45 protein-coding genes are annotated in these 57671 nt (G+C 46.1%); 17 read left to right on the top strand and 28 right to left on the bottom strand.

Features of this window, described 5'->3' with window-relative positions:
- Window positions 1-21 precede the first annotated feature (21 nt).
- The 3 genes from AAA938_RS10205 to AAA938_RS10195 all read right to left on the bottom strand — a co-directional run bounded on the left by AAA938_RS10205 (window position 22) and on the right by AAA938_RS10195 (window position 4106).
- The gene (locus tag AAA938_RS10205) at window positions 22-1548 is read right to left on the bottom strand and encodes a sodium:proton antiporter (RefSeq protein WP_338228627.1); all 1527 of its coding nucleotides are present in this window, start codon (window positions 1546-1548) and stop codon (window positions 22-24) included.
- 183 nt (window positions 1549-1731) lie between these two features.
- The gene (locus AAA938_RS10200; RefSeq protein ID WP_338228626.1) at window positions 1732-2958 is read right to left on the bottom strand and encodes a Glu/Leu/Phe/Val dehydrogenase dimerization domain-containing protein; all 1227 of its coding nucleotides are present in this window, start codon (window positions 2956-2958) and stop codon (window positions 1732-1734) included.
- A 74-nt stretch (window positions 2959-3032) separates the two neighbouring features.
- Window positions 3033-4106: an anhydro-N-acetylmuramic acid kinase gene (locus AAA938_RS10195; RefSeq protein WP_338228625.1), complete on the bottom strand. Its 1074-nt coding sequence runs from the start codon at window positions 4104-4106 to the stop codon at window positions 3033-3035.
- A gap of 98 nt (window positions 4107-4204) precedes the next feature.
- Here AAA938_RS10195 and AAA938_RS10190 point away from each other — a divergent pair, with 98 nt between their 5' ends.
- The 11 genes from AAA938_RS10190 to AAA938_RS10140 all read left to right on the top strand — a co-directional run bounded on the left by AAA938_RS10190 (window position 4205) and on the right by AAA938_RS10140 (window position 14130).
- Window positions 4205-4921, top strand: coding sequence for a type III pantothenate kinase (locus AAA938_RS10190; RefSeq protein WP_338228624.1), 717 nt, complete (start codon window positions 4205-4207; stop codon window positions 4919-4921).
- Window positions 4911-6194, top strand: coding sequence for a BamG family beta-barrel-assembly machinery protein (gene bamG / locus AAA938_RS10185; RefSeq protein WP_338228623.1), 1284 nt, complete (start codon window positions 4911-4913; stop codon window positions 6192-6194). Before AAA938_RS10190 ends, bamG begins: the two co-directional genes overlap by 11 nt.
- Before the next feature lie 74 nt (window positions 6195-6268).
- Window positions 6269-7570 carry a tetratricopeptide repeat protein gene (locus AAA938_RS10180; protein ID WP_338228622.1) on the top strand — a complete coding sequence of 434 codons (1302 nt, stop codon included), beginning with the start codon at window positions 6269-6271 and terminating at the stop codon, window positions 7568-7570.
- A gap of 86 nt (window positions 7571-7656) precedes the next feature.
- Window positions 7657-8205 (top strand): LPS export ABC transporter periplasmic protein LptC, encoded by a 549-nt coding sequence (lptC, locus tag AAA938_RS10175; RefSeq protein WP_338228621.1) that lies wholly within the window; start codon window positions 7657-7659, stop codon window positions 8203-8205.
- Window positions 8202-8411: a hypothetical protein gene (locus AAA938_RS10170; protein ID WP_338228620.1), complete on the top strand. Its 210-nt coding sequence runs from the start codon at window positions 8202-8204 to the stop codon at window positions 8409-8411. Before lptC ends, AAA938_RS10170 begins: the two co-directional genes overlap by 4 nt.
- Before the next feature lie 2 nt (window positions 8412-8413).
- Window positions 8414-9697, top strand: coding sequence for a hemolysin family protein (locus AAA938_RS10165; RefSeq protein ID WP_338228619.1), 1284 nt, complete (start codon window positions 8414-8416; stop codon window positions 9695-9697).
- An 85-nt stretch (window positions 9698-9782) separates the two neighbouring features.
- Window positions 9783-11891 (top strand): SurA N-terminal domain-containing protein, encoded by a 2109-nt coding sequence (locus AAA938_RS10160; protein WP_338228618.1) that lies wholly within the window; start codon window positions 9783-9785, stop codon window positions 11889-11891.
- Between the two features lie 76 nt (window positions 11892-11967).
- Window positions 11968-12237, top strand: a complete 270-nt coding sequence (locus tag AAA938_RS10155; protein ID WP_338228617.1) for a DUF493 domain-containing protein — start codon at window positions 11968-11970, stop codon at window positions 12235-12237.
- Between the two features lie 12 nt (window positions 12238-12249).
- Entirely contained in the window at window positions 12250-12483 is a 234-nt protein-coding gene (locus AAA938_RS10150) for a 4a-hydroxytetrahydrobiopterin dehydratase (RefSeq protein ID WP_338228616.1), read from the top strand.
- Entirely contained in the window at window positions 12480-13229 is a 750-nt protein-coding gene (rsmI, locus tag AAA938_RS10145) for a 16S rRNA (cytidine(1402)-2'-O)-methyltransferase (protein WP_338228615.1), read from the top strand. The genes AAA938_RS10150 and rsmI overlap by 4 nt, the downstream gene beginning before the upstream one ends.
- Before the next feature lie 91 nt (window positions 13230-13320).
- On the top strand, window positions 13321-14130 hold the full coding sequence (locus AAA938_RS10140) for an inositol monophosphatase family protein (RefSeq protein ID WP_338228614.1): 810 nt from the start codon (window positions 13321-13323) through the stop codon (window positions 14128-14130).
- Here the strand turns inward: AAA938_RS10140 and AAA938_RS10135 are convergent.
- Window positions 14127-15035, bottom strand: a complete 909-nt coding sequence (locus AAA938_RS10135) for an AEC family transporter (protein WP_338228613.1) — start codon at window positions 15033-15035, stop codon at window positions 14127-14129. The genes AAA938_RS10140 and AAA938_RS10135 overlap by 4 nt on opposite strands.
- Window positions 15036-15141: 106 nt before the next feature.
- Here AAA938_RS10135 and AAA938_RS10130 point away from each other — a divergent pair, with 106 nt between their 5' ends.
- Complete coding sequence (locus AAA938_RS10130; RefSeq protein WP_338228612.1) at window positions 15142-15369, top strand: hypothetical protein; 228 nt, start codon at window positions 15142-15144, stop codon at window positions 15367-15369.
- Here AAA938_RS10130 and AAA938_RS10125 read toward each other — a convergent pair.
- A complete protein-coding gene (locus AAA938_RS10125) occupies window positions 15366-15740 on the bottom strand; it encodes a UDP-glucuronosyltransferase (protein ID WP_338228611.1) in 375 nt (124 codons plus the stop codon). The genes AAA938_RS10130 and AAA938_RS10125 overlap by 4 nt on opposite strands.
- Window positions 15741-15996: 256 nt before the next feature.
- Between AAA938_RS10125 and glyA the strand changes: the two genes are divergently transcribed.
- Genes glyA through rpiB form a run of 3 tightly spaced genes read left to right on the top strand, consistent with a single transcriptional unit; the run spans window position 15997 to window position 18577 of the window.
- Complete coding sequence (gene glyA, locus AAA938_RS10120) at window positions 15997-17265, top strand: serine hydroxymethyltransferase (RefSeq protein WP_338228610.1); 1269 nt, start codon at window positions 15997-15999, stop codon at window positions 17263-17265.
- Between the two features lie 15 nt (window positions 17266-17280).
- On the top strand, window positions 17281-18138 hold the full coding sequence (tatC, locus tag AAA938_RS10115) for a twin-arginine translocase subunit TatC (protein WP_338228609.1): 858 nt from the start codon (window positions 17281-17283) through the stop codon (window positions 18136-18138).
- Window positions 18139-18142: 4 nt separating this feature from the next.
- The gene (gene rpiB / locus AAA938_RS10110; protein WP_338228608.1) at window positions 18143-18577 is read left to right on the top strand and encodes a ribose 5-phosphate isomerase B; all 435 of its coding nucleotides are present in this window, start codon (window positions 18143-18145) and stop codon (window positions 18575-18577) included.
- Window positions 18578-18647: 70 nt separating this feature from the next.
- On the opposite strand, the gene AAA938_RS10105 is transcribed toward rpiB, so the two are convergent.
- The 21 genes from AAA938_RS10105 to AAA938_RS10005 form a co-directional block, all read right to left on the bottom strand.
- Window positions 18648-20267 carry a S8 family peptidase gene (locus AAA938_RS10105; RefSeq protein ID WP_338228607.1) on the bottom strand — a complete coding sequence of 540 codons (1620 nt, stop codon included), beginning with the start codon at window positions 20265-20267 and terminating at the stop codon, window positions 18648-18650.
- Window positions 20268-20331: 64 nt separating this feature from the next.
- Window positions 20332-24195 (bottom strand): eCIS core domain-containing protein, encoded by a 3864-nt coding sequence (locus AAA938_RS10100; protein WP_338228606.1) that lies wholly within the window; start codon window positions 24193-24195, stop codon window positions 20332-20334.
- Between the two features lie 9 nt (window positions 24196-24204).
- The gene (locus tag AAA938_RS10095) at window positions 24205-24378 is read right to left on the bottom strand and encodes a hypothetical protein (protein ID WP_338228605.1); all 174 of its coding nucleotides are present in this window, start codon (window positions 24376-24378) and stop codon (window positions 24205-24207) included.
- Between the two features lie 11 nt (window positions 24379-24389).
- Window positions 24390-25727, bottom strand: coding sequence for an ATP-binding protein (locus AAA938_RS10090; RefSeq protein WP_338228604.1), 1338 nt, complete (start codon window positions 25725-25727; stop codon window positions 24390-24392).
- Between the two features lie 5 nt (window positions 25728-25732).
- Window positions 25733-27289 carry a contractile injection system tape measure protein gene (locus AAA938_RS10085; protein WP_338228603.1) on the bottom strand — a complete coding sequence of 519 codons (1557 nt, stop codon included), beginning with the start codon at window positions 27287-27289 and terminating at the stop codon, window positions 25733-25735.
- Window positions 27286-30627 carry a carboxypeptidase-like regulatory domain-containing protein gene (locus AAA938_RS10080; RefSeq protein WP_338228602.1) on the bottom strand — a complete coding sequence of 1114 codons (3342 nt, stop codon included), beginning with the start codon at window positions 30625-30627 and terminating at the stop codon, window positions 27286-27288. The genes AAA938_RS10085 and AAA938_RS10080 overlap by 4 nt, the downstream gene beginning before the upstream one ends.
- A 12-nt stretch (window positions 30628-30639) precedes the next feature.
- Window positions 30640-34866, bottom strand: a complete 4227-nt coding sequence (locus tag AAA938_RS10075) for a hypothetical protein (RefSeq protein WP_338228601.1) — start codon at window positions 34864-34866, stop codon at window positions 30640-30642.
- Window positions 34867-34877: 11 nt separating this feature from the next.
- Window positions 34878-38276, bottom strand: coding sequence for a baseplate J/gp47 family protein (locus AAA938_RS10070; protein ID WP_338228600.1), 3399 nt, complete (start codon window positions 38274-38276; stop codon window positions 34878-34880).
- On the bottom strand, window positions 38273-38686 hold the full coding sequence (locus tag AAA938_RS10065; RefSeq protein WP_338228599.1) for a GPW/gp25 family protein: 414 nt from the start codon (window positions 38684-38686) through the stop codon (window positions 38273-38275). Before AAA938_RS10065 ends, AAA938_RS10070 begins: the two co-directional genes overlap by 4 nt.
- Before the next feature lie 75 nt (window positions 38687-38761).
- Window positions 38762-39040, bottom strand: a complete 279-nt coding sequence (locus AAA938_RS10060; RefSeq protein WP_338228597.1) for a PAAR domain-containing protein — start codon at window positions 39038-39040, stop codon at window positions 38762-38764.
- A gap of 3 nt (window positions 39041-39043) precedes the next feature.
- Complete coding sequence (gene vgrG / locus AAA938_RS10055) at window positions 39044-40795, bottom strand: type VI secretion system tip protein VgrG (protein WP_338228596.1); 1752 nt, start codon at window positions 40793-40795, stop codon at window positions 39044-39046.
- A 6-nt stretch (window positions 40796-40801) separates the two neighbouring features.
- The gene (locus tag AAA938_RS10050) at window positions 40802-41590 is read right to left on the bottom strand and encodes a CIS tube protein (protein ID WP_338228594.1); all 789 of its coding nucleotides are present in this window, start codon (window positions 41588-41590) and stop codon (window positions 40802-40804) included.
- Between the two features lie 9 nt (window positions 41591-41599).
- Complete coding sequence (locus AAA938_RS10045; protein ID WP_338228593.1) at window positions 41600-41755, bottom strand: DUF5908 family protein; 156 nt, start codon at window positions 41753-41755, stop codon at window positions 41600-41602.
- A 2-nt stretch (window positions 41756-41757) separates the two neighbouring features.
- Window positions 41758-42231 (bottom strand): phage tail protein, encoded by a 474-nt coding sequence (locus tag AAA938_RS10040; RefSeq protein ID WP_338228591.1) that lies wholly within the window; start codon window positions 42229-42231, stop codon window positions 41758-41760.
- 3 nt (window positions 42232-42234) lie between these two features.
- Window positions 42235-42669, bottom strand: a complete 435-nt coding sequence (locus AAA938_RS10035) for a phage tail protein (protein ID WP_338220427.1) — start codon at window positions 42667-42669, stop codon at window positions 42235-42237.
- A gap of 32 nt (window positions 42670-42701) precedes the next feature.
- Complete coding sequence (locus tag AAA938_RS10030) at window positions 42702-44144, bottom strand: phage tail sheath family protein (RefSeq protein WP_338228590.1); 1443 nt, start codon at window positions 44142-44144, stop codon at window positions 42702-42704.
- 29 nt (window positions 44145-44173) lie between these two features.
- The gene (locus AAA938_RS10025; protein ID WP_338228589.1) at window positions 44174-45895 is read right to left on the bottom strand and encodes a phage tail sheath family protein; all 1722 of its coding nucleotides are present in this window, start codon (window positions 45893-45895) and stop codon (window positions 44174-44176) included.
- A gap of 14 nt (window positions 45896-45909) precedes the next feature.
- Window positions 45910-47040 carry a hypothetical protein gene (locus AAA938_RS10020; RefSeq protein ID WP_338228588.1) on the bottom strand — a complete coding sequence of 377 codons (1131 nt, stop codon included), beginning with the start codon at window positions 47038-47040 and terminating at the stop codon, window positions 45910-45912.
- Window positions 47037-47645, bottom strand: a complete 609-nt coding sequence (locus AAA938_RS10015) for a Pvc16 family protein (RefSeq protein WP_338228586.1) — start codon at window positions 47643-47645, stop codon at window positions 47037-47039. The genes AAA938_RS10020 and AAA938_RS10015 overlap by 4 nt, the downstream gene beginning before the upstream one ends.
- A gap of 441 nt (window positions 47646-48086) precedes the next feature.
- Entirely contained in the window at window positions 48087-49457 is a 1371-nt protein-coding gene (locus AAA938_RS10010) for a tetratricopeptide repeat protein (protein ID WP_338228585.1), read from the bottom strand.
- An 84-nt stretch (window positions 49458-49541) separates the two neighbouring features.
- On the bottom strand, window positions 49542-50936 hold the full coding sequence (locus tag AAA938_RS10005; RefSeq protein ID WP_338228584.1) for a hypothetical protein: 1395 nt from the start codon (window positions 50934-50936) through the stop codon (window positions 49542-49544).
- A gap of 86 nt (window positions 50937-51022) precedes the next feature.
- Between AAA938_RS10005 and rbfA the strand changes: the two genes are divergently transcribed.
- Window positions 51023-51403, top strand: a complete 381-nt coding sequence (gene rbfA / locus AAA938_RS10000; protein WP_338228583.1) for a 30S ribosome-binding factor RbfA — start codon at window positions 51023-51025, stop codon at window positions 51401-51403.
- Between the two features lie 11 nt (window positions 51404-51414).
- Entirely contained in the window at window positions 51415-52641 is a 1227-nt protein-coding gene (locus AAA938_RS09995; RefSeq protein ID WP_338228582.1) for an FtsX-like permease family protein, read from the top strand.
- A 1-nt stretch (window position 52642) separates the two neighbouring features.
- Here the strand turns inward: AAA938_RS09995 and AAA938_RS09990 are convergent, their stop codons facing one another.
- Both AAA938_RS09990 and AAA938_RS09985 read right to left on the bottom strand, forming a co-directional pair.
- Window positions 52643-53833 (bottom strand): tetratricopeptide repeat protein, encoded by a 1191-nt coding sequence (locus AAA938_RS09990; protein ID WP_338228581.1) that lies wholly within the window; start codon window positions 53831-53833, stop codon window positions 52643-52645.
- Window positions 53834-53902: 69 nt separating this feature from the next.
- Window positions 53903-57376 carry a hypothetical protein gene (locus tag AAA938_RS09985; protein WP_338228580.1) on the bottom strand — a complete coding sequence of 1158 codons (3474 nt, stop codon included), beginning with the start codon at window positions 57374-57376 and terminating at the stop codon, window positions 53903-53905.
- Window positions 57377-57671: the final 295 nt, after the last annotated feature.

Here is a 57671-nt window from a genome sequence, read left to right as displayed (position 1 = left end):
TGATAAGTGTTTTTGCAAGAACTAGGCAAAGGCGATGAACACCAGCCAAACCAAGAATAGAATCGGCAGCAAAATTGGAATAGTGAATCGGATGATGTAGCCAAAGAAAGAAGGCATTTTGATCCCGTTTTGCTCTGCGATGGATTTTACCATGAAGTTGGGTCCGTTTCCGATATAGGTCATCGCACCAAAGAAGACCGAGGCAATCGAAATAGCCAATAATTGGAAGGTGGTATCGGAATCGTTCATTGTATTGGCAGCAAATTCACGTACCTGGGCGATATTGCTGATATCTGATCCCTCAGAAGCCATGGCAGCAGCTAAGAAATTCAGATAAGTCGGTGCGTTGTCCAAGACAGCCGAAAGCGTTCCTGTACCCCAATAAAGCGTATTTGGAGTGATCAGAGCTGCACCCTCCGGAGATTTGGCAAAATTTCCAACCAGCTCCAATGCCGGCATCATGGTACCGAATATCCCGATGAAGATAAAGGCTACCTCGCGAATGGGTTCAAAGTTGAATTCATTGCCTTTCAGTGCTCGCTGATCGGCAAACTTGTAAGACAAGAAAGCAACAGAAAGCATGATGATTTCTCTGAGGAAAGAGAACTTCTGACCGTCATAAACAATGGCAGGCACACCCTCGATCACATTAGGATCAAGGAAAACGGCACAGATCACGACAAGCAGCCAGCCAAAGTTCTTAGTCCCCACCATGGAGAATTTATTGGTATAGGATATTTCTTCTGAGTACTCGTCCTCTGCTGCCTGACCAAATTTTTTGTCTACAAAATAGAAAATCACTGCGAGCAGGGTTAAAGCCAAAGCCCAGGCAGGCCAGTTGTGCTCAATAGTCCAGAAGAAAGGCACCCCTTTCAAAAAGCCAAGGAAAAGAGGGGGATCTCCGATTGGAGTCAAGGACCCACCCACATTGCTGACCATCAAAATGAAGAAGACAATGTGGTAGGGTTGAATATTTGCCTTGTTGAGTCGGATAAATGGTCGAATCAAAAGCATTGAGGCTCCTGTGGTTCCGATCAGATTGGAAATCACCGCCCCGATCAAAAGCAAAGCTACGTTTGCTGTTGGGGTTGATTTCTTGTCTATCTCGATCAAAATCCCTCCGGATGCCACATATAGTGAAGCCAAAAGCGCGATAAACTGAACGTATTCTGCAAGGGCGTGCACCGGACCGTGGACATTATCCAGCACAAAGAGGTAATACAAAACCACCAAAATAGCGAAGCCAACGGCGATTTTGGGGTAATTGTGATGCCAGAAATGCTCATAAAACAATGGCCCCGTGGCGATCATCAAAAGTAAGGTCACAAACGGTATCACCAGCCAAGCCGGAGCAGAATGATGCTCTTCCCCGTGTCCTTCCTCCGCGTGAATTTCAGCTGCATCTGCAGAATGAGTGTCGGAATCTGTTGCAGTTTGGATCAATTCTACAGAATTATCCATTCCATTTGCCAGCGTCTCACTGGCTTCCGCGAGTCCAAAAAATAATATTCCGAAAAGTAGAGCAAAACTTATTAAATATTTCTTCATTGGGTCGATTGAATGGGCTGGGATTCTCTCTTTGGATAAATTATCTATTTTTTTGAAACTTTTTTATCTAAAAGAGCAACTGCTAAACTACAATTTTTGAGGGGAATTGTCCAAACAGAATGAAATACCCCCGGATGATTTTACCAAAAGATAATGCATCCGGGGGTTTTGGGAAGTCAGTTTTTACACGAGTTGTGCCAAGGCTATTTCAAAGGATTTTTGAGCAATCTTTGTTTTGGCCTGACTCTTTTCGAAAGTTTTGGTTAATGCCTTTCTGATTGTCTCGGAAACATCGGAGAAAATTGCCTGATCGGTGACTTCTGCTTTGTCACTCATGAGATAGGCAAAAACTCGGGCCATCCCACAATTGGCAATGAAGTCAGGAATCACAGCCACTCGCTCATCTGTCCATAGGCCAGTCGGTCCGAAGAAGATTTCCGGATCAGCGAAAGGCACGTTTGCGCCACAGGAAATCACTTCCAATCCTGCATCGACCATCCGAGCAGCTTGCTCTTGGGTGATTAATCGGGAAGCGGCTGCAGGAATGAATATCTCACTTTTCAAGTCCCAGATTTTGGCATTGATTTCTTCAAAAGGAATCAAGGAATCATGAGTGAGTTTATTTCCAATTCTTGCTAGAAAGAGTTCGCGGATTTCATCTAGAGAAAATCCTTCCTCACGAATCAATCCTCCGTCCCGGTCGATGATTCCTACAATTTTTACTCCTTCTACTGCCAGAAAGCAGGCTGCTGCCGCACCCACATTTCCCCAACCTTGGATGACCGCCCGCTTGCCTTGGAGCTCTCCTCCCCATATTTTATAATAGTGCCTTACCGCTTCTGATACCCCATAGCCGGTAATCATGTCGGCCACGGTGTATTTTTTAGGACCATTGGGTGTAAACTTGGGGTCTTCCAGTACCTTGGATACCCCTTGCCGGAGTTGGCCGATTTTCCTGATTTTCTGGGGTTCGTTGGCATGAAAGTGTCCATTGACAATGCCTTCCTGTGGATGCCAAAGACCGTAGGATTCCGTGATGGGGATGACTTCGTGGATTTCATCCACGTTCAGATCTCCGCCTGTTCCGTAGTAGTTTTTCAGCAAAGGCATCACGGCCTTGTACCATCGTTCCAGGACGCCGGATTTTCTTGGGTCTGAGGGGTCAAAGTTGATCCCGGATTTGGCTCCTCCTATGGCAGGTCCGGATACGGTAAACTTTACCTCCATGGTTTTGGCCAGGGATTCCACTTCCCGTTTGTCCAAACCTTTTCTCATGCGGGTACCTCCGCCTGCGGCTCCTCCTCTGAGGGAATTGATCACTACCCAGCCTTCTGCTTCGGTCTCGCTGTCGCTCCATTCGAAAACGATCTCCGGCTGTTTATTCTCAAATTTTTTGAGCAGTTCCTGCATCTTTCTATTGGGTTTATATTCAGGCCAAAAATAGAAAAATAAAAATGTCTCCTTTACTGCTTTGGGATGACTGGTCAGGAGTAAATCACCCCACCGGAGCTGTCTTTTCCTGCTCCTGTGACTGAAGACAGGGTATTGGTCTCACCCAAGATTCTCAGCAGACCCAAAAATCCGAAAATCAGCGCTTCTTTAAATTCGATCAATTCATTACCAGCCCCATATTTTTCCCAGGAGTGCTTGAGGTAGTGGCTCAGCCTTTCCTCAAAAAATGCATGGTAAGCCCCTCCTCCGGTGATCAGGATAAGGGGTTTTTCTTTGGATTTGTTTTCCAAAATCACCCGCGCAATCTGAAAGGCATAATGCTCGGTAATTGTCCGGAGGGTGTCTTTTGGCGAAAGTCCGGCTTTTTCAATAAGGGGTGAAAAAACAGTTTCCATATCTTCTCTCCCCAGAGACTTTGCCCCGGGAAGTTGATAATAGTCCAAGGCATTGAGTTCGTTGAACAGGGGAAGATTCAACTCTCCTTTTCTGGCCCACTCTCCTCCTTCATCGTAAGGTTTACCGAGTTTTTGGGCTTCGGTATTCAGGAGAAGGTTGAACGGGCTGATATCAAAGGCCATTCTTTTTCCTTCTTTTTCAAAAGAAATATTGGATATCCCTCCCAGATTGAGGCAAAAATCAACCTGAGGGAATAGCAGCTGATCTCCAATTGGCACCAATGGGGCACCCTGACCTCCCAACTGAATATCCCGCATGCGAAAATCATTGACTACCTGCTCTCCTGAGGCCTGATTCAATGCCCATCCATTGCCAATTTGAAGACTAAGCCCTTTTTGGGGTTGATGAAAGACAGTATGCCCGTGAGAGGCGACAGCCAAAGGCTTCACTTCAAATTCATCGCAAAAATCCCTGACCTGCTCACCCATCCATCGCCCAAATTCCACATCCAGCAAAGCCAAATCCAAAGCCGAGAGGAGGTGAGCTCTGGAAAGCTGCTCTCCCAAAGCGCTCGGGAAGGGAAAAGTTTTGGCTTCTTCAATATCGAATTTCCAGGATTGCTCTTTTTTAAAGTGAACAAACGCCACATCCAGTCCGTCGCCGGAGGTTCCTGACATGAGTCCAATCATGGAGTAGCTGGTTTGGGACATGGGAGATTGGGTTAAAGATTGTTAAGTAAACCGGTGTACCAAAGATAAATGGAGGAAAGGAAAAGCCCCGGTCTTATTTCTGTCTATTTTCGCCCTCGATGAGCAATCTGGTAGTAGATATTGGCAATACCCGAATCAAATCAGCCGTGTTTGAAGGGAAAGAATTGCTTGGAGAGCAAACTTTTACCTCGCTGGAAAGTGCGATAGGAGAATGGAGTCAGCTTTCTTTTTCGGAAGTATTGATCAGTTCCGTGAGGTATTCGGAGGCAGATCTTCAGCAGAAGCTCCCTTTTTCTTTTCATTTCCTAAGCCCTCAGACCTCTTTGCCGATTTCGAATAACTATGCCTCTCCCCAGACTTTGGGCTTGGATCGCATAGCCGCAGCAGTAGGGGCTTGGACCATGGCTGGTACTGGGCCTGTACTCGCCGTGGATCTGGGAACCTGTGTGACCTATGATGTGGTGGATGAAAAAGGAAGTTTTTTGGGAGGAGTGATAAGTCCCGGCTTGGAAATGCGTGCCAAAGCCATGAATTCCTTTACTGCCCGACTGCCTCTGGTAGAGGTAAATGCCCAGCTGGATTCATTTATCGGAGACACGACTATTGCCTGCATGCAATCTGGAGTTTGGTATGGTTTGGAGTATGAACTTCGAGGCCATCTGGAAGCCTTTCGTCTTAAATTTCCTGAAATTCGGGTATTTATCTGCGGGGGAGACGCTCATTCTTTTGTTTCATTGGCAAAAGACCACATATTTGTAGTCCCAAATTTGGTCCTGCATGGATTGAATTGCATTCTAAACCACAATGTTGAGTAAAATAGGGTTGAAATCTTTGGGGGTGTTCTGCGCCCTTTTTGTCTTCTTTTCGGGCTACGCCCAAAACAGTTCCTCCGTGTACACTGCCTTGGGTGTCGGTGAATTCAATTACTCCGGGCTCAGTCACAATCAGGCCATGGGAGGCTTGGGCATCAGCTATGGTACAGGCTGGCATGCCAACGTCGTCAATCCGGCCCTATCTACCCGAAACACCATTTTTAATTTCCAAGCCGCTTTTAATTACGACCGTTCCAACGTTGCCAACGGGGAAGAATCCACTCTCGTGGATGGGGGAGGCTTGTCCTACATCGCCTTGTCTTTGCCCTTCAAGCCAGGCAAATTTACCTCCGGTATAGGTCTCAGTCAGGTGACCAGTGTGAATTACAACCTTCAGGTATCAAGTCAGGTGGACAATTCGGACTTGACTGCTAATAATTTCTTGACTGGGGATGGAGGTATCTCGGAAGCCTACCTAAGTTTTGGCTACTTATTGGCCAAAAACCTGAGCATAGGTTTTCATGGTTCTTACCTTTTTGGGTCCTCAATCCGAAACAATCAGCTGCTCGTTTTCAATGAAAACAACTCTGAAGTAGGCAACCCTTCAGAATATTATGAAAGATTAACAGTTTCCGATGTAGGCTTCAAAGTCGGTGCCCATTACCAGTTAAAGGTCGCAGATAAAAGTAATCTGCACTTTGGAGCCATTTATCAGAGATTAGGCGATGTTAATGGAACCGGCTTTGCAAAATTGGCAGGAATTGGCCAAGCTAGCGACCCGGATTCGGATGGAGACCTCATCGCCAATGATGTAAAGGGAAGTATTTATATCCCAGAGCTTTACGGATTCGGCGTTTCTTATGAAAAAATGAACAAATTCGCTGTCGGCCTGGAAGGTCAATACCAGGACTTTTCAGAATTTAGAAATTTTTTCGGAGACCCTTTGAATCTTCAAGCAACCCAAAAAGTGGGACTTGGCTTCCAGATTGTACCTGACTATCTGAACTTTGATAACATCTTCAAGCGGGCTACTTACCGCTTTGGATTGGAATATCAGCGCACTCCTTACGTGCTCAATCAGACCGAAGTCACAGATATTGGCATCAACTTTGGAACTTCCATTCCTGTGAATCAACTATCCCTGATCAACTTTGCTTTCAAGGCGGGAAGAAGGGGAACTTTAGAAAACGGACTCATTAGAGAGACTTATGTCAACTTTACTTTGGGTCTTTCTCTGAATGACAATAGCTGGTTCTATAAGCGAGTATTTGATTAAAAATTTAAAGTAGTGTAAACCAAATGACGGGAAACCGGATTTAATTAAAAGCAACCGATTAAAACCTTACAGATATGAAACTTAAATCAACCTTTCTTGCCCTAGGAGCAGTGCTGTTGGCTGGCTATGTACAGGCTCAGGACGGCTGGAATTGGCCTTCTGACCCTGCTCAAGAGGCCAAGGCGCGTGAACTCAACGCTGCCTACACTGACTACATGAAGTCTGAACAATTCGTTGAGGCGACCAAGCCCCTTCATTGGCTATTGACCAATGTGCCAAATCTCAATGAATCGCTCTACATCAACGGTGTGAATGTCTATAAGGGAGCCGCTGACAAGACTGAAGACCCTGCACAAAAGCTTGTCTATCAGGACAGCGTGATGGCGATCTACGACAAAAGAGAAGAGCTTTTTAACAATGCCCCAAAGTGGATTGAAAACAAGGCCTATTTCGGCTATCAGTTTTTCAAAAGCGATAAAACTAGAATCCCAAATGTGGTAGCTGATTTCGAAAAAGCTATGGAGCTCAATGGAAATATCAACCATCAATTGGTAGCTGCATATTTTGACCTGATTTACAGAAACAATGCCTATAATAAAGCCTACACCGGAGAGCAGGTATTGGCTAAGTATGACATGGCGAGCGAATTGCTCAACAAATCTGAGGCAGAGGGTAAAGACGTGACCAGCTCCAGAAGCTTGCTAGAGCAAGTATTGATCAATATGGAACTGATCAACTGCGACTTTATCGAAAATACGATGGGTCCTAAATTGGCTGCTGATCCAACCAACTTGGAGATTGCTGACCAGATTTTCAAATATTCTGTTCAGTACAAGTGTTTCTCTTCCAGCTCCTTCTTGGCAGCTTTGGAATTGAAAGACTCTACCAACCCTACTTTTGCCACTTCTCAGGTAAGAGCGATGCGTTATATGGCGGCGGGGGATTTCGAAAAAGCTCAGCCTGTATTGGAAAAAGCTTTGACCTTGGCTGAAACCGATAAGCAAAAAGGAGAGATCCAGATGGAATTGGCTAAAGTGCATACTCAGGCTGGCAGAAAGTCTGCTGCAAGAACTGCCGCAAGAGAAGCTGCGACATTGGATCCTGAATTGACTGCTTCTGCTTACTCTTTGATCGGTGACTTGTACATGTCTTCTTTCAATGATTGTCGTGGAGGTGAAAGCCGTGCGAAAGATTACTCCATCTTCATCGCCGCTCATGCTGCTTATCAGCGTGCAGGCAATTCTTCCGGGATGTCCCAAGCTAGATCTCGATTCCCATCCAAAGAGGAATTGTTTACTGAAGGCCTACAGCCTGGTTCTTCTATCAGCACGGGTTGCTGGGTAGGTGAGACCGTCACTTTGGCTACCAGAGACTAATCTTTGATACAATCTGAAGGTAGGGCAGTCGAAAGGCTGCCCTTTTTCTTTTGACAGGTAATTCTAAGAAAACCTATCTTTGCCCTATGAATTTGAGTTTTCGCTTGTTTGGGATCGGCCTTATCCTGGTTTTTGGTCTGTTTTCCTGCGATCAGGAATTCAACCCTGATGCCTTGCAGGTCTATGACGGCCCGATAAATGAAGCCAAAGATGTGCTCCTGATTCACAGCGATTCGGCAGTGCTTCGTTCGGAAATCCGCGCCAAGCTTCAATTGGAGTTTAAAAACGGCAATCTGGAATTTCCCGAAGGGATAGATATCAAGTTTTACACCGTGGAGGGAATCTTGGAAACCACCATGCGGGCCGATCGTGGATATTTTGACAAAGAATCCAATCTGTATCGAGGGGAAGGAAACGTGCAGATCCAGAATCTGATAAAAGACCAAAAGCTGCAGACTGAGGAGATCTTTTGGAACCAAGCAGAGAAAAAAATATACACTGACAAATTTGTAACCATTCAGGAAAGGCAGACCCTTTTCAACGGAACAGGTATGGAGGCAGACGACAGCTTTTCCAACTATCAGTTGAAGCAGGTGAGGGATAGCCGAACCCTATTGCCGGGAGAAGGAATATGAAACTGGGAGATGTATTGATTTTGTCCTTTTCGCTTGCCCTGATTATCATCGGGATACATCAGACGGTGACGGTGGGAATTACCGGGTCTTATGCTATTTTTATGATGGCTGTGGGGCTTTTGTTTTGGTTTCAGTTGAGGAGAAATCAAAATCCACCGGATTCCCAGCCTGATTCCCGACCGGAAAAAAAGAAAAAGAAACGCTGAGTATGGAAATTTCCTATTTGATCTATGTCCTGATTACCCTTCTTTTTTCCGCTTTTTTCTCGGGAATGGAAATGGCCTTCATCTCCTCCAACAAGCTTCAGATCGAGCTCCAAAGCAAGCAGGGAATATTTTCCGGACAGATTTTAGGCCGATTTGTCAATAATCCCGGCCAATTTATCGGAACCACCTTGATAGGAAACACCATCATGCTGGTCCTGTATGGTATTTTTATGGCTTTTCTTCTCGAGCCTCCCATCCGCGCTTTACTTCCGCCTTTTTTTAACAATGAGGGTTCTGTGTTGATCATTCAGACCCTGTTGTCTACACTGGTGGTATTATTTACCGGAGAATTTCTTCCCAAAAGCCTTTTCATGCTCAATCCCAACAGCATGCTTCGTCTGTTTGCGATTCCGTTTTGGGGGATTTATCTGGCTATGTATCCTTTGGTTTGGGCGATTGTGCAGATGTCCCGCTTTTTCATCACCAAAATTCTGAGACTGGAATACAATGAGGAAAAGCCGGTTTTCACAGTGACCGACTTGAATTCCTTCATCAAGGAGCATTTTCGTCAGTCTCAAAGTACGCCCGGAAAAGTGGAGATTGACACCAAGATTTTTGACAATGCCGTTGATTTCAAAACAATCCGAATTCGGGAATGCATGATTCCCAGGACAGATATCGTGGCTGTAGAGGTGGAGGACAGCATTCAGGATTTGAAAAAGGTGTTTGAGGAAAGCGGTCATTCCAAAGTGATCGTGTATCGGGAGACCATCGACGAGGTGATCGGCTATTGCCATCAGCTGGAGCTGTTCAAAAAACCCAAGACGATTGAGGAAATCCTGACTCCGATCATCATCACACCGGAATCCGGCCTGGCCAACGAATTGCTGATTCAGTTTATTCAGGAAAGAAAAAGCCTGGCCTTGGTTGTAGATGAGTTTGGGGGTACAAGCGGGATTGTCTCCATGGAAGATATTATTGAGGAGATTTTCGGAGAAATTGACGACGAATACGATCAGGATGACTTGGTGGAGCAAAAGATCAGTGATCATGAGTTTTTGCTCAGTGCCCGGCATGAGATAGACTATCTCAATGAAAAGTACGGGTGGAAACTGCCTTATGGGGACTTTGAGACCCTTTCGGGCTTGATTCTTTCCCTCACCGAAAACCTACCCAATAAAGGAGAAAGTGTGACGATCGGCCGATATACCTTCACCGTCATGTCCAAACAAGCTCACCGAATAGATACGGTCAGGCTGAAAATCAGTGATTCTGAGATTTTTTGAGTCTGGACTTTGTTTGGATGGGATTTTGAATTTCGAGGGTAATGCTATTATTTTGCGACACTTCTAAAAAGCGTAGTACAAAATAATGGCGTTAATTAAGCAAATAAGACAGCGGACAGGTCTCGCAATCGGTGTGATCGCCGGCGGGTTGATTCTATTTCTCCTAGGTGGAGATTTATTAAGTCCCAATTCTACCCTGCTCAGCAGCAATCAGAATATTGTCGGAGAAATAGCGGGTGAGGATATCACGCTTGAGGAATACTCTCAGAAAATCGAAGAATTCAAATTCTCCTTTCAGCAAAGAACCGGACGTGCTCCTGTAGAGGCTGAAATGGTCTCCGTGAGAGAGCAGGCCTGGCAGGCAATGATCGTGGAGCGGGTTTTCGACGAAGAATATGAAAAGCTAGGCTTGACTGTATCTGATGCAGAACTTGTGGATATGGTGCAGGGCAAAAACATTGTGCCTGAACTCCGTGCCCAGTTGGTGAATCCTCAAACCGGTCAATTCGACAAAAATCAGTTGATTTCCTTCCTTCAGTCTTTGGAGACTGCAGATCCTGCACAGCAAGCATTCTGGGCTCAGCAAGAGCAGCTTTTCGCACAGTCAAGAAAGCGCGTGAAATACGACAATCTACTTGCTACCTCTGAGTATGCGACCACTGCTGAGGCAAAGATGGAATACAAAGCAGCTAACTCAATTGCGGATGCTTCTATTCTTTACATTCCTTACTATGTGATTCCAGACACTGAGGTGACCATTTCTGACAGCGATCTCACTGCCTACCTGAATAAGAATAAGGAGAAATTCCAGGTTGGGAATTCAGCTAACATTGAATACGTGTCCTTCAGCATTCTGCCAAGCGGTCAGGATTCTGCTGATGTAATTTCAAATATCACTCAGTTGACTGAGGAATTGAAAGCTTCTGCGGAAGATTCTGCTTTTGTAAGCCGATTCTCTGAAGTGCAGTTTCCTTTCCAGACTTACAGACCGGGCGATCAGCTTCCAGCAAGCTTGACCAGCAATGTAGGCGATATCCAGAAAGGTGAAACTTACGGACCGTTTATTACTCCAAACTCTACCTATGTAACCTACAAGGTAACTGATCAGTATTCCGGAACGCCTAGAATGAGAGCTTCTCATATCCTCTTCAGCACTGAAGGAATGGATGAGGCTGGTAAAGCTTCAGTAAAAGATCAGGCTCAAAGTGTTTTGGAGGAAATTAAAGGTGGTTTGGCTTTTGCTATTGCCGCAAGACAATATGGCCAGGACGGAACTGCTCAAAACGGCGGTGATTTGGGCTGGTTTGCCAAGGAAGACTTTGTTGAGCCATTTGCCAATGCTACTTATGCAGCCCGCGCTACCGGCCTTTTGCCTAGCTTGGTTGAGACAGAGTATGGATACCACATCATCGAGGTAACAGAACTTCCACAGTCCGATTATACCAAACTCGCTGTTCTGGAACTTGAATTGGTCGCTTCAGATGCCACCAGAGACGAGGCTTACAGAAATGCGGACACGTTTGCTGCACAAAGCGGAAACAGAAATCAGTTTACAGAAAACGCAACTGACAGCAACTACAGAATCATCCAGGCTAACAATGTGGATGCGAATGCCAGAAACCTGAACAACTTGACCAATGCCCGTTCGGTAATCATGTGGGCATTTGGAGATGCTTCTATTGGGGAGGTTTCCCCGGTTTTTGAGCTGGACAACAGCTACGTGGTTGCCTCATTGGTTGCCAGAAAAGAAGAAGGCGATGCCAAGCTGGAAGATGTCAAAGAGCAAGTAAAGCAGCAGGTGATGAATGAAAAGAAAGCGGCCATGATCAAAGAGAAAATCTCTGGCAAGGCAACTTTGGAAGAAATGAAAGACGTATTCCAAGATGCTTCTTTGAATAACCTTCCTGACTTGAGATTGAGTACTTCCGTGATTCCTGGAGTTGGTTTTGCTCCAAAGGCAATCGGTGCTTTATTTTCTCTGAAAGAATCAGGTCAGATGACACAGCCTGTTCAGGAGGATATCGGAGTAGTAGTAGCCCGAATGAATACTTTGACCCCTGCAGGTGAAATCGGAGACTACACCGCCTATCAAAGTCAGCTCACTCAAAACGCGTCCCAGCGAATGGCCTATCAAATCATGATGGCCCTGCAGGATCTGGCAGATGTCAAAGACTACCGCTACAAATTCTTTTAATTAGCGACAAAGGAACCCATGTTGAAAAACATGGGTTTTTTGTTTGATTTGTGAATCGTGTAGAAGCATTGATCTGATGAAAGAAAGAAAGTTTGATAAGGCCTCTTTTAAGGAAAAATTGGAAGCGGTGGGCCAGTTTCCGATGTTGTATATGTTTAAGTTTATCGTCCCCTCTGGAAAAGAAGGCGAGATTGGTGCTCTGTTCCCTACGCATGAGGTAAGCTTGAAGCCCAGTTCAGGAGGGAAATATGTCAGTACCACCGTACAGATGATGGTGGAAAGTGCTGACCGGGTCATCGAGATCTATGAGCAAGCTTCTGAGATCGAGGGCGTGATTTCACTTTAAAAAACAAAAACTATGTGGACTGAGGAAAATAACCGATTGAAAAAGACATTCACCTTTTCTGACTTTCAGGAAGCCTTCGCCTTTATGACTCGCGTGGCCTTCCTGGCAGAAGCTCATCAGCACCATCCCAATTGGAGTAATGTGTACAACAAGGTGGAAATTGAATTGACCACACACGATGCAGGCAATGTAGTCACAGAAAAAGACCATAAATTAGCCCAAGCCATCGATAAGCTATCTTCATGAGTGATTCCGCCTCGGTCAGTCTTTATTTGGTCCCCACTCCTATCGGGAATCTAAAAGATATTACCCTCCGTGCTTTGGAGGTCTTGCGATCGGTAGACACCATTTTGGCTGAGGATACCCGCACCTCTGGAATTCTTCTCAAGCACCTGGAGATCTCAAGACCTCTTCAGAGCTATCATATTTTCAACGAGCACAAGGCTGTGGAAAAATTGGTAGAGCGTATGAGAAAAGGGGAAGTCTTCGCTTTGGTCAGCGATGCAGGCACTCCTGCCATTTCCGATCCGGGCTTCTTATTGGTTCGGGAAGTGTTGGCAAATGGACTTGAGGTTCAATGCCTGCCTGGACCAACAGCCTTTGTTCCTGCTTTGGTCAACAGTGGACTGCCCAATGATCGCTTTGTCTTTGAGGGATTTCTTCCCCACAAAAAAGGCCGAAAAACCCGGATTGACTCTCTGCTTCAAGAGACGAGGACCATGATTTTCTACGAATCCCCTCATCGCTTGATGAAGACTCTGGAGCAATTGGCAGAGGCTTTTGGAGAAGATCGACAGGCTTCAGTGTCGAGGGAACTGACCAAACTTCATGAGGAAAATGTGAGAGGAACTCTCTCTGAACTCATTTCCTATTACGAAAGCCACCCCCTGAAAGGAGAGTTGGTGCTGCTGGTCGCCGGTAAACCCGAGCGAAAGGAGACCCGAGAGGAAAAGCAAGAGCGAAAGCAAGCCCGCTGGAAATCAGAAGATTGAAAAACTTGAGCGAAAAATAACGTTCAGTTTTCAAACCTTTTCCTATTTTCGGCATTAGTCAAGTCAAAAACCAAATACACCCACCCCAACCATGCTTACTAAAGAAACCCTTGCCCGGCTTTTGGAGAAGACCCAACAGATTGCAAAAGAAGTGGGTTCTTTTATCCGAAAGGAAAGGCAGCATTTTGACGTCGATAAAGTAGAGCACAAAGGCTTCAATGATCTGGTATCCTATGTGGACAAGGAAGCCGAGCGGATGATTGTCGAGCGCTTGTCTGCGATTTTGCCTGAAGCGGGCTTCATCACCGAAGAGGGAACGAATGTCACCCAAGGAGAAAAGTACAATTGGGTGATCGACCCCCTGGATGGGACAACCAATTTTATCCATGGTATCCCTGTCTTTTCCGTAAGTATTGCTCTCATGGAGGACAAGGAGGTAATCATGGGCGTGGTCTATGAGGTCAACCGACACGAGTGCTTCTATGCACTCAAAGGTTCGGGGGCATTCTGCAATGACACCCGAATTCACGTTAGTCAAGCCCCCGACTTGGCCGCTTCTTTGATTTCCACAGGTTTTCCTTATTATAATTTTGAGCTGATTGACAGATATCTGAACTCGATGAAGTCTCTTATGCAGAAGACGCATGGGCTCAGAAGACTGGGTTCGGCAGCTGTGGACCTTTGCTATGTGGCCACAGGTCGCACGGAGGGCTTTTTTGAATACAACCTCAACTCCTATGATGTCGCTGCAGGAGTCATCATTGTACAGGAAGCCGGAGGAAAAGTGACTGATTTTGCGGGAGGAGAGGATTACATCTTCGGAAGGAATATTGTAGCCAGCAATGGCTCCATCCACGCTGAGTTTCTTGCCGTTTTGGCTGAATTTTGGGGAAAAGACTAACCCAAGATCAAATACCAAATAGCCAAAGTGATGGCTGAAATCGGCATTCCTAACCCAGAGAGAAGTGTGGCAAGCTTGGGTTGAAGCCCAAACTGAATCGCAATGATGGATCCGGTAATCATTGGTGCCATGCCGCTTTCTAGGACCGTGACCTTGTATTCGAGAGATTGGCTGTCCATCCAGAAGGAATAGACTAAAGCCACGAGTGCAGGGGCTAAAATCAGCCGATAGCCCATGCCATACCAGAAAAACCGGGAAGTGATGGCCTGCATGTCGAGGGAAAACCTCAAACCGATGACCAAAAGAGCCATAGGTGGCATCGTTTTTCCTATAAACTCTAAAAGTGGGAGCAGAAATTCAGGAGTTGGGATTTCCAAAACGCTCATGGCTAAAGTTCCCACCAAAAATCCAAAGGGAGGGAATTTGATAATCCGAAGCGGTACCTTGGCCAGACTTTCCTGATGATTGCCATAAAGCGATCCTACCAAAATGGACAAGGAGGATACGAGTAAAAAGGACCCTCCCTGATCGATCAACAAGGCTGTAGGCAGGCCTTCTTTTCCATATAGCCCCTCAATCACCGGAAATCCCAAAAAGGAGGTATTGGCAAGTCCTGCCACAATTATCAGACAGCCTGTTACATTTTTGCCCCAATTCAGTTTTTTACCCAGAAATCCAAAAATCCCCCAGGAAAGAAGAAAGGTAAACCATGCAGCAGAAATGGGAAGCAGAAGATTCCAGGAGGGGTCGATTTTGGGAATATAGAGTAAAGCCAATGCAGGCAGAACGATATAGATGAGATAGGTCTGAACCCATTTCGCGGCTTTCTCAGCCGAGAAGTGAGGGACTTTTTGAAGAATCAAGCCCAAAAACAAGCAGGCAAAAGCCAGTACTGCTCCAGTCATTGCCAAAGATTCTAAAAATTATTTTCGGTTAACATTAATTTAATTTGGTTTTTTTGTATCCCTTTGAAAATCAGCTTAGTTTTGTTCGGAGTAAACCTGTTTTTCTATGACTAAACTTATACCGATTTTTATCAACGGGCAAAAATGGATTCAACTTTCTCAGCTTTCAAGAGATGAAATCCGAGCCTTGCGTGCTTGGTTGCCAATGGATTCCTTGAAGAAAATCATTTTTCAGGGGATTGAGCTGAGTGATTGTCTGGATTTTGATACTTATGAATACTGGTTTCGTACCAAGGAAGTATCAGATCAAAAGCAGGCACTTTTGGATTTTTAATCCAAGCCGAAATTTTTTCTTTTCTCCGCAAAATACCTTTCCATTTCAGGATAAAAGGCACTTTCCGCCTCAGGAACTCCATCCAAAATCAGCTGCATATTGGATTCTTCCTGCTCAGGATGAAGCTGCATACCTTCTACCAAATAGACCGCATCGTCAAAAGTCAGCGGCTCAAAGCTCGATGAAGGAAAAAGCAAGTATTCATTTCCATAAAAATCCACAGCTTCATAGGTGATTTTCCCTTGGCCCTGATGGGCATAGATGCTGATTTGTTCTCCCCAAGTGCTTTCAGGATAACTGATCCGGATCAAAAGCACGGAGGTAGTTTCTTCAGAAAAGTAAGTATCAGGCTGGAACTTAAAGTCAAACATGCCCAAAATTACGAATTTGAGAAAGATACGCTATCCATTTTGCTCGGATGGAGGGGCTGAATAGCTGTTTTAGCTTAGCAGAAAAGGGAGGTTTTCCAATTAGATTTCCTTTTGAAATTCCCCTGATTTTTACTGGATTGAAGTCCCTGTCTACATTGGATTATAGGGACTTTCGGGCTATTTTTGGGACTTGTTCGAAAAAAGGCCCCAAAGGGAAAATCCTGCGGCCGATTTATTTGCTTTCAACCCCCCGATTATGAAAAGAGATTCGTTGGTTTTCAATCTGATTGACCAGGAAGAAAACAGACAAAAGAGAGGAATTGAGTTGATCGCCTCCGAAAACTTCACCTCCAAGCAGGTGATGGAAGCTGCAGGCTCCGTATTGACCAACAAATATGCGGAAGGACTTCCCGGTAAGCGATATTATGGTGGATGTGAGGTGGTAGACGAGATCGAGCAGATTGCCATCGATCGGGCTAAGCAACTTTTCGGTGCTACTTGGGCCAATGTACAGCCTCACTCCGGAGCACAGGCTAATGCCGCAGTCTTTTTGGCTTGCCTGAAGGCCGGAGATCCTATTCTTGGTTTTGACTTGGCTCACGGTGGACACCTGACTCATGGTTCCCCTGTCAATTTCTCCGGTAAACTATATGAACCCCATTTTTACGGAGTGGAAGAGGAGACAGGAACGATCGATTACGACAAGGTGGAAGAGAAAGCCTTGGCTGTAAAACCTAAAATGATCATCTGTGGAGCCTCTGCTTATTCCCGAGATTGGGATTACGAGCGCCTGCGGGAGATTGCAGATGAAGTAGGTGCACTTCTTTTGGCTGACATTTCTCACCCATCAGGGCTGATTGCGAGAGGCTTGCTCAATGATCCACTGGATCACTGCCATATCGTAACCACGACTACGCACAAAACACTGAGAGGTCCACGAGGAGGTTTGATTTTGATGAGAGAGGATTTTGACAATCCTTGGGGTCTTACTACTCCTAAGGGAGAAATCCGAAAAATGTCTTCCCTTCTGGACATGGGTGTTTTCCCTGGAACTCAAGGTGGGCCTTTGGAGCACATCATTGCCGCCAAAGCAGTGGCTTTCGAAGAGGCGCTTTCCGATGAGTACATGCACTATGTCCTTCAAGTGAAGAAAAATGCATCCGTGATGGCGGATGAGTTCGTATCTAGAGGCTATCAGATCATCTCCGGAGGAACAGACAATCACCTGATGCTTATCGATCTTAGAAATAAAAACCTGACAGGCAAGCTCGCCGAGGAAACCCTAGGAAAGGTAGATATCACCATCAACAAAAACATGGTGCCTTTTGACACCAAATCCCCATTTGTGACTTCAGGGATGCGAGTGGGAACCGCAGCGGTGACTACCCGAGGTCTGAAGGAGCAAGACATGATCAAGATCGTGGATTTGATTGATCGGGCACTTCAGCATCATGCAGATGAGGCTGAGTTGGCCAAAATCAAATCCGAAGTCAACGACTGGATGGTTCAGTTTCCCCTGTATTAATTATTCTCCCCCAAAGTGGCATTAGATCAATATCAAGAGGAAGAAGAAGGAATGTCGTTTTTGGATCATTTGGAGGCCTTGCGCTGGCATCTCCTCAGGTCCGTGGCGGCGATTCTGATCTTTACTGTTTTGGCTTTCTTGGCCAAGAGCATCGTTTTTGGACAGATTATTTTGGGTCCTTCCAAGATCGATTTCTTCACCTATAGAATACTCTGTCAAATCGGAAATTCTTTGGGAATTACCGCTCTCTGCATCGATGAGCTCCCTTTTACGATCCAGAGTAGGCAGATGACAGGTCAGTTTTCCATGCACATGACTTCCAGTTTTGTCGTGGGATTTATTGCTGCTTTTCCCTACGTGTTTTGGGAAGTATGGAGATTTATCAGCCCGGGATTGTATGATCAGGAGAAAAATGCCGCTAGAGGAGCTGTATTCTTTGTCAGTCTGCTGTTTTTGCTAGGTGCTGCTTTTGGCTATTATGTCCTTTCACCTCTTTCGATCAACTTCCTTTCCAACTATCAGTTGGACCCGAGTATTACCAATGAGTTTGACATCACTTCCTATGTCACTACCCTGACCATGCTGGTATTGGCTTCGGCCATTATGTTTCAGCTTCCTGTGGTGGTATATTTCCTGTCTATGTCAGGCTTGGTGACTTCAAAAATGCTGAAAGCCTATCGTAGACATTCCATTGTGGTGATTTTGGTGGTATCTGCCATCATCACCCCGCCGGATGTGATCAGTCAGCTGTTGATTGCAATGCCGATCTTGGTACTCTATGAAATCGGGATTAGCATAGCCAAGAGACTGGAAAAGAAAAGAGCACTGAAAGAGGCAGAGTATCAAAGAAACAGAGGATCTGAAGACGAATAAAACCATGAAGAAAATAGCAATTGGAGGCGATCATGCCGGATATGAATACAAGGCCAAACTGGTAGAAAAGCTGGAGGCCTTAGGCTACGAAGTCAAGGATTTCGGTCCTTTTTCCTCCGCCTCGGTAGATTACCCGGATTATGTTCATCCTCTTTGTTCGGCTATCGAAAATGGGGAGTTTGAGCAGGGGATCGTCATTTGCGGAAGTGGAAATGGAGTAGCAATCACGGCCAACAAGCATCAAGGGATCCGTGCTGCACTTTGCTGGAATGAAGACTTGGCTGCATTGGCCAGGCAACATAACAACGCCAATGTATTGGCGCTTCCTGCGAGATTTATCTCTTATGAATTGGCGGTAAAGTTGGCTGAGATATTCTTATCCACGGACTTTGAAGGAGGCAGACATGCCAATCGCGTCAATAAGATTGCCTGTTCTTAAAAAAGGAGAAGACAAAAAAATCCCTCGTTTTTCCAGTTGAGAAACGAGGGATTTTGCTTATAAACCAATATTACTTACTGATTTCCGCTGCCCGAATCAAGGCATTGTACAGATTGGCAATTTTGCCAGTCTTGGAAATTTCATTCAGGTTTTTTTCCTCACCTTCAGCCCCAGCAACGATTACAGGGATTTCAATCGCCAACCCTGAATCCAGAATAACCTGCTTTACTTGAGCTGCAGTCAGGTCAGGGAAGTAAGAACGGATCATGGCAGCTACACCGGCCACTGCAGGCGCAGCCATGGAGGTTCCTCCTTTATATTCATAGTCGTCATTGGGCATGGTGGAATAAATGTCTGCCCCAGGTGCAAAAATATCCACGTTGACTTTTCCATAGTTGGAGAAAGACGCGATCATATCTGAGTCAAAAGAAGAGGTCAAAGCACCTACAGAAAGGTAATTGTCTACGATTTCCGGACTGTTTTTCATTTGATGGTCATTAGGATAGTTTGGATTGGATGAGTCGTCCAAATCATTTCCGTCATTTCCTGCGGCGTGAACAAAGAGCACATCCTTTTCTGCTGCATATTTCAGTGCATCATACACCCATTCTGAATTGGGGGAAAAGGATTTTCCAAAGCTGGCATTGATCACTTTTGCCCCATTGTCTGCAGCATATCGTATGGCTCGCGCAATGTCCTTGTCGTATTCATCTCCATCGGGTACAGCACGGATGGCCATGATTTGGACATTTTTGGCTACTCCGTCCACTCCTAGTTTGTTGCCTCGCTGAGCGGCGATGATACCTGCCACGTGGGTTCCATGACTTTCCTTGTCATCCCGGATATCGGGGTTTCCATTTCCATAATCAATGTCGTTCAGATCATAGGGATCGTCTCCGACGGGCTTTCTTCCGTCAAAATCCACATTTAGATTGTAATCCAATTGAGCTGAGTAGTATTCGATGCCTTCATTGAGATTGCTCAATACGGAAGGAATATCCTCTCCCATCCCAAAAACCTGTTTCAGTACACCCACTTGCTGCTCTTCCTGAGGACTTTTTGGCTCGAAAGAATCCAAATCTGCCAGAGAGTAGTTTTCCTTGCCTAGCCCTTTGACTATATTTTGGTGGGCCATGCTCACAAACTGCTCGATTTGCTTGAGTTGGGGCAAAGTTCCCTTTGCTTCGGGGAGTCTTTTATCCAACTCCGCTCGGGCTTCTTTTTGAAGTGTCTCGTCACCGATTTTCAACCGAAGGATTCGGGAAAATTCAAGTTGCTCGTGGTAGGATTCTCCCAAAAAGTTGAATCCATGGATATCATCGACAAAGCCATTGCCATCATTATCAATTCCATCTCCGGGTTTTTCTCCGGAATTTGTCCAGAGGACATTTTTGATGTCCTCGTGATCAAGGTCAATGCCTGAATCGATAACAGCCACAACTACAGTTTGACCTTTTTTCTTTTTGAGAAGCTCGGAATAGGCCCGGTCCACACTCATTCCCGGTACTGTATCCCTGACCAAATCCAGATGACCCCATCTCTGGGACTCAGATTCTGAAAGTTCGGAAATTCTGGGGGAGGTATTTGGGTAAGAAATCAAAGGTGCAGAGACGAAAGACGAACTACTGCAACCCATCACCAACAATCCTGCACTCAGGCCTGTTAGCAGTTTCAAAGAAGATTTAATCATGGACTAAAGGTAACGATATTGCAGAAAATGATGGGGAAAAATTCCTGTTAAAAAATCTGAATAATCATACCTCATAGGCATCCCGATCAATATCGTTGAGGATTGTGGTTCCTTTGGGGATCAAAGGAGAAACCTCTTCTTTTCCGGTCTTTGAGTACACCGCCGGAGTGATGATTTCTGCTTCGCAAATCAGTTTGCTTGGGACCTCAGTCTCTGCTTCTTTAATTTGGTCTACCAATGAAGGAGGATTGTTCAAATTAGTGGGGGCAGATCGACCGTAAATTACCTCCACAAAGTAATTTACCAAAGCTCCGGCCGCAGTGGCCTTTTTCACTCGTTTTTCAGCGATTCTTTCATGGTCTCCATTTGCTCTGCGGTTAAGTGGAGTCAGGTTTTCCCATTGTTTTCCTGTACCTCCCAATTTCTCGTTGAGAAGATGGCCTTTCACATAGTAAGAACCACTGCCTCGCTTACGTTTATTGATCATTTCGTAGTTTGTCCCTTCTGAAACAGAGGGAGATGAACCCAAGCCTGCATTAGGACTACCCAACCTTTCCACTTTCATCCAAGTCCCGTATTCCCCTCTAAGGGTTCCAAATTGTGGTTTCACAACGGATGCAGAAGATGAGTCAAAAATGCTTTTCAAAGTCAGGGTCAGTTCATCCATCAACTTGCCGATAGCTTTTGCCTTGGCTCGCTCTTCATCTTTGATTGCATTTTCATCGGTTGCTGTAATCGGTTTGTTGTATTCTGCCTCAATTTTGCTCACCACTCCTTCTGCTTTTGCTTTTGTGGCAGCATCTATCTGCAGATTATCCAACCAGTCCTTAAGTGGGCTGGCAGGGTCAGGATTGAGCATCAGTTGAGGCTTTCCTTCTTTTTCCTTAAAGAAAATACGGTGTTTGGATTTGTCTTTAGCCTCGAAGCGTTTCTCAAGTCCCAATACTTGCTTAACCCAGCCTAAAGCTGAGCTTGCTGCCTTTTTGCCCAAATTGAGAAGAGCCCCTCCAGCTGCCAGTGCCTTGTCTATCAGCCAATCGATGGCTCCGTTGATTTTTTCCCGAAGAGCACCGATCATCTCGGCGATTTTGGTTCCCAAACCTCTTAATCCCACCTGATTGGCCAAGAAACCAATGGCTACCGGAATAGCCCGAGCCAAAGCAGACTCGAGGAAGTTGGCTGCCACAGCAATTGATCCCCGCGCAATATTTGCTACGCCTGCCACAAAAGAATTGACAATATCCAGCATCTCGCGGAGCTTTTCGATGAAGGACTGAACGGCTCGATAGAATGCGATGAAGCTATTGATCACTGCCATGATTCCGGTCGGATCGAGCATGGCCAATAGTTTTCCGACCACCTGCTCTACTATTCGGGTCATGATCCATCCCTGGATTTGCTCCAAAACCAGATTCCACAAGTTGCTCAACTGCTCCTGCACATATTCCCAAATGGCTATTGGACCCCGCTCCCATACATCCTTGATGAAAGTCCAAATGCCAGTCAGCTGATCAATAGCCCCGCGGATTTGGGCGACACGCTCCTCTCCGATTTTTAGCGCCAGCCTTTCCCATACATTATCGATGGTCAAGCCGAGTGTATCCAATACAAAGCCCAAAATGGATTGGAAGCTTAGGTCTGCAGGAGGGTTGATCCCTGCAGAAGCCAATTCTCCAAAAAGCCAATCCCTCAATCCTCCCAGAAGATGGGTGACGATATTGTTGAAAAACTGAACAAAGCCCTGCTTGACTGCGGCGAGGAGATTTTTAAGAAATCCGATTGGGTCTCTTTTGATATCCTCAAAGGCACTTTGCGCATTTGCAATGATCTGCTGAATGGTCTCGATAGGGAAATTCATCACCACCAAGAGCACCTCTACTACGATCTGCACGATGGTGACCACAAAGGCAATCAGGCGCTGAATTGGGGCTGCAAGGGTCTGTACAATCCGTATGAAGGCATCCAAAGGATGGAATACATCCTGAATGGTAAAGCTATTCCAAAGGGTTAGGAAAAGCCCGGTGATATACTCCCAGCTAAAATTGAGACTGGCTACCGCCGCATCGACTTTTGCGGTCATCCTGGCGATTGCCCCGGTCTGTTGCATCTGTTGAAACTGCTCCTCTCCTCCCGGTAGCAGGCTCATAAACCCATGAATGAGGTTCTCTGTACTTCGTGGTACCTCCTCCCCGGTAAAGGGATCTTTACCCAAAATGACTGTAATCAAAGGATATCCCTGCTGCTCACGGGCATAGGCAGAAAGCTGGGCAAGGAGGGCATTTTTTATAAACTCAAGAACCTTTAAAGCCACATTGGCAGCGAAGGTGAATACCCTTGTGGTAAATGGCTCAAAAATGGCAATGGTCCTTCGGAAAGCAGCTGGAGGGTCTCTCAGGTCATCCAATGAAAAGGCGTTCCAGGCCTCGTCAAACAGGTTTTTGATCTCTTCAAAGCTGAAGTTCAAGGCAGCGAGCTCGGTATCAATCCAGTCTGCAGTCTCTTGGATTGTACCTTCCGCTTTCATTCTTTCCAGTTCCTGCTCTTTTCCGATTAACAGAAGGAAGGCTTCAATTTTCTCTGCCGTGGTGGAGGAAACTTCCTCACCGGTAAGCGGGTCTTTTCCCAAGAGTTTGACCAGAAGAGGGTAGCCTGGAAATGAATCTGCCAAGGCTTTCAGGGCAGTCATTAGGGCCTCTTTGATCAGTTCAAAAATCTTTTCTTTCACCCTACCGGCAAAGGTGACCACATCCCGGTACAATTGCCCGAAAGTCCGGTCCAATACTGCCATATTTTCATCCCAACTTGAAAAGAGACTAGCTTCATCCCAGGCTTGTTCCAGGGTCCGTTCCAGTCGAGCAGTAGTGAGATTGAGGGCTTGCATTTCCCCTTCTACCCAAGCCATGGCGGATTGAGTGATTCCCAACTCCACCAGCTTATTGAAAAGTAAGGTGCCAAAGACAGGAATCAGGCCTAGAAGGCCCCCAAGCAGGTTGGTTGCATTTCTTTCTACATTTCGTCCTGCCAAAGGATCGTAGCCGATAATCACGCAAAGCAGGGTATACCCCGGGATATAGCTGGCAAATCGGGAAAGCCCCTCCCTCACTGCATAGGGTAGTCGCTGCACTTGGGGTTTGGTGGAGCTGACTTCGGGTTTCGGGCTTCTTTGTACTGCCGCTCCCTGTTGCACGGTGTGGGTAAGCTCATGCGCCAAAAGGTGCTTGCCTTTTGGTGTATCAGGCTGGTATTTTCCTTCATTGAAAAAGATATCTCCTCCGTGTGTGAAGGCCTGTGCCCCCAAGGCCTCACTCATTTGAGTTGCCTGAGATCCGGTGTGTACTTTTACCGAAGAAAAGTCCGCACCGATTTTTGCGCCCATTTCTGATTGTACCGGTCCCGGAAGAGGACTGCCTCCCGTGGCGGATTGGATTTGGGTACTGAGAGCGGGCGTGACCTCTCTGGAGCCGGAATCCATGCCCAGGAGTTGGACTTCCTCCTCTTCTTCAGCCTTCATCTGCACTTCTTCTTCTTCCTCGGCCTGCATCTGTACTTCCTCCTCCTCCTCGGTTTGCATTTGCACTTCTTCGTCCTCTTCAGCCTGAAGCGATATTCTTGTCATTCCTCCTGCAAAAGGGCTCATTTGGACCTCTTCTTCCTCCTCAGGCTGTAGTGCTACTCTTGAAATTGTTTCAAAGAGAGGGCGCATTTGGACCTCCTCTTCTTCCTCATTTTCCCTTTGAATACCTGATGAATAGGAAGTCATAAGCGGCATAGAAGAAGAATCCGGCATCATCATCACCTGATTGGCGACTGACTCGGCTTCTTTTTCAAACTTATCGTTGGGTTTTCCGACTTTCAGGGCAGGCTGAATCCGGGCTCCTACGTGAAGAGCCGGCGAGGGAGGTAAAAGTTTTTCAGCTACTGCACCCATGGGATTTTGTTATAAGGGATTCATCAGCTTCTCCGGTTCGGATGCCTTCATCTCATACTTTTCTTTGTCTACAGGAGTCATCACTTCCTTTTTCTTTTTGGATAGGATCTCTTCCTTTTCCTCAATTACCTGAGGGAGCATTTCTTCCTCGGGTTCAGGTTTTTTGCGGACTTTTTTTCTCATGATTTCCGGATTTAGATGGTTCTACCCGCTTTTTGGTACTCTCTTCTGATTCCTTCGCGGAGATCCTCCAGTCGGACTATCTTTTCTTTGGTCTCCAGGGCCATCAAGAGGCTGTGTCTGACTGCATTGAGAATACTTCCCCCGGTGAGATCGTATTTTTTAGCGATTTCATACAGATCGATTTCCGGGTCGAGGGCTGCTTTCTTGGGGAAAGCCTTTTTCCATAGCTCCTGTCGCTGTTCAAACCCGGGGACCGGAAAATAGATGACAGACTGAAACCTGCGCATAAAAGCTTCATCCAGATTGGTTTTGAGATTGGTGGCCAAAATGACTAAGCCCGAGAAGTCCTCAATCCGCTGAAGCAGATAGGAGACTTCCTGATTGGCATAGCGGTCATGGGAATCGTTGACGGAAGTTCGCTTACCAAAAAGCGCGTCCGCCTCATCGAAGAAAAGTATCCATTCCCTGCGCTCTGCCCGGTCAAATATCCGGGCCAGATTTTTTTCCGTTTCTCCAATGTATTTGGAAATCATCAGGGAAAGATCGATTCGATACACATCCAGGCCCATCTTTTTTCCCAAAAGGGCTGCGGTCAGGGTCTTGCCTGTACCCGGAGGCCCATGGAAAAGGGCTTTGAATCCCGGCTTGAGGATGCGGTTCATTTCCCATTCCTCGAGCAGGTAATCCCGATGTTTCAGCCAGCTTTCCAGTTCCTTCAGCTGAAGGAGTATGTCCTCTTCCAAAACCAAATCTTCCCAATCCATGGAGGTTTTGAGCTGTTGGGCGGGGAAATCAGGGCCATAGGTTGGTTTTTGGGCCTTTCCCGTGGTGATCAATTCGAGAATTTCTGGAGAAAGCGTGAGGACCCCATTCAGGAAAGATTCTTCGGGTTCTGTACCAGAAATACGGACAATTCCCTCCCGAAACAGAATTCCCTGAGGATCGAATAGGCTTTGATAGAGAAAGCGCTTCTCCAGATTTTTCCCTGCCAGAATAAACAAGACCATCTCACCGGTAGGAAGAATGCCCTGTCCCGTTTTTCCTTTTCTGACTCCAAATTCAGTGTAAATCTGTTGGGTGTGCTGATTTCTGGCTGTAAACATGTCCAGCATCTGAGGTCGGATATGGGGTACTGCCGACAAAATGATCAAAAACCGCTCAGCAGGGCCCAATTCGTATTTCTGGATCAAAAAGGAATAATCAGAGTCTATCCTGCCCAGGTCTGGAGCAGGGATGTCCAATAAGTCCTCAGGCCCTGATTCAGGCCGGGAATTGATGGCAGAGCGGGTCTTCAGGATCTCATGGAGCCAGTCCAATTCGAGCTGTATTGCTTTTGCATTTTGTTTCATTGGCTTCACCATTGTGTAAATAGCGTTTGGTTCATCCAGGGCAGCTTGAGGATGCTGATGGTCCAGGGCAGGCGGTCTACCAATACGTCAATGGCGTTTCTTTCTATCTCGAGTTGGTATCCCTGATCCACTTCCCGGATCATCCCTGTACGAATGAAAAATCCTTGGGCCATACTTTTCCCTGAAGTACTTTTCAGCACGGTCCAGTTTTTTGCCATCGAGTCCAATAGATTGAGGATTTCCTCTTGCTCCGATTGGCTTAGTGCCAAATCCAGAGGAATGGGTTGGTCTATTGGCACACCACAAAGGATTTTATTCAATACCAAATCGCCTTCCTCCAAGTCTGAAGTGCTGCCAAGTAAGGCCTGTGTAAGCAAAACCGCCCGATGCTGAGTGCTTTCGTTGATAAATTTCCGATTTTGGGTCAGTCCCAAACCTTCGAAAAAGTAGGGTAAATAGGGAGCTGCCAATACCAGCCCTGCATTTCGGATTTGGTAACTTTCTTCCAAGGGATCATTGGTAGAGGTCTGCTTTTGGTTTTTCTCTTGGGTCAATGGCCTTTCTTTTCCCAAAGGTGAAATGGCCGTTGCCTTTCTTTTTCTGGTGGGTTTTGGTTTTTCAATGCCTTCGAAAAACCTAGCTTTTGCTTCTGCCAAAGCCTTATTTTCTGCCAAGCCTTTTTTCCCAAAAAACACTTCCGATGCAGTGGACCATACTTTTTCCCCTGACTTGGTCCAGGCATTCCTCACTTCAATGGGGAGACTCAAAAGCAAAAGGAAATCGGCTAGATCTGAGGGAGAAAATGGTGCCTGTTCCTTTGGATTGAATACCTGTCTGTCCAGCCATTCTTTCCAAGGACCGGAAATGGATGGCTGCTTGGCAAAAGCCTGTTCGAGGGTCTTTTGTAAGAAAAAATCCACCAGCAAATTATCTTTCAGTCCTGAAGTGCGCTCTAAAGTCCTGAGAAATTGAAAGATCCGAATCAGGCGTTTTTCTGAATCCGGGAAGGTGGAAACAAGTAAGTTTTGGGCATGTTTGTGCCCAAGGTGATAGGACAAACGCAATGTTTCCTCACTTAGCAAAGGCTTTGAAAGCAGCCATTTCCGGAGTTGGCTTGGGTTTTCTTTTTGAATCTGCTGAATGAGTGAGGCCATGCTCTTTCGCTCAGACAAACTCACCCACCAAGGGTATCTTCCTCTTTTGATCAAGTAGATCAGCTGGTCAAAGTCTCCTGCAGGGTAGCGCATCGTTTTTTCACCCAATCCAGAAGAAGGATGAAGATTTCTGGGAGTGATTCCGATCTTTTCGATCAACTGATCTCTAAGAAGCTTTTTCAGCTCGTCCGAAGTAGAGTTTCTTCGAATTCTTCCTAAATCCAATTCCAGCTTTTCCAACCGGATTTTTCTGTGGCTGGGAATCAGCTCATCAAATACTTCCTCTAAAGCAGGTAAGATGAGTGACCGGAACTGCGCTCCCCATTGAGGCAAATCTTTTCTGGCTTGCTCCTCATCGGAATAAGTCAGCTCAAGTGTTTGCCTATGAATGAGGTGCCTGTTACTCATCTGCGGATGATTTTATCGATCATAGAAGTTTTATTATCCGATGTTCCGATTCTGACCTCTTTTATCTCCGCGATCGATTTGAGTGAGTCATTTTTCAGGTTAGGCAGCTCCTCCTCCTTGATCAGGAAAGTAGGATTATGAGCCAGGATTACTTTGATAATTTTGTCTTTGGACATCTCCTCTGTCACGGTCAGGTTCCTGCTAGCTGCAAGGTCACGGACTACCATTTTGTCTAATGCCATGAAGTCCACTGCGACTCCCTTGGTCTCCGCCCGCTCAAACCGGGTGAGCTGGATATTTACATTTTCTTGGGAGCAGATGAATTCTTCCATGGCCAAATATCCCTCTGCCTGAACTAGCAGTGTCTGGCCCGGAGTGGGAAGGCTAAGCTCAAAGGTTCCTTTGTCAGAGGTATTTACTCCTGTTTGTGTGTTTTTGACGGAAACAAATGCCCCTCGAATGGCTTCTCCTGTCCTCAAATCGGTTACCGTTCCTTTGATTAGGGTGGTTTTGCACTCATTTTCCTGAGGGCCGCAGTTTTTGGCTTGATAGTCCAAGATTCTTTGATTCAGGATTTGAGAATCATCTTCCATCGCAGGAAGTCCCAGGCAGCTGAGAAGCTTTTGTTTAGACTCGACTCCTTCAAGTACCCCTTGGGTCAGTTCGATAAGGGTGAATCCTTTGGTCTCCCTGAGGCTGGCAAGGAGGGCCTGGGCTGCTTGCTCTTCATTCATATTATCCTGCGGGATATCTCTGGTTCTCAGTGCGGTTTGTATATATTTTTGGCCTTGATTCCAGCACATCAAAATCTCGGCACTATAGCATCCACTGGCTTCTCCACGGACTTGGATCGTAACTCTTCCCCTATCGGATTTTAGGCTTTCAGTGTCCAGCAGGATGTATTCGAAATGATCGAACCCGGTGAAGTTTTCCGGAGGCGTGTAAACGAAGGCGATTTCAGATTTAGCCTGCTCGACTTTGCCTCCATTTTTGGTGACAGGATCAAGCAAGGTAGCTGTAAAGGACCTTTCCTGAGGCAGGTCATTCAGAGTGACTTCTACCAGAATTCTCCTATTCACCAAGGTGATTGCATAATCCGGTCTGGCAAAAGGTGGCAGCATTCCCCAATCAAAATCCTCACAGGCATCCATACAGGCACAGTCACAGGACTTTCCTTTCAGGCTAAAATCACCAATCACCCGATCGGATTTGCTGTGATACAGAAGGAAAAAGGTTCCTCCCCGGTAGACACCTGCTTCATGGGTAAGTCCGGGGTTCGATTTGAGGAAATGTGCAAACTGCCGTGAATTGGCCATGAACTTTACCCGATGCAGATAGCTGAGGTATAGTCTTCTGAGCTTGGTGAAAAAGAAAAGGTCCAAAAGTCGGTAAAGCATCGGGGATGCTCTATGCAGAAGTCCATTGTAAAGTGTCAGCAACATATCGGGGCTGTTGGGACCGATCTTTACCCGATCCATCAGCTTATTTTGGATCAATAAGAAATCAAAAAGTCCTTGAAGCATCCGTTTGTAGGCATTCTGGAATGCCATCCAATCCAAATCAGACAGACAGACAGGCAGTAGCTCCAACCATTCCTCCAGCCACTCGATTGGCTTCATGTCCTTGATTTCTACCTTGGCCCGGGTTAAGTTTTCGTTGATAGACTCCTTGCGGACATTCTGGAGAAAGCTGGCTATTTCCTTCAGATCCAGCAGAGTGCCGTGTAGCTGAAGGCGGTGGTGCACATATTCCTCCTGCAGATCGTGCCAATGGCAGCGGTTTTCAGAAGCAATCTCTGCTTGATCGATGTGTAAGGATTCAATTTCAATATCCAGATTGAATTGGCGAATCAGCCCCGAAATCACCTTTTTGGCTTCTTCAATTGGCTTGTCCAAATGCCCTTCAATTCTTAAAAAGGGATAGGATTCCAAGTCAAAAGCTAATGGATTTTCCAGAAAACTTCCCTCTTTCTTAGGAGTATCGGGCTGATTGTCATAGCCCAATACAGTAGCTCGAGAGGAGCTGCTCAAATTGCGCTCCTGAGGGTCTGGCCAAGACTGTTCCAAGCTATACCAGCTTCCTGATTTCCCTTTGGATTTGATTGCATAGTAATAGGGAAGGCTTCTTTCACCCAATTTTCCATATTTCTCTTTGCTTGGGGTGATTTTGACAGGAAACTTCTCAGGCTGACTTTTCAGCAGCAGTTGGAGCTCGAAAGTTTCGATCATCAGGACCAATCTGCGATAGCGCTGAATGGTGGTCTCCTTCAGGATTCGCTGATCGTTGAAGATAGGAGGCTGAATCCATCCATGTCGAAATCGGTAAAATTCTTCTGCGGTTTCACTCACCGCAATAGCCTTTCCCAGCATCAAATGGAGCGGGAAAAATGAAGGGTCTGTAGGACAGGAAAACCAAAGAGATTCCCCCGCCTGAATGAATTCTTGCCAAGCAAGGCAGAGTTCCTTGAAGAAATCGAAAAGGTATTGAACTCCCGAAATGTCCTTGGGGTCGGTATCCAAAGCTTTCATCAGCGCCTGGATTTTATTCTGCATGTCTCCCCCGGAGAAAGGATTTTTGAACCCAAAGCTTTTCTCCAAAATAGGCTCATACACTTTGTACCCCTTGGCGATTACTTCCCAAAAATCTTTGTTGACCACCTTTTTGATTGTCTCTTGGTAATGTTTGATAAAAGCCCCCGGTTCCAGGGATTCCTCCCCATTTGGGCGAAATAGAGGCTTGGGAAATGGAAAGAGTGGAAGTCCCGGGTCCGCGGAGAGGTCGTGTTCGACGTTTTGGGAATATTTCAGAATTATGTTTAAATCTGTCTGAGACACCACCAGCCTGCGAAGGGTGAGAATTCGGTCTATGCCCTTGTCGTCACAGGCATTTCCAAGGCAGGATTTGAGGTCCCGGTCAAAAATCTCCAGAAAAAGCAGGACAAATTTATTGTTCAGGAAGTTGGCAGGGGAGTTTAATTTTTTCACTGAAGGATCATCTCCCGGCTGCTCGCTGAGCAATTCGAAAAGCTCCACCTTCTCCTCGGTGAAAGGCTTGTAACTTACCCCCTCCGGAAGAGAATAAGGGCGATAGTGGGTAGCGTCGAATGGTTTGCCAATCTGAATCAAAAATCCCTCAGAGGTCACGCCGAGACCCATGGAGATCCTCAGTCCGTTGGGAAAGGGAAGGATTTTCAGGCCACAGGCTATGCCCATTCCGATGAGTTTGGATCGGGTGAGCCGATTTTGCTGATCCAGATATGCTCCCAGTTGATTCAATTGATCGCTGGTGAGGACTTGGCTTCCTTCAAAAATGGGATAGTTGTTGATGAGCTGACTCATGATCGTGCAGGTTTAAAATTCGCCCAGGGATGAGAAGTTGAGAATGATCGACTGATCCAGATTGTCGTCCACATCGCAGTCGTGGAGGGTGCCGGAAGGGTACACATTGCGGACCTTTTCGAGGATGTCGATCAGATTTCCCAGAGCCTGAGAAAGTTGCTTGGGATGTGATGTTTGTTTCATGTTTTCGAGTAGCCAGATTTTCCAGGCTTTCTCGAGTATTTCCATGTGCTTGGGATGAATCCAGCAGATCGTCAAAAACACATGGGCCGGTGCTTCCAGTTTTAGCTTATTCTCCAGGAATTTTCTCAAATCCCTGTTAGTAAACCTGCCTGCCCAAAACGGCAAAATCACATGGGCCATGCAGGTGTATGGGTCATCCAATGTGCATTGGCATTCTTCCTGAAAATGAGGATCCAAAAGCCGGTCTTCCAAGGTTTCGGTAATAGGGCTTCCCTCTTCAGAAAAGGTATATTTTCCTTTGTGCTTTGGTCTGAGAAGAACGTGCTCGAAAAGATGGGTACCCTCATGGCTGAAAAACTGCTTCAGAAAGAATTGCCTTAGCTTTTCAATCGCCCTGATTTCTTCACCTCCATTCACCAAGGCTTTTGTCCCGTCCATTTCCACCACCTCAAATTGTCTGGAAAGGCTGATGGTGCCTCCTTCCCAACTCGCTTTGGGCTCCGTCGGAGTTACCAATCGTGTCGCCGTTCCGTCAAAACTCACCGAGAGAATCGAAAGGTCCTTTAGGTAGGTCTTTCCTCCGTCAGAATAGATCAGTTGGATGGAAGGAAAATACCCGATCACCTGACTCAAATCGCCCTCCACGATCAATTCATGGGATTCGGGCTGTATGGTCTGTACTTGAATTTCTTGCTCGAAAAGGAGGATATCTCCTTTTTTTGTCTGGGGAGACCCCTGGATAACAATCTTTGATCCCCGGGCTTCTGCCTGATTGAGGATAAAGGCTTCAGGAGGATTTCCTTTGGTTAGTAGCCAAGCTTCTCCCCAATCCCCATTGGCAAGTGCTTGAGCGAGTGACTGATTGAAGTCTGTAGCGGAACTTTCTGCCAAAAGTCCCCCTCGCAGTGGATCTACCAGCTCTATTTGGTAAGGATTTTTTGTGTCTAGAGGTAAGCGATAGCCCGAAGGTCTCGAAGCTGCAGCCACCAGCTGCCAAAGGTGATTTTCAAACCCTTCTTCTGCCAGAACTTCCAGCTTATCAGAATCTGTTTCGCCGGGTACTTCTACCTTTATTTTTCCAAAAAGCATCTCATCTCCTTGGCCAAAAGGAGCATCGTAAAACTTGAACTCCACCTCGTAGCTTGGAGTCTCAGGTCCTGTGCTCGTACTCACTGAGTAGCTCACCCAGTTTTTCAATCCCAGGCTTAGGTTTTTGCGATTGGCCCGTGGATTTTCCAAAAACTCCCCGAAGAGAATCTCATGGATTTGGCTCAGCAGTAGCCCGCCATCCTCTCCTTCAGCTCCACTTATTAAGTCCTCCCTGATACTTGCTCCAACTGGCACTCCTCGATCCAAAAGCAAAATCTGGATTGAACCCGGGTCTCCGCTGAAGCTATAGTTTTCTTTCAATGCCCCGAGAAGAAGAGCCTTTTCCAGGGCTTCAGCGGCTTCATTTCGGGAAGAGAAAGTAGCCAAAAGCCTAAAAATGGGCTGATCGCTGGCGTCTATAACCTGGACCGACCAAGCTCCTTCGTTTTCCTCCAGTGCAAAATAGGAGCTGAAAATCAGCCAGTCGGAGCTCTTCTTTCGAATTCCATACAAGGCCCCGATCCTGTCCTCCAGCCCGGAGAGATTTCCCTGATGATAGAATTGATCAGAAATAGAATAGTCAAAACCCAGTCCTCGTCCCGCACTGATCTCAGGATAATTTTGAAGAAGATGGAGCTTGTCGTCGATCAGTTTATCCTGAGCCTGAAGGGGATGGATTCGCTCGGAAAGAAGTGCATAATCGGTAAGAGACTCCGCAAATCTTCCCAGCAAATGATTAAGAAACTTGTTTCTTCTGCTCAAAAAAGTCTCTCGGCTTTCTGTAATCTCACCGAGCAGCTCCTTAAGATCTCCCAGATTTTTCCAAAGATCAGAGGAGTCGGGCACCTTGGTTCCTAGCCTTCCGTCAGATTGGACGATCACCTCAGATAAGCTTTGGAAAAAGTAGGTTCGGTCCACCAGGCGATTCCCAAATTCATCCTTTTCATTTTCATAAGAAAAAAGGTGTTTGAGATTGGATAATTGAGAAAGATAATTGGCCAGATATTGCTCAAAAACCATCAAGTAGGCTTTCAGCTGTTTTACCTGGTGAGGTTGAGGGCGGCCTTCGCCCTGAGGAAGCATGCCTTCTTCTCCAAGTCCATAGACCAGAGGGAAGTCATTTTGGATGGAGAAATAATTTTCCAAATCGCGGTATTCTCCACTTAGCGGCAGGAAGTTTTTAACTAGGCCGGATTTCTTTTGGGGGCGTTTGTTGTTTTGAATGTCTTCGAGCAGGTCTTCTACTTCCTCGCGATTGGCAATGAAGGGTAGATTCTCCTTGAAAAAGGTCAGTTTGCTCAGGGCTACGTTCAGACGGGGGATGTAATTCTTCTCCATGGCCAGCTTGAGGCACCATCTGACACTCTTTGAGGGAATGGTCCCTTTAGGATCATCCTGAGGCAGATTGGCAATCTGAATACTTTTTACTGCCTCTACTCCAGGAATGTCCATGATCAAATGGATCAGATCAGACACATGGATCTGGGATTTTCTTTCTGCCAGGGCCAACTCCTCTTCATCGATAAAGCCGTGCTTTAACAATGGGCCTTCGAAGATTTTTTCTGTAGGAGTCCCTACTGCATTATCCCAATCCCCTAAGTACACGCTGTCATCTTCCCGAATCAGTGAGCTCGAAAAGTTGGGAGAGAGGCTAATCTCACAAGCCCCGTCCTGAGCCAAACGGGCTCCCAAAACCTCGTAAGTCCCGGCATTGTTACCGCTTCCAAGGATACTCAGCATGGTTCCTGACTTTGGAAAATCTTCCTGAGGTAGGCTGATCCAAACTTTAGCGGGATTCTGCTGAATTCTAAGGATAGGAAGGCTGCCTTCTTTACCCCGGTCGATCATTTCCTCGAGGCTGTAAAAATTCACCTGAGGAGAAAGAAAGTCTCCGATAGTGGAAAAAATCAGGGCTTCGGTTAGCTCTACATTGGCTTCCGGACTGAGTTCGATATCTGCGCAGACCAAAATCTCCTCCACCTTCAAGGCCTGAAACTCCACAAAATCCTCACAGAGGTTTCGGTTGGCATGAAGGGTGCGCTTGACTTCGGCAAGGATTTCCCTGATTTTATCGGTTTTTAATCGGTATTGAAATAGCGCCCCTGCCTCATCCTGGTAGACCAGTTGATTGATTTGATTACTCAATTGGGTGAGTCCATCCAAGGGCTGCGGTCCGGTATTGGTGAGGATGGAGCCTTCCAGCTTTATATTTTTTGAGGGTTGGATTTTATAGCTCAGGTCTATTCCGGAGGGAAGGTTCTGAAATTGAATATCGATGGACTGAATGGCCTTTTTTATGGCTTGAGAATCGGTCCAGTCTAGGTTTTGATCCCATCGGGGAAACTCAATCTGAATATCTATGACGGTTCCTTTCAGCTCGGGATGCTCTGTGACCTCGATTTCCATGCTGAGCTGGTTTTCATTAAGGTCTCCCAAAACCGGAACCGTGTCAAACTCCAAAAGCACATCATAAAGAATCCCCATTTTCAATGCCTTTTCCGTGGAAGGGAAAGGTTGGTAGGCTAGTTTTTTGGCCTTTCGATCGGGATATACTGGGATTTCATTACTTTCTCTCAGGGTAATCCAGGCATTTTTCACCCCGGCTTTGGGACAGATGGAATCGGGAGCTTCATCCACCACTTCCACATCCATGAGGAGTTTTCGGTAATCGGTCAGCGTGAGGGCCTTGGAGGGGAGGATCTGAGAAGGTTGAAAAAACTGACCCGCCAAGGAACCCCTCGGGTCAGCCAGCAAATCCTGGATTGGAAACTGAGTCCTAAAGCTAAGGTCGGTGATGGCATAGCACAGGATTTCCAAGATGGTCACTCCCGGATCATGTGCATTGTAATCCGTCCAGATATTTCCCGAAAGCCGCTGAATGTAGGCGAGGGCTTCTTTGCGCAGCAGCTCATAATCTGATGCCGGGCTGGGAAAATTGCTTTTGGATATGGTGACGGGTTCTTGCATAGGTTAGATGATCAATATTTTTCCTCCATATCACTGCTTTCCGAAGAGAGAATGTCTGCTTTTTCAGGCACGACATTGTCCTCGCATTCACAGGCTTCGGTTTCCAATACTTCAATCAGATGATCTCCATAGTTTCCAAGAGTGCCTACAGACCCCAAAATGGAGACCCCTCTACTTCCTTTTCCCTCTTCTACCCGGGTTCGGGAAATCAGCTGCCCATTGACCGGATTTTTAATTAGGTGATAGAGCTCAAAACAGGACAGAAAATCCACATAAGTGAGCTTTTCTATAAAATGCAAAATGACAGAGCTTTGGATTTCCCCTTCAAACTGGAATTGATCTGTGGGTTCAAAAGCCCAGGGAGAAAGAAAGGCTTTCAGATCATCCTCCAGCTTTTTGGTATGAATGGACTGGTCTACCCCAGGAAGAAAGCGAACTTTGGTTTTGATCTGCAGCTCTTCATAGACTGGGTTGACTACATGAAGCAGGACTCCGGGAGAGCACTTTTTCAAGAGCATTTCCTTGATGCTGCTGAGTAAGGAGACGCTGGCTTTAGGCCTGAGCGGATCCAGGGCGTTTCGGTTTTGGACATTGGCTATTATCACCAAGGTCACATGCCGGGGTGCCAAGGCCCGGTATTCCTGAAGATTTCCTTCATAGAAAGTGTGATTCAGGGCTTTGACTTGATATACTTCTGGAAATTCCTCCAAAACCAGATGCTCATAGTCCCACTTGGTGATCGCCCGCTGCTTGTGTCTGAGCCGTTCGGAAACTCTGGTGTAGAAATTTCCTTCGGCCTCGGCCATTTTTCCCCCAAATGAGGCAAAAGGCTGGCTGATTTTACTGATTTGATTTTGGCTGATAGTCAGTTTGGTGATGGTTCCCTCCGGTAAGGACTGAGCAAGTCGGTTGGGATCATTTTGCTGATCATCAAAAGTGACTTGGATGGCCTGAGCCAGGATTTGGGTCAGCTTGGGCAGGGCATCAGCATTTTCGCTCACAGAAGCTTTGAGCCAAGTGTGTCCATTCGGCAAAAGAGTATGTGAGGAGTCTGCTGCTTTGGGTAAGGTAAACTGAATCAACCCTGTCTGAATCAATCCTCGGGTTTGATCAAGGACCAAATCCAGCTTATCGACAGGCACCCATTGGTTACCACTCAGATAGCTCCAAGAAACTGTAGGTACAGGTTTTTCGGGGTTTCCGCTGCCATCCAGGATATGAAAAAGGAGTTGGATGCTCTGCCCGGGAAGGTGATTTTTCAAGCCTATCAATAATTCTCCTTGTGCTGAAAAAGAGGGAAGAATCTCTGGACTTTTCTCCTGAAGCAAAGCTTCTCCGAAGGGGCCAATATGGAAAAAATGGCTCCATTTTCCCGAATTGGGCTGAAAGGAATCTTCAGCAGTATAGCTGAGACTTACTGATTTCAGCTCAGGGGTATAAGGCTCTTTGGGTAAAGGCAGGTCAGGGTCATCCAGTTTTTTAAGTACTTCTCCGGCAAAAAGAACGGGAAAGTCCCTGTGCCCAAAGTCCGGATTGATAAGCGACAGGCGTAGGAAGCCTCTTTTTTTGTCAGGACTCCAGGTTTCTATCTCCTCCAATTCCGGATTTGGTCCCAAAAGCTGAAGCATTTCCCCATCTAGGGTCAGGGTGGTTTCTGATAAAGGCGGTGCAGCATCAGAAGGACCAAAAAGGGATAGAAAATAGGAAGGATTTTTGGGGTGCTTGATCCAAGCCCTATCCTTCAGCAGGGTAGGTTCTACCTTGAATTTCAGGTTAGTTCTACTGTCTTTTTCAAGATAACCTTGGTAATGGTCCTGGAATCCATTGCCCGTGCCAGGTAGCCCGGCCCATTCGGCGGTGATGGAAAGGGAATTTAGGTCTTTGGAAAAAACCTCCCTGCTCCCAATGTAAAAATGAGATCCTGAAGTGGGTCGGAATCCAAAAGGATGAATATTTTTCCCCACTGGTAATACCGTCTGATCATTTTGCAAGACAAGCTCTTGAACTCCGACTACATCCACTACCAACTTTACTGACTTCAGCTTGGCATTTTGAAGCATTGGGTAGGCGTAACTCTGCGCAGTGGGGGCCAATTCTACTTTGAGTACTGGCTGAGTTGTGGAAAAATGCTGAATCAATACCCTCTGATCGTATCCCACGACGGATTCTTGCTCTGGGCTTAGCGAAAAATTGAGGGTCAATTCTATCCCTTCCGATCCCCGATTGATGATTTGATGGGCTTGTTTCTGGAAAGAATAGATCAAGTCATGGTATTTGTCGTCTCCTAGACCTCTTACGTTTTTTATGTCTTCCAGCTTTTGGAAGGCTTTACTGGCAAGGCTATCTCGGAAGGCAAGAATATTTTTGGCAGTGACTTCTCCTATATCATATCCGGAAAACGGGCGATGGGACCCCATTTCCGGGTCATCATGAATGGGCCCCGCCTGAGGCTCAATTCCTGCAATATCCTGCCAGTTCTTTGCTGAATTAATGAATTTCAGTGCATCTGATTTGGCTTGGGCCTCGGATTTTTTACCTCCCGATTGAGCCTCTATCCAGGTTTTTTCCCCACTCAGCCAAAAGCGAAAGCTGGCATTTAGGTTCAGTTTATTGAGGTTTTCCAGCAGCTGGTCCTGAGAATGAAAAAGCAGGCTCAGGCTGATTTTCCTTTCTCCTTCTGCCAAGGCTAAAACCGGTGAAGAAACAGCAAAACCTATCACAGCCAAGCTCCTGTCAGACTCTGGAAACAGGCTCTTTGGGATACCAAATGGACTCCATCCTCCTTCAGACTGGATAATTTCCCCTCCCAAGCCATCTTCAGAATTGGCAATGGGGGAGGCATAAAATCTGGAAAACTCATCCCGGTACAAGGCTTTGATATCCGCTACTTCCGCTTTGTTGACCGCTTGGTTGGCTTGGCTGCGGAAAGAAACCGGGAGGCCCAGACCATCTTTTCCAGCCTTGAAGGAGGTCAGTGAAGGGATCAGATATTCCCCGACGTGCTTGGCGAGCTGGATGATGAGATAGGCTTGGTCAGGTTCTGGGGATTTTTCCCGTATTCTCAGTACATCCCGATAAAAGAAATCCAAATGCCTCCTGGTCAGTGTGTTGAGGTCCTTTTGGAGGAGTGTGTAGTTTTGAAGAAAAGCCAGAAAAAGGGAAAAATGGGGAGCTGTCAATTGTTCAGGTTGGACGTCCTGAGTGAAAAAGCTCTTCCAATCCTTGCCGGTATCTCCGGATGGCTCGATGAATTTAAGCTGAAAGGCCAATTGGGTGGCAAATTGCTTCAGCTCTTCCAAGCTTCGCTCATCTACTGCCACATAATCGGGCAACAGGCTTTCCAAAAGTCGGTTGGCCTGGTGAGTTCCCGGATGGGGTACATGGACGCTATGGCAGGAGTCGGTGCTCATTGGGTAATATCCGTGGCTTCAATAAACAGGTAGGGGTAGACAAGATTTCTTCGGTTGTTGGTGGCTAAAATGAGGTACTCTACCAGTACATCAATTCTCCCTGCTTGGTAATCGGGACGCATGTCCACCTGAATCACCCGGATCCGAGGTTCGTGAAAAAGTATCGCCCGCTTGATTCGGTTTGAAATCAAGGTGGCAGTGGTCACATTGAGAGATTCAAAAAGTAAATCCTCCATGTTGGCACCATATTCAGGTCGCAAAACCCGCTCCCCTATGGAGGTATTCAGAAGGATAATGAGGCTTTGCCGAATGTCCTCCTCATTCTCTGCTAAGGCTACTTGAGCCACTTCAGCCTGAAAGCTGACGGGCCAGGCCCAGCCTCTTCCCAAATAGGTGTTTTTCTCTTTCATTTTTATTAAGGTTTTGGAATCTCTCCGTTCGGCTTTTTAAAGACCCCATTTTTCCCAATTTTTATCCTAATTCACTTATCCAATCAAGACTGTTGGAGCTCCTGCAGCCGGTGAAGCCCCGCAGACACAGGTGTCTCCAACCCGGAGTGCTGGTTTCCCTCCGATCATGACGGTGCCACTCCCCGCAATGAAAGGACTGACAGTAGGTTGATGACTGTTTGGAGGAAGGCTGCAGGCATGATTGTCACCCATGACCGCTGCCGGCATCCCTGCTATCATCACGGTGGGTACTCCGGGCCCTATGATTGTGCCTCCATGATTACTTGTGTCTCCGACTCTTGCTGCGTTTGGCATATTTCAATTGATCTGTACTAATGAACCTTTCACAATAGTTTGCCCCGAGGAGGAGAATTCTGCCCCAGCCCCCCCTTTAGTGGTGAGTTGGGCTGAGGATTCGATATCCACATTCATTCCTTCGATTTTTACGTCCCCGGTGGCCTTGATTTTGAAGTCAGCTGAGGATTCCATGGTGATCCCATCACTATCCAGAATGACTTTGTTTCCGCTTTCGTCCTCCATAGAAATCCGCCCATCCTCATCGTTCATTTCCACGATTCTACCTCCGGGAGTTTCGATTCGAATGGATTTCTTTTCATCATCAAAATGGAGTTTCAGCTCTGTTTTGCTGGTATATCCTTTTTTGAAATTGTCATCTTTGACTTCTATCGGGCTGGCATTGGCCGAGCTGAAAAGTGAACCCAATATGATAGGCTGTCTCGGGTCTTCATTGATAAATCCCACAATGACTTCATCTCCGATCTCCGGGTAAAAAACGGCGCCTCTGACCCCCTCACCTCCGGCGTCCAGTGTGGCCAATCTTGCCCAGGTGCCTTCGGAGGAGGCGTCGATCATTGGCAAAAGGATCTTGACCCGGTTTTCTCCATCGGGATCTTCCAACCCAGTGACTTTTCCGATGTGCAAGCCCTTCATGGCAGGGACCAAGCCGGCAGCGGGAACAGCTACGATGTCGTCGAAAACGGAGGAAATAAACCGGTGGTCCAGTCCCAAACCCAGTGTGGTAAACCACTTTTGGCTTGGGGATACCTCATGGTACACGGAGCTGACGAAGGCCTTTCCATTAAATCTTGACCCAAAACCACTGAGCTGCACCATATCTCCGGGCTTGATGGTGTTGTCACCATGGATTTTGATCTGTCCTTTGATTTTGGAAAGCCGGCTCTTCAGCATGTTGGCATCTGCCCAGTTTTGGAGCTCTTCCCCGGAAAATCCTCCTCCGTGAAGCAGGGTAAAATCCTCCAACCCGATCACTTCAGCTAGCTCCTGCCCCGAAAGATCACCTTGGAAATCAATCCCAGGATCGGGAGATTCCAATTCCAAAAGTTCCTGATTGGCCATATCCCAGCCCTTGCTTTTACTTGATGCATATTGGGTACGGGCGTCCATTTCGGCCTCTATTTCTACCACATTCGTCCCAAATTCCAGTTCGAGTTTGGCATCGGCAGATACTTCGGCACTTTTCATCTTCACTTTGCCATTTTCTACCAAGATTAGTTTGCTGTTGAGTTCCGCCCGGGTGAGCATGAAGTCCCAATCCGAGCAGTAGAATTGAACCATTTCCTTATGGGTAGTAGTGGTCGCCTCTACCTCACTGCCAAGTCCATATCCTGAGATCAAGTCTTCGATGATTTCCGAATCCTTGGAGTCAAAAAAGTATTTGTTTTTACGGCCAACGGTCATTTTCACAGCTGGATCTCTCAGTTCCAAAATCAGCTTGGATGCGCCACCTCTTGCTTCAATGCCATGTCGGATGATTATTCCTTCGAAGATGACTTCCTCGTCATTGTTGTAGCCGGCTTTGACCGTGATTTTTTTCCCTGGAATAAAAAAATCCCCACCACTGACTTCAAAGTCCTGGGAAGCCACATCTCCGTCAAAAAGTACAATTCTGGCTGCAGGCAGCTTATTTACAGCTTGGGTCACGGCAATCATAGCCACGCCGATTTCTGGGGGAATTTCTGTTCCCTCAGAAAGAATCTTGAAGGTGGCAAGATTCGGATTGGTGCGGGCTGAAACGGGTACTATGGGCATTGTAGTTTACTTGGCTAGTGGGGGAAAGATGAGTTCCTGTCCCTCGTGGAGCAGGCGGAAATTGTTGATTTTATTGATCCGGGCGATTTCCAGATAGTAGGAGGAGTCTCCATAGATCCTATGGCACATCAGAGGAAGGGTATCTCCAGATTTGACCGTACGGAGGTGAGTGAGATCGGGAGACGTTCGGCCTGTCTCTGCAGCCTGCTCACTTCTGGAGATGGATTGCTTGAATTTGGCCGTGACCGTGGCGCGGATAGGAAGTCCGGCATTATTGAATAGCTTGTAATTGATTGTTGCGCTTTCCAACACTCCTCTAAATTGGAAGGCGCCCCAATTGATCTGCAGGTAATTGGGCTGATGGGTAGTCGGTTGGATTTTTTGGGTGATATCCAAAAATCTCGAAATAGCCCGGTCTACATGTTTGTCTTCCTTGATGATTTCTATTGCAGAGACCTTTTCTCCACCTATTTTATCCCGGTCAGGAGCCAGATCCCCCAAGTAGGAGAGGTCTAGATTTCCGGGGGAGTCTTTGGATGGTGGGGAAGCACTGCTGGCATCGAAGAGAAATTCGAATTGGACATCTTCGGACTGGTTGGATTTAAACTGGTTTTGGCGCCCATCAGCAAGGCCTTCTTCAGCCACCCACTTGTTTTTTACTTCCTGACTGTAGGTCGTAGGATTGTACATGACCACATAGTGGGCGGTGGAGGTTTCGTAGTTGTCATCCGAAAAAGCAGTGATTTTCAGCTTTTCCAGACCACCCATTGGGGTAAAAATGTCCTTGAGTGCCATAGTTGCTGCTTATCTTTCGTTTTTCTCTTTGATCAGTTTGGCCAATTCTTCCAATCCCTGCATCAATGCATTGGGGCTTGGATTTGGTCTTTGGTTACCCGTTGGTCTTTCGTCTTGGGTGTCCACGGTAGTTCGGATGATGAGCTCCTGGATTTCTATCGGCATGCTTAGATGGGGCTTAGGTCGGAAGGTTCTATTCTTCTGAAATACTGATAGGCAAATTCCATGGACTCTATCATCAGTCCGCTATCCATGGCATTCAGCCCCTCGATGTCCCACTTCACAGGCCAGGCATTGAAAAAATTCCAAGCCTGAAGGGGGAGATGGTCTTCATTGAGCAAAATCACTGTAATATCCTGTGGCTCAAAACTGAAGTTCTCAACTGCATTTTTAAACCATTTCGCTGCGGGAGATCCACTCATCATTCCTCTTTTCATGGAGAGGTTGGGATAGCTTATCGGATTGGGCATTCGATGTTTAAATCGGTTTTCTCCCCCTTCTGCATACTCTTCCACTCCGATTTCGGCACTGATCCCACTTACCTCCTGAAATCCCACATCGGGGATCCCGGGGTACTTGAGAGCCAGTCCTTCAAATCGAACCAGGAAGTGAAATCCGGTGGGAGGATAGAAGAAAGCCATGATTTAAGTAGTCTCAATACTCAGTCCTTCGTGGCAAAGCTCGATGGTCTCGATAGCCACTTCATTTCCGGTAGAATTGAGCGTAGGGCCTTCCACTTTGCAAGGCCAAGCTTCTTTCACCTTCCACACCATGATGGGTTCATGCTCTTCATTGAGCAGGCTGATGGTGAGGTCGCGACGGTCAATTTTATTCTTCTTGACCGTATTGAGCCATTGGAAAAATTCATTGTCGGCCGCAAAAACCCCACGCTTCAGGGAAATATTGCTGTATTGGGGGATTCCTGGCATTTTGGTGACGTGGTATTCGAGTGAATTCCCCTCCCGGTAATCGATGGTCTGCAATTCTATGGAAAGGCCGGAGACCTCTGTAAATCCAATACGGGTACCGCCCCATTCTACCTGAAAATGAAAGACGGAAACAGGATATGCTACTGCCATAATAGTTTAGATTAAAGTGTTTGCTGATTTGATTAGGCTTCTTGAAGCTTATGTGAAAATTTGAGTATGATAAATTCGGCAGGTCTTATTGCCGCCAAGCCGATTTCTACATTCATTCGGCCTTCCAGAATGTCCTGAGCAGTCATCGTGACACCTAATCCCACTTTGACAAAAAAGGCATCCTCAGGCTTGGCCCCGGCTAGGGCTCCGTCTCTCCAGAGTTTGGAGAGGAAGTTTTCAATCATGGTTTTTACCCTAAGCCAGGTATTGGCATCATTGGGTTCGAAGACCACAAATTCAGTGGCTTTTTTGACTGACTCTTCAATGAAGATGAACAAGCGTCTCACCGGGACATATCTCCATTCATTGTCATTGCCGGCGAGTGTCCTTGCTCCCCAAATCAGGGTGCCTTTGCCAGTAAAAGTCCGGATAGCATTGATGGATTTTCCTGAGGAAGCGTCCACATTGAGTGAGGCTTGTTGCTCGTTGGTTATTTTTACTGCAGGGCCTACTATACCGCGAATGTCCTCATTGGCAGGGGCTTTCCACACTCCTCTTTGGCTGTCTACTCTCGCGTAGACACCGGCTACTGCCGGAGAGGGGGGAAGCTCTACTTTCAACTTATTGATTTCTGCGAAAATGGCCCGGTAGAGGCTTGGGTCTGTGGTCTCCAAAGAGGCTAAGGTGACCCCGTTCAAGGTATTGGAAATTAAAGGATTGGAGGTGCCGAGACCCCGATACTCATGGGTTTGGGTAAGATTGATCGCCGCAGGACTGAACCCGTAAGAATAGGAGGTTTTGAGGTTGGGGTAGTAAGCGGCGCCATATTTCAGATTGCCTGAGCCAATTCCATTGTCTCGAAAGTTGACTGCATCCTGAAAGGGGTTCGGGGTGTTTTCTTTGACATCCATGATCACAAATCGATCTTGGAGTTTATTGCATTGGGCTAAGGCATCGGTGTAGACAGGCTGAAATTCCGCCATGGTCATGTAGTCCGGAAATACGATCAGAGTTGGCTCATCCACCTTTTCCAACATGGCCAATCCATGCCTCAGACTACCCAAAACGGTGGGACCATCGTTGCTTGGATTACTGGAGTAGGTATTGACCGATACGATGTAGCAGGGCCCTCCTCCATTATCAAAATAGTGGCGAAGACTGTGGTACATTTTGAAAGGAGAAGGTGCTCCGGTGAGGGAGGCGGTTATTTTTCTGGTTTGTAGTGTCGCAGGCTGTCCATCCAGTCCTGAGTAGATATCCTGAATACTTACCGAAACTCCCTCTAGATTGGGGCCTCCGAAGATCGCCTCATATTCCAGCATGGAAGTAATTCTCGTTGGTACCCTAAGGGATCCACCATCGGCTTTTTGTGTGTGTCCGATAAAAGCCGGAATGGCGGTCTCCACGGCTGCAATAGAGGCAGGCAGAGTTGAAATTTCCTGAATATAAACACCCGGTGTTGTGAAGTTTGACATGGGTTCTGTGGGTTATAGTGAAGTTGAGACTAAGATTCCTGAAGCTTGTGAGAAAACTTCAGAATGATGAATTCCGCAGGCCTTACCGCAGCAAGACCTATTTCTACATTCATTCTGCCTTCGAGAATGTCCAGGGCCGTCATGGTTTTGCCGAGGCCTACGTTTACAAAAAATGCCTGCTCAGGTTTTGCCCCAGCCAATGCACCTTCTCTCCAGAGGCTGGAAAGAAAGTTTTCGCACATGGTCTTGACCCTCAGCCAGGTATTGGCATCATTGGGCTCAAAAACCACAAACTCGGTGGCTTTTTTGATGGATTCCTCGACAAAGAGGTAAAGCCTTCTCACAGGGATATACCTCCATTCGTTGTCGTTTCCAGCGAGCGTTCTCGCACCCCAGACCAGATTGCCCCTGCCTTGAAAAAAGCGAATGACATTGATGGATTTTCCTGAGGTGGCATCTACATTCAAAAGACCCTGTTCTTCACTACTTACTGCCAAGGCAGGTCTGCTAATGGATCGAATTTCTTCATTGGCAGGGGCCTTCCATACCCCACGCTGACTGTCTACCCGGGCAAAGACTCCAGCCATAGATGCTGAAGGATAGAGGTCGACCAATCGGGATTTGAGATCGGCCATGATGGCGTTGTATAGAGCTTTATCCGGGGCCACCCAAGTGAGGGAGCCTGAGCCTGATACTGTAGCACCACCTCCTGCATTGTCTGTATAGACTAGGGTCAAATCACCTCCTGCCTCGCCTTCGATTTTGGCGGTGACGGTGATCAGATTGGAGCCTCCTTCTCTAGTGGCTCCGTAGCGTGCTTTGGGAGGAGTATTGATGGCGGTAGTCAGGCTTCCCGCTGTGGTGATGTTGCTCGTATCCTTGTTGAATTCACTTCCTTCCAGATAAGTATCGCCACCTATCTCAAAGCTGTCTCCGTCTATCACATCGAAATCTGTAATTCGAATGGTCCCGGTAGCAAATTTTTGACCTGCTCCGATCTCGGCGAGAGTCAATCCGTGAAAAGGACCCAAACCCGGGCCGGTCCTGTTGTCAATGATCGTCAGTTCATTTTCTTTGAAATTCCTGTAAAGGATAGTTCTCAGCGAAGGAAAATAGGCAGCACCATAGCTTAGATTTGAGCTTCCCACTTCGGCCCGGAACTGATTGCCGTTTTCGGCAACGGACATTCCAGTATCCAGCAGGGCATCAAAAAGGGCAAATCGATCCTGAAGTTTGGCACATTGGGCCAGCATCTGATCATGCAGGGATTTTCTGTCTGTAGCTCCCAAAATCACCGATTCAGGCACTAAAAGCAGAGTGGGCTCATCTTCCTCCTCCAGGGCTCGAATCCCAGCGATCAGTTCGTTCACATCTAAGGAATTGGAATCCGGTGTAAGGTCATGAATACCCGTGGATACAATCCAACAGGGTCCTCCTCCATTATTGAAGTACATGTAGACCTGATAGGTCATCAAATAGGGAGAGGGACTTGCGAGAGCCGGTATGGTAAAGGTACCGTCGGGATTGATGGTGATTTGGTATTTTTCGGGAAAAGCATCCCCGAAGATTTCCTGGAATTCGAGGTAAGATGAAATCCGGGTTGGCTTATTGGCAGGAATGGTAATTCCGTTTTTTTCAGCCTTGGCGGTGTAGCCCACAAAGGCCGGAATAGCTGTAGCCACCGGAACCACAGAGGCAGGAAGGGTGGAGATTTCTTTGATGTACACTCCGGGAGTTTTGAATTCTGCCATGGGGAAAGAAAGGTTTAGATAAAGACGAAAATTTCACTGAAAGCCTCTCCTCCGTTGATTTTTGCAATCCCATTTCGGAGAGGGTTGGGGAGATTGGCATACAATACCCGATTTCCAGGAGTTCTTCTTAATTCCAGATTTAGTTTTGGATTTTCGAAAAAAGGGATCGGTACCTGAGACTTGAATATGACGGTCTCTGCATTGTTGACTTGGATATCAGGGTGTGGAGCACCTCCATCTTGCTGAAAGGTATACACCCCATAAGGTGAGCCTGGGGGATTTCCTTTATCTCTTATGGAAAGTTGATTCGTCCCCAGATTGAGCTTTTTATTCTGATTGACAATGATGTAGGTCCATCGGGTAGATTTCCTTTTCAGCCGAACTGCGAAATAGTCCATCGGACCATACAGGTGTGCCGGACTGGCCACATAGCTGATTTCTATTATTCCCAAGGCAGTGTTGCCAATGGCATCGCTGGATAAAAAGTAGCTTTTGGAATAGAGGGTCTCTGTATCTGCTTGATTTCTGAGCTCAAGGGAATATATGCCGTCAGCTTTTTCATTCACGTTCAGTCTCAGCGAAAACACCCCCAAATCATCCGGAGAAAGAAGCAAATCCAGAGGAAGAGGATTTCCCGATTGATCCTTCCCTGATGAAATTTGATTTCCTGCTTCGTCCCGCACTCTGAATAGCACAGATGTAGGCTGAGAAGCAATCCTTATTTGTTCCAATAATTCTTTTGGCCTTAGCCCATCGAGAATCTGAAATCCTAAGGTCTCCGGGGAGGCAGGATTGGTTGAAGCGTTGGCAGGGATATTTTTGAAATGGAAAAAAGAGCCTGTTTTGAAGTCCTTTTGAGGGGTATTCCAGTCTGTAATCGTGTGGAGAAATCCCGAATTGGAACTGCTGACGAAAAAGCGGAATCTGCAGGGAACCTGAAGGCGAACTTCTGGGTCACTGAGATTCTCCTCGGCCCTATACAAGGCAATCACCCCTTTTGGGATGGAACGGAGGAGCATTCTGCCGCTTTTCAGCAAATTTTGAGTGGAAGTATCCGGACTCAGACTTAGGGACTGGGCTATCCCGTCCGCAAAAAAGTCATGCAGAAGCTGGAGTTCAAAAAGACGGGAGTAGAGGATATTCATAGCTTGTGTCTGGATTCGAGGTAGATTTTTTCTATCGGATCACCGCTCTGCTGGATCGCGTTTTCCTGGACACGGATGGTTCTCACCTTATACAGTACGCTGGGGAGATATTTGGCCCCTACTACCGACCAGAAGTTGTACAGCTGCTCAAAGGAATAGCTGTAGAGTTCTACGAATATTTTTTTCAAATCCCCATCAAAACCGGCCAAACTCGGGCTGTTTTCCTGTGTAAAAACATTTTTGCTCTGAAAAAACGCTACCGCATAACTCAGCTGCTTGAGCCCTTCGACATAGTCATCTGAGGAGTTGTTGGGCAATCGGTTTTGGAAATTGGCCGTGATCAGCACGTAAAGATTCAACTGGATGTCCGGATTGCGCTTTTCCACCTTTCCTACCGCATTGATGAATCGGTTTTGTTGGTCCTTAATCGTCCGTTCCTCCTCAATATTGATCAAAGACAAGCCGAGTGACTGGTCCGGAATGGCAATTCCCTGCTCATTGGTCACACTGGACAGGACTACCCGATTGGTGATCGGGTCGCCGACCTTGAGCTTGATAAAGGCGTTAAGCTCTTGGGTCAAAAATTCCAAGGCAGAATGAATCATTGGTAAAAATTTAATGCTGGAAAAACTCAAAAAAGCTAGCGAGATCAAGAGCCAATTAACAGGAAAAAAAAATCTGTTTTTAACTGTATTCCTAAAAAATGAAAATTTGTAAAGTGCTTTAAATCAATTAAATAGCCTATCTTTGAAAACTTTAATGTGACATCTGTTCTTTTGAAAAAAGGCAAAAAAATCTTGCCTAATTCCAATAATTGAGGATTTTTCCCTTTTACTTAATTTTTATTGTTACTTAAGTTTATTGATAGTCTTCCTATTTTAAAGGGATTAACTTTTCCTTTTGTAGAAACAGAAATTAATAGACCAAATGGCTAAGCCATTTTGACCCTGATTCTGGGAAGTGCCTGGATTTCGTTTTCCAGATCCATTCACTTTTTTCAAAGGATGTTCAGGATTTGAGCTGAAAAAGAAGAATCCTGCTGCTTTCTATACAAGTCTATTTTCGATCCAAGAATCAAACCGGACCAGCTCAAAATCAGTGGGGTCCCAAAAATACCTTCCTCTTGCCTGGACCAGATTGGTCATTTCTTCATTTCCAAAAATCTGGTTTGCCGGATCCTCCAGGGTTTTTCTCTGGATTTTTGAAAATAATTTGAACCCACCTTCTATTCTGGGATTGATTTTACCTGTCCATCTTGAAATCAGTTTTCGCAGGTTTTCAATTTTGTAATCCAGCCAGTCCAGGTCATTTTGATCAAAAAGAATCATCAATTCCAGCATTTTGGATCCCAAATAAAAATTTGGGGAATACTTGAGTTGAGGCTGGCAATCGTGAATGAGCTTTAGTGCAGACTTGAAGGATTTCATTCTAAAATGCAGACAAGCTTCCCAGTATTTCCACTTGGAGTTCAATTCGGGATTGAATTTGCTCAGTGACTTCTTTAGCAGCGCTTGCGCTTCATCCAGCCGGCCTAGATAATAGAGTGCCAGCCATTGGTATTGGATGTGTTCTAGTCTGTTTTCGGGGTTTAAAAACCGGGAGTAGTCCAGTGATTTGTAGTGCTGGATGACTTCTTTGAATCTTCCGGTGTGGATCAGGATTTGTTGTTGGATGAGGGCAAACTCTTGGTTGATTTCTTCAGAGATTTTGTTTTCCTCAAAGAGTTCAGCAGATTCTTTTCTCAGATCCACTGCTTTTTCAAGGTCTTTGTTGGAAAGCGCCTTGCGTATCATGGATAAGTATTCCCATTGTTTTTGTTCTGTATTCAGGTGTTTGAGGACTAATCCCAATTCTGCATTTTGGAAGGATTGGGGTTTGGTTTGCTCCAAATGTCTGTTTACCAAAATCTGGAGATGGCTTTTTATGATCAATTCCAGCTGAGGCAAATCCTTGGATTGGATCACTCCCTCTATCCCAAATCTCCTAGCCGTATCAAAAACACACAAAATCAAGTCAGGAAGATCAGCTTCTACAGCAGTTTTTAGACTTTTTTCAAGGGTTTTGGACCCGGCTTTTTCCAAGCCTCGGGACAATAAATGCTGACTTTGAAGCAGGAGGTTGGTGCAGGCGATTCTTTCCTGTACTTCTCCGTTTATTTTCAGGCTAGACCCCAGGCAGGGGATCATTTCATAGATATCTTCTTTTACCCTTTTCTTAAGTTGGATAAATGCCGCCTTGGATTCAGTGGAATAAAGCCTCCTGCAATACTCCTTATCCTCTTGGTTTGGAGATTGGATATAGGCTTTGAGTAATTGGTATTTTTTGGATTGAATCGAGTTTTTGACCGCACTGAGCTTGAGCAGCTTGGTTTTTTCGGAAGGGTCCAAAGTATCCAGCAATTCAAAAATAGAATTCATAAAAAAGCAGGTTAAGTTTAAATCCAAGAAAGAAGAAAAGAATCTTCCCTGAATTTAAGCTTGAAAAGCCTGAAAGTCAAAAATTTAAAAGTTTGCTCTCTGGAAAATTCCCGGTGATTTCTCTGAGTACAGAGACTGAAGAGCCGGAAATTCCAGCAAAAGCTTTTTGAATTCGCCTTCTGAATCAAAAATTAACTCTGGTTTTTGTAGGAAAACCTTGGAATACAGTCTGGATTTTCCTTCCAGATCTTTTTCTTTCGCCAGGTAGGCTTGTGAGAGATGGTAGTTTAAAAATGGACCCCCAAGCTGATTTTCCAGATACAGATCCATCTCCGGCCCCAAAACCATGATCTTTTTGTTCTCAGTGGTATTTCCGGGGTTATTGGTCACGAAGTAGATCTCATTGCTTTGAGTTTGATTTTTCCAATAAAAAAGCGCTCCCAAAGGCAAGCCCAAAATTAATAGGGTAAAAGTCATGCCAGCAATCCAGCTTTTTCTCACATAAAGGAAAAACTGGGTGATGAGGTAGGTGAATCCTGGCAGAAAAATCAAAAGCTCAAATCCTGCCTGTTTTTTGACAAAAAAGAAAACCAAAGCTCCAAAGAGCATCCAAGTGATAATTACCTGTCTTTGCTTTTGCTGATTGATTGTAGACCCCCGCTGAAAAGTCCCCAGAAAATACCCAAAAAGGGCAAGAAGTACCGGAAATGCTCCCAAAATCAGCCAACTGTAAACCGACTGGTAAGAAAATCCATCATAGGTAAAAACTAGAGGAAGGATCTCCAAAGCATCCTGAAGGCTGTCATTCCAAAAGTAAAATACCAAGATCAGCAGGATCGGTAGGAAAAATCCAACAATTGACAAGATTAGCTGCCGAAAGGAAAATCCTGAAATCAACAACCCGGTAAAGATCATGTAGGGTAAAATCAACCCAAAATTCAAATGAAAACCCGTAGCAATACCGCCATAAATCCCAATCAACAAAGTAGACTCGGAGGTTTCCTTTTGGAGGACTGTCTGAGAAAAGAGCTGGCTGAGGGCCAAAATCAAAAAAGTACTCCCAAGCAAAGCAGGGGATAGCGTGAGCATATCAAAGGAAAAGTGAAACAAAGCCGCCATGATTATTGCCGGCAGGTAAGTGTTTTCATCAAATACTCGGTAGCGGATCAAGGTAAAATTCCAGTAGGTCAGCTGAATGAGAATCAATACTCTTCCCAGAATCGCATAGGCCAGAGGACTTCTTCCAAAAAGGAAGTCCATTGCCAAAAAGAAGGCAGAGGATAAGGGTCCCGTATCGTCTACTACATCTTTGTATAAGTAAAAGCCCTCTCCCAATCGCTCCCCCAAAACCATCCACTGAAGAAGGGGTTCTGTAATCGGGAAAGGAAACAAAACCAGATAAACTACCGAAAACACCAATAGGTATAAGGCTACCCCAATGAGGCGAAATGGATCGTTGACTTTAAAAAATCTAAGCAAGGTGTTGGGTTGAGTTGGATTGGGTTTTGCCCCGAAATTAAAGCATGCCCAAGTATTTCGCTAAATTTGTACCATAAATACTTCTGATGGAAAGCCAAAGACAAAAAAAATACGCCAAACTGATCCAAAAGGAATTGGGTGAGATTTTTCAAAAAGAAGCCCGTCACCTCATCGGGCGCACTATGGTGACTGTAACACGAGTGGAAGTGAGTCCTGATTTGGGCTTTGCCAAAGTCAACCTGAGTTTTTTGCTAGCCGATAAAAACCAAGCCTTTGACCTGATCAATGATCACAAAAAGGAAATCAGACACCACCTCGGTAAGCGCATTGGCAAATCGGTAAGAATCATCCCTGAATTGGCCTTCTTCCCGGACGATTCTGCCAGCTATGCGCAGCATATGGACAAAATCATCTCAGGTCTCAATATTCCTCCTGCACCTGAGGAGGAAGAAGAAGAGGAAGATTAATCCCAAGCGCCTTGAACACCAGCAGCTTTATTGCTCTTCGGTACTTTCGCAGCAAAAAAAAGCGGAATTTCATCACGGTTCTGTCCATCATTTCCATGATTGGAGTAGCTGTGGGGACGATTGCTTTGGTAGTCGTCATGTCGGTGTTCAATGGTTTGGAGGATTTGATTCGCAGCCTTTTTGCCAGCTTTGATGCCGAGCTGAAAATTGAGCCTGCCCGAGGCAAAAGCTTCTTGGCAAAGGAAGAATGGCTGCAAAGCATTCAAAACTTGGAAGGAGTAGCTGTCCTGACCGAGGTGATCGAAGACAATGCCCTCGTCGAATACAATCAAAATCAACTTGTAGCTAGGATCAAGGGTGTTTCTCCGAATTTCCTCGAGCAGGGAAGATTTTCCAATGGCTACTTTTGGGGGGATACTACTTTGGGTACAGACCTGAGACCTGCTGCTATTTTGGGAAGAGGAGTTGGATTCTTTCTTTCTGTAAATCTGGATGCGCCTAACTCCATCCTGAAAGTCTACTACCCCAAGGCACCTCGCTCAGCTGCCAGTATAGATCCTTCCCAGTTGTACAACTCAGCAGTCCTGGAGCCCAAGGCCTTTTTCAGTATTGAGCAGCGTTTTGATGACGAGTATGTGATTGCTCCTTTGAATTTTGTCCGGGACTTGCTCAACTATGGTCAAAAAAGAACCTCTTTGGAAATCAAAGTCGCGGATGGGTATTCGGTCTCTTCTGTCCAAAAAGCCCTTAAAACCCATCTTGGACCGGATTTTCTCGTCAAAAATACAGACGAGCAGCATGCCACTCTGATCCGGACAGTCAAGCTCGAGAAGCTCTTTGTCTTTCTCACCCTTTCCTTTGTTTTAGCCATTGCTTCCTTCAATATTTTCTTTTCTCTGAGTATGCTTGCCATAGAAAAGAAAAAGGACATCGCGGTGCTTCAGGCTATGGGTGCCTCTGAGAAGTTGATCAAAAGAATTTTCCTCAAACAGGGAGCTTTGATTGCACTAAGCGGGGCATTATTGGGATTGGTTTTGGGAATAGGTCTGGTTTGGGCTCAGCAGGAGTTTGGATTGGTCAGTTTGGGGATTTCCTCGGCAGTGGTAGATGCCTATCCGGTGCGGATCGTGGGTACAGATTTGGTGTGGATAGGGCTTACGGTGATTGGAATTACCCTATTGGCTTCTTGGAGACCGGCTATCCTGGCATCGAGAGTCAGACCTGTCCAAGAGCTCTAAACTACTGACAGGCTTTTTTGATGGCATCCAAAGCAGGCGCTAAGTCCCCATCTGCTGCAATCTTCCATTCTTGACAAGCTTCTTTCGTTTTTCCCAACCTGTGGAGGGCTATTCCTTTGTGGTAGTGGAGATTTGAGTCCTCAGGGTCTAGGCTGCTCGCAAGTGTAAAGTCTGCCAAGGCTTCCTCGGCCTTTCCGTTTTGGTATCGTGCTTGCCCGCGGGCGAGAAAGTAGCCTGGGTTTTGGGGCTCCAGAGCGATAGCTGCTGAGTAATCTTCTTCGGCTTTATCAAATCGTTTCAGATTTTTGTAGGTCCAAGCCCGATAGAAATAGGATTCCGGGTCTTCAACATTCATTTTTATGGATTCTGAAAAATCCGATAATGCCCCTTCCATATCCTGATGGTTCATCCGGAAAAATCCCCTCTGCTTATAAGTTTGGTAATTCGCTGAGCCCTTGGCAATCAGTTCATTTAACTCCTCGATGAGGATGGCATCTCCTCCGTTTTGTGTGGCAGCGAGGCCTTGTCTGGCGATCTTGTGGTCAGGATCTAAGTCCAATGCCTTCTGATAGGCATCGATGGCGGCCATATTTTCTCCTAATCTCGAAAGCGCTCTTCCCTGCTCTGCAAAGTAATCCGCTTTCCTTGGGTTTTCTTCGATTGCCAAATCGAGGTAGCTCAAGGCCAATTCATAATTTTTCAGCTCTATGGCACAGAGTCCCATATGAAAATAGGCTAAATCTGGGGTAAAAGACTGGGCCGTGGTCACCTCGGAAACCCCTTGATCGCCTGGGGCGATTTTGAACAAAATCCGGTTGGTCTCCCCTGCCGGGTTCAGCAAAAAGTCCTCAAAATCATCAAGGGCCTCGTTGTATTGCTTAAGCTGATATCGTACGCGTCCTCTGGCGAAGTAGGCCTCTGCGTTTTCGGGTTCAAGAGTCAACAAACTGCTGTAGTCTGTCAGGGCTGCTTCCAGATTTCCTCCATATTCCTCGGCCTGAGCTTTGAACCAAAAGGCTTGGGAATCATTGGGGTGAGCTCTTAGCCAATCTGAAAAAGCTTTGGCAGCATTAGTCCATTCCTCGTTTTCGAAAGCATAGAGCCCTAGATCCAGAGAAGAGGGCTGTTGTGCTTTTGCAGAAAATGAAAAGAAGGCAAATACCAAAATCAGAAGAAAGTAGAATGACTTCATGAGAGAAACTTTTCGACTAAACTAATTTCCGGAAGGTCTTTGCCCTAGCAATTCATCAAATAATTCCGTCTATGGTTTGGGTTTTCCTTTCAGAAGCCCCGAAATGCCCTGATTAAACATGGAGTAGAGGGTACCCAAGATTCCCAATCCTCCCGTGAGATAGGCGTAGGCTTCATTGAAAAAGGCCCGGTCAAAAATCCCTACCATCGCGATACAAATCAAAACAAAACTGATGGCTGCAGTACGGACTACCGTTACATTGCCGTTTTTCTTCTCGTAATCCTCAAAAAGCTGAACCTCTTCTTTGCTCGTGTTGGAAAGGATGAATTGCCTGAAAACGCGACTGAATAAACGCCATTCTCTCCATCCCCCTTCCTCCTTGGATTCCGGATTTTCCTTGATGATGCCCTTTTGAGCTAGGTCCATTAGTGTGCTTTCCGCAGCAGGATTAAAGAAGCCTGCCTCTGCATAATAGTAGCACACCAGCTTCTCCTCCAGGCTCAATTCCGACCAAATATTGGCATAGAAGGCTTTTTTCAACTTCACTTGCGTTAGACTGTTCTTCTCTGAGTCAAGGCCTAGGGAATAAGGGTCATGGATTTCCTCGACACTGAAATTGAAATCGGAGAAGGCTTCTGAAAAAACCGTTTTTTCCCGGTCTGACTGCAGAGATGCATAGAGCTGCTTCCACAAGGTACCGGAGTAGATGGTGACAGTACCGCCCATTTTCTTGATTTTCCCCAGGATTTTTGCCAGTCCCATCAGGTCATCCAGGCAGTGGACATGAAGAAAAAGAAAGGATTCACTTTCTCCGATTTCCTCCTCTTTGGGTAAAGGTTCAAACTGGAAGTCCAACTTCCTGGTATGGGCACTGTAGATCTCATCTGATATTTGATCGGTATTGATGCAGCAGATGTAGTTGAAAGGGCCAGTATGGATGGGTTTTTGGGAAAAATGGGGATTGAAATCGAAGAAAATCGAGTCTTGAATCCAGCGAATGATGAAAAAAGTGAGTATCAGAAGTATTCCAAAGAAGAAAAAAGGAATCCAATTGCTGGTAAGACGGAAAGGCTGACCTTCCCAAGCCGCTTTTACCAAGGATTGATCGGGAGCAATGAAGTTCTGGATTTTGGGGTCAAAAGGGTCAGTCAGGGCCACCATCATGCTGCGGCGTGCCTTTTCGTAGATTTCAAAACCGCCACCGTGGATGATGGGATTGGATCGAGATTGACTGTTCCAGATAACCTGCTCAAATTTTTGTGTTTTCGATTGAATGAGATATCCGGGAAAGAACCCAATCATGAAAAACCAGACCAGGAGATATAAAGAGAGTTGATTTTGGGAACCGATTTTTTCGAATTTCAAAAAATCATATTTGATCGTTTTAAATCCAAGGATCGAAAAAATCAAGCCATAGATTGAAAGGATTCCCATGGCTCGGCCGGTTTCGGGATTGATTCCCAAGGAAAACAGCAATAGCGTGATTCCCAGCAGGAAAATGGCAGTCATCTCTCTGGGAATGTCTTTTTTTCGGACATTTTCCAGCTTTGCCATCAGCAAGTTGGCAAAGGATATCTGCAGGGTAGAGAAAATAAGAAGGAAAAGTGTCTGGAGATGATTGAGATCAATAGCTACAAGGATTCCCAGAATGACCAGAAACTGTCCGAAATAAAAAATCATCAGGAAAAACAGTTTTCCCTGCCGGTTTTTGGTGGGGACTAGCCAGTCAAAAAGGAAGGACTTAAACCCTTGTCGATTTTCATTTTTCCGGACGGCCTGCTGAAGTAGCAGTGTACCGAGCAGAAACAGGAAATATCCCAGAATGAAGAGGATGCCTTCCAGTGAGGTAAGTGCGGAGAAGACATGGTAAAGGTTGGTATTGACCATGAAAATACTCCAAAGGGAGTGATCAAAGTTTTCATTTTCCACTCTGCTGAGCAGGGCAGTGTAATGGTGGCCATTGAGGTAGATGGGGCTTTCCAATTGGATAGTTTGGGAGATTTCCCGGTTGTTGAGCATCAGGCTCTGGATTTCCCTCCATTTATCCTGACTGACTGACTCTTCCAAATTGGAAATCGAGGATTCCACCTTTTCGGTTTTGTACAATAGAGAACCGTCATCTTTGACCAGTAAAATCCGAAAATCCTCTCGCAGTACCTCACTAAGCCCGGGGGTATAGGTGATTGCCTTGACCAAGCCATTTTCAATTTGATGCGAGATCACCGACTCCAAGTCACCACTTCCCCGGCTGTAATGAGAGCTGATAAATCGGGAGGAATCTCCCTCAGTATTGAAGTAATTCACATAGGCCCGATCTTTTAGATCGATGAAAGAGATGCCTTCATCAAATTTTACCTGAAGCGCAGGTGTATTGCTATTCCCTACGAAAAGAATATTCCGGACGAAGCCATTTTTAGAATCAATAAGGATGTATTCATTGACCTGATTGGGAGTCAGAGGTTTTTCTCCATCCCATTTTTCCAGAAGGGAATCATAGTGGGAGATTTTGGTGCCAAATTCCCTTACCGCCTGTTGGATTTCCCGATGAAGGGTATCAACCGGGATGATACGGTTTTTGGTAAAAGAAAGAGAAAACCCGATCACCACTGCCAAAGCCATCAGAGAGATACCCACTTGGATAATTCGGGACTGAGAAAGCTTGTCACCTTTGCCCAGATTGACCAGGGTGAGGATGGGCAAAGACGCAATAAGGACCACCAGAGTAAAAAGCAGGATACTGAGTAGGTTGTAATTGATTCTCAGTCCTACCTTTTGAAAATAGGCATCGTCATAGATCCCCACAAAATAAAGCTGGAGAGGGTCGAGATTGATGCTTTGGCTATAGGCCCGATAGACGCTCTGATTGTAATTGATGTTTTGGATGGAAATTCCGGATTTGTAGCTGACCAAGGAGTCAGCCTTTGCCCCGGACTTGGGATCAAAAATCTGAGAGCCTTCTTCCTCTTTAGGATAGAGGATAATTCCTTTGGCATCGGTAAGGAAAAACTGCTGAAAGGTGTAATCATTTTTCTCCAGCTTTCGGAATAGCTCCCGGATAGGTACATCCAAATCGATAAGTAAGATATTCTCTCCACTTTGAGGATTTCCTGAGATAAAGCTTTTGGAGGTGATGGCCTGATTGAATTTGGCTAAAAGCTCTTTCCGGACTTGAATGGGCCGATTCCGTATCCTTACGTTTGTTTTTTGAATTTCAAAAGTTTCTGCTGGCAAATTCGACTTTTCGACAAACCGAAGAGAAAGGATTTCTGGTTCAAAGCCCGACAAATAGGCCTGCACATCTCGGGCATTTTGACCCAAATCTCCTTCAAGCTCACCAAATGCTTTCCTCAGAATGTAGGTGTCCACACGAACCAGATAGTCTGCCAAAGCAGCCGGAATATCCTTGCTCAGGGAGGCAATGCTCCGAATGTGCTGTTGCTCCAGTTCCTCCCGGTTGTTGGTGGATTGGACAAAAAGAAGGACTCCTAAAACTCCCACCAATGGAAGCAAAAAAAGCCAGATTTTAAAAGTTCTCAGTTTCATCTGATGATCGGGTTTTACATTAAATCCAGCTTAGAAAAAGCTTCAATAAGCTGTCCAATCTCCGGCAAACAGTACCTGCCCAAGCCCATCCTAAACTCCTTTTTCTATTCCTTCAATGGGCAATTGCTTGTGGAAAAGTCTAAGAAATTTACTATAAATCATTGGAAATCAATATTATTCTTGAAATGTTGTTTTTGCCATAAGAGAGAAAGCCCAGTTTTTGGGTGATTTTATTTCCCAAATGGCTTAAACTTGAAAAAAAATGCTTTTGGGTTCAAAAAGGCACGTTTATTGA

The sequence above is a fragment of the Algoriphagus taiwanensis genome (assembly GCF_036245645.1).
Taxonomy (GTDB): domain Bacteria; phylum Bacteroidota; class Bacteroidia; order Cytophagales; family Cyclobacteriaceae; genus Algoriphagus; species Algoriphagus taiwanensis.
Note: the sequence above shows the minus strand (reverse complement) of the source record. Positions and strands in the feature narration are given on the sequence as shown.

Excerpts from the sequence above, each read along its gene's own strand:
- AAA938_RS10190 (WP_338228624.1), top strand. The coding sequence starts at position 4,205 with ATGAGCAATCTGGTAGTAGATATTGGCAATACCCGAATCAAATCAGCC.
- AAA938_RS10200 (WP_338228626.1), bottom strand. The coding sequence starts at position 2,958 with ATGCAGGAACTGCTCAAAAAATTTGAGAATAAACAGCCGGAGATCGTT.
- AAA938_RS10205 (WP_338228627.1), bottom strand. The coding sequence starts at position 1,548 with ATGAAGAAATATTTAATAAGTTTTGCTCTACTTTTCGGAATATTATTT.
- AAA938_RS10095 (WP_338228605.1), bottom strand. The coding sequence starts at position 24,378 with ATGAGAAAAAAAGTCCGCAAAAAACCTGAACCCGAGGAAGAAATGCTC.
- AAA938_RS10170 (WP_338228620.1), top strand. The coding sequence starts at position 8,202 with ATGAAACTGGGAGATGTATTGATTTTGTCCTTTTCGCTTGCCCTGATT.
- AAA938_RS10045 (WP_338228593.1), bottom strand. The coding sequence starts at position 41,755 with ATGCCGATAGAAATCCAGGAGCTCATCATCCGAACTACCGTGGACACC.
- AAA938_RS10090 (WP_338228604.1), bottom strand. The coding sequence starts at position 25,727 with ATGAAACAAAATGCAAAAGCAATACAGCTCGAATTGGACTGGCTCCAT.
- AAA938_RS09990 (WP_338228581.1), bottom strand. The coding sequence starts at position 53,833 with ATGAAGTCATTCTACTTTCTTCTGATTTTGGTATTTGCCTTCTTTTCA.
- rpiB (WP_338228608.1), top strand. The coding sequence starts at position 18,143 with ATGAAGAAAATAGCAATTGGAGGCGATCATGCCGGATATGAATACAAG.
- bamG (WP_338228623.1), top strand. The coding sequence starts at position 4,911 with ATGTTGAGTAAAATAGGGTTGAAATCTTTGGGGGTGTTCTGCGCCCTT.
- AAA938_RS10105 (WP_338228607.1), bottom strand. The coding sequence starts at position 20,267 with ATGATTAAATCTTCTTTGAAACTGCTAACAGGCCTGAGTGCAGGATTG.
- AAA938_RS10165 (WP_338228619.1), top strand. The coding sequence starts at position 8,414 with ATGGAAATTTCCTATTTGATCTATGTCCTGATTACCCTTCTTTTTTCC.
- AAA938_RS10085 (WP_338228603.1), bottom strand. The coding sequence starts at position 27,289 with ATGAGTAACAGGCACCTCATTCATAGGCAAACACTTGAGCTGACTTAT.
- AAA938_RS10140 (WP_338228614.1), top strand. The coding sequence starts at position 13,321 with ATGCTTACTAAAGAAACCCTTGCCCGGCTTTTGGAGAAGACCCAACAG.
- AAA938_RS10075 (WP_338228601.1), bottom strand. The coding sequence starts at position 34,866 with ATGCAAGAACCCGTCACCATATCCAAAAGCAATTTTCCCAGCCCGGCA.
- lptC (WP_338228621.1), top strand. The coding sequence starts at position 7,657 with ATGAATTTGAGTTTTCGCTTGTTTGGGATCGGCCTTATCCTGGTTTTT.
- rsmI (WP_338228615.1), top strand. The coding sequence starts at position 12,480 with ATGAGTGATTCCGCCTCGGTCAGTCTTTATTTGGTCCCCACTCCTATC.
- AAA938_RS10065 (WP_338228599.1), bottom strand. The coding sequence starts at position 38,686 with ATGAAAGAGAAAAACACCTATTTGGGAAGAGGCTGGGCCTGGCCCGTC.
- rbfA (WP_338228583.1), top strand. The coding sequence starts at position 51,023 with ATGGAAAGCCAAAGACAAAAAAAATACGCCAAACTGATCCAAAAGGAA.
- AAA938_RS10125 (WP_338228611.1), bottom strand. The coding sequence starts at position 15,740 with ATGTTTGACTTTAAGTTCCAGCCTGATACTTACTTTTCTGAAGAAACT.
- AAA938_RS10060 (WP_338228597.1), bottom strand. The coding sequence starts at position 39,040 with ATGCCAAACGCAGCAAGAGTCGGAGACACAAGTAATCATGGAGGCACA.
- AAA938_RS10195 (WP_338228625.1), bottom strand. The coding sequence starts at position 4,106 with ATGTCCCAAACCAGCTACTCCATGATTGGACTCATGTCAGGAACCTCC.
- AAA938_RS10015 (WP_338228586.1), bottom strand. The coding sequence starts at position 47,645 with ATGATTCATTCTGCCTTGGAATTTTTGACCCAAGAGCTTAACGCCTTT.
- AAA938_RS10040 (WP_338228591.1), bottom strand. The coding sequence starts at position 42,231 with ATGGCTTTCTTCTATCCTCCCACCGGATTTCACTTCCTGGTTCGATTT.
- AAA938_RS10150 (WP_338228616.1), top strand. The coding sequence starts at position 12,250 with ATGTGGACTGAGGAAAATAACCGATTGAAAAAGACATTCACCTTTTCT.
- glyA (WP_338228610.1), top strand. The coding sequence starts at position 15,997 with ATGAAAAGAGATTCGTTGGTTTTCAATCTGATTGACCAGGAAGAAAAC.
- AAA938_RS10070 (WP_338228600.1), bottom strand. The coding sequence starts at position 38,276 with ATGAGCACCGACTCCTGCCATAGCGTCCATGTACCCCATCCGGGAACT.
- AAA938_RS10135 (WP_338228613.1), bottom strand. The coding sequence starts at position 15,035 with ATGACTGGAGCAGTACTGGCTTTTGCCTGCTTGTTTTTGGGCTTGATT.
- AAA938_RS10080 (WP_338228602.1), bottom strand. The coding sequence starts at position 30,627 with ATGAGTCAGCTCATCAACAACTATCCCATTTTTGAAGGAAGCCAAGTC.
- AAA938_RS10155 (WP_338228617.1), top strand. The coding sequence starts at position 11,968 with ATGAAAGAAAGAAAGTTTGATAAGGCCTCTTTTAAGGAAAAATTGGAA.
- vgrG (WP_338228596.1), bottom strand. The coding sequence starts at position 40,795 with ATGCCCATAGTACCCGTTTCAGCCCGCACCAATCCGAATCTTGCCACC.
- AAA938_RS10100 (WP_338228606.1), bottom strand. The coding sequence starts at position 24,195 with ATGGGTGCAGTAGCTGAAAAACTTTTACCTCCCTCGCCGGCTCTTCAC.
- AAA938_RS09985 (WP_338228580.1), bottom strand. The coding sequence starts at position 57,376 with ATGAAACTGAGAACTTTTAAAATCTGGCTTTTTTTGCTTCCATTGGTG.
- AAA938_RS10050 (WP_338228594.1), bottom strand. The coding sequence starts at position 41,590 with ATGGCACTCAAGGACATTTTTACCCCAATGGGTGGTCTGGAAAAGCTG.
- AAA938_RS10025 (WP_338228589.1), bottom strand. The coding sequence starts at position 45,895 with ATGGCAGAATTCAAAACTCCCGGAGTGTACATCAAAGAAATCTCCACC.
- AAA938_RS10035 (WP_338220427.1), bottom strand. The coding sequence starts at position 42,669 with ATGGCAGTAGCATATCCTGTTTCCGTCTTTCATTTTCAGGTAGAATGG.
- AAA938_RS10160 (WP_338228618.1), top strand. The coding sequence starts at position 9,783 with ATGGCGTTAATTAAGCAAATAAGACAGCGGACAGGTCTCGCAATCGGT.
- AAA938_RS10030 (WP_338228590.1), bottom strand. The coding sequence starts at position 44,144 with ATGTCAAACTTCACAACACCGGGTGTTTATATTCAGGAAATTTCAACT.
- AAA938_RS10010 (WP_338228585.1), bottom strand. The coding sequence starts at position 49,457 with ATGAATTCTATTTTTGAATTGCTGGATACTTTGGACCCTTCCGAAAAA.
- AAA938_RS10180 (WP_338228622.1), top strand. The coding sequence starts at position 6,269 with ATGAAACTTAAATCAACCTTTCTTGCCCTAGGAGCAGTGCTGTTGGCT.
- AAA938_RS10130 (WP_338228612.1), top strand. The coding sequence starts at position 15,142 with ATGACTAAACTTATACCGATTTTTATCAACGGGCAAAAATGGATTCAA.
- AAA938_RS10020 (WP_338228588.1), bottom strand. The coding sequence starts at position 47,040 with ATGAATATCCTCTACTCCCGTCTTTTTGAACTCCAGCTTCTGCATGAC.